The organism is Arcanobacterium wilhelmae, assembly GCF_029632765.1.
Taxonomy (GTDB): domain Bacteria; phylum Actinomycetota; class Actinomycetes; order Actinomycetales; family Actinomycetaceae; genus Arcanobacterium; species Arcanobacterium wilhelmae.
Window position 1 is genome coordinate 631,116 of record NZ_CP121247.1, and the last position, 57,671, is coordinate 688,786.

Annotated in this window: 49 protein-coding genes and 1 pseudogene (1 of these 50 only partly in view); 38 read left to right on the forward strand and 12 right to left on the reverse strand. The window is 61.5% G+C overall.

Annotated features, from left to right (window positions below):
* The 18 genes from P8A24_RS02730 to deoC form a co-directional block, all read left to right on the forward strand.
* A protein-coding gene (locus P8A24_RS02730; protein WP_278059485.1) for an acetyl/propionyl/methylcrotonyl-CoA carboxylase subunit alpha crosses the window boundary here: on the forward strand, positions 1-20 show its final stretch. 1,717 nt of this gene lie to the left of the window's left edge; only the last 20 of its 1,737 coding nucleotides appear in the window; its start codon lies beyond the left edge, outside the window; it ends in the stop codon at positions 18-20.
* 3 nt (positions 21-23) lie between these two features.
* The gene (locus P8A24_RS02735) at positions 24-1,607 is read left to right on the forward strand and encodes an acyl-CoA carboxylase subunit beta (protein WP_278060169.1); all 1,584 of its coding nucleotides are present in this window, start codon (positions 24-26) and stop codon (positions 1,605-1,607) included.
* Positions 1,608-1,618: 11 nt separating this feature from the next.
* A complete protein-coding gene (locus P8A24_RS02740) occupies positions 1,619-10,531 on the forward strand; it encodes a type I polyketide synthase (RefSeq protein WP_278059487.1) in 8,913 nt (2,970 codons plus the stop codon).
* The gene (gene acpS / locus P8A24_RS02745; protein ID WP_307014712.1) at positions 10,524-10,943 is read left to right on the forward strand and encodes a holo-ACP synthase AcpS; all 420 of its coding nucleotides are present in this window, start codon (positions 10,524-10,526) and stop codon (positions 10,941-10,943) included. The genes P8A24_RS02740 and acpS overlap by 8 nt, the downstream gene beginning before the upstream one ends.
* Complete coding sequence (locus P8A24_RS02750) at positions 10,936-11,526, forward strand: TetR/AcrR family transcriptional regulator (RefSeq protein ID WP_278059490.1); 591 nt, start codon at positions 10,936-10,938, stop codon at positions 11,524-11,526. The genes acpS and P8A24_RS02750 overlap by 8 nt, the downstream gene beginning before the upstream one ends.
* A 57-nt stretch (positions 11,527-11,583) precedes the next feature.
* Positions 11,584-12,867 (forward strand): serine hydroxymethyltransferase, encoded by a 1,284-nt coding sequence (gene glyA / locus P8A24_RS02755; protein WP_278059492.1) that lies wholly within the window; start codon positions 11,584-11,586, stop codon positions 12,865-12,867.
* Positions 12,864-13,724: a tetrahydrofolate dehydrogenase/cyclohydrolase catalytic domain-containing protein gene (locus tag P8A24_RS02760; RefSeq protein WP_278059494.1), complete on the forward strand. Its 861-nt coding sequence runs from the start codon at positions 12,864-12,866 to the stop codon at positions 13,722-13,724. Before glyA ends, P8A24_RS02760 begins: the two co-directional genes overlap by 4 nt.
* The gene (locus P8A24_RS02765) at positions 13,721-14,506 is read left to right on the forward strand and encodes an exodeoxyribonuclease III (protein ID WP_278059496.1); all 786 of its coding nucleotides are present in this window, start codon (positions 13,721-13,723) and stop codon (positions 14,504-14,506) included. Before P8A24_RS02760 ends, P8A24_RS02765 begins: the two co-directional genes overlap by 4 nt.
* Positions 14,496-15,734, forward strand: coding sequence for a YihY/virulence factor BrkB family protein (locus P8A24_RS02770; protein WP_278059512.1), 1,239 nt, complete (start codon positions 14,496-14,498; stop codon positions 15,732-15,734). The genes P8A24_RS02765 and P8A24_RS02770 overlap by 11 nt, the downstream gene beginning before the upstream one ends.
* Positions 15,731-16,852: a mannose-1-phosphate guanylyltransferase gene (locus tag P8A24_RS02775; RefSeq protein WP_278059514.1), complete on the forward strand. Its 1,122-nt coding sequence runs from the start codon at positions 15,731-15,733 to the stop codon at positions 16,850-16,852. Before P8A24_RS02770 ends, P8A24_RS02775 begins: the two co-directional genes overlap by 4 nt.
* Positions 16,853-16,996: 144 nt before the next feature.
* Entirely contained in the window at positions 16,997-18,082 is a 1,086-nt protein-coding gene (locus P8A24_RS02780) for a BMP family lipoprotein (protein ID WP_370870598.1), read from the forward strand.
* Positions 18,083-18,168: 86 nt separating this feature from the next.
* Positions 18,169-19,704, forward strand: coding sequence for an ABC transporter ATP-binding protein (locus P8A24_RS02785; RefSeq protein ID WP_278059518.1), 1,536 nt, complete (start codon positions 18,169-18,171; stop codon positions 19,702-19,704).
* The gene (locus P8A24_RS02790; RefSeq protein ID WP_278059521.1) at positions 19,704-21,008 is read left to right on the forward strand and encodes an ABC transporter permease; all 1,305 of its coding nucleotides are present in this window, start codon (positions 19,704-19,706) and stop codon (positions 21,006-21,008) included. Before P8A24_RS02785 ends, P8A24_RS02790 begins: the two co-directional genes overlap by 1 nt.
* On the forward strand, positions 21,005-22,306 hold the full coding sequence (locus tag P8A24_RS02795; protein WP_278059523.1) for an ABC transporter permease: 1,302 nt from the start codon (positions 21,005-21,007) through the stop codon (positions 22,304-22,306). Before P8A24_RS02790 ends, P8A24_RS02795 begins: the two co-directional genes overlap by 4 nt.
* A gap of 57 nt (positions 22,307-22,363) precedes the next feature.
* Positions 22,364-22,777 (forward strand): cytidine deaminase, encoded by a 414-nt coding sequence (locus P8A24_RS02800; protein ID WP_278059525.1) that lies wholly within the window; start codon positions 22,364-22,366, stop codon positions 22,775-22,777.
* 73 nt (positions 22,778-22,850) lie between these two features.
* Positions 22,851-24,143, forward strand: coding sequence for a thymidine phosphorylase (locus P8A24_RS02805; RefSeq protein WP_278059528.1), 1,293 nt, complete (start codon positions 22,851-22,853; stop codon positions 24,141-24,143).
* Between the two features lie 59 nt (positions 24,144-24,202).
* Complete coding sequence (locus P8A24_RS02810; RefSeq protein WP_278059530.1) at positions 24,203-24,871, forward strand: hypothetical protein; 669 nt, start codon at positions 24,203-24,205, stop codon at positions 24,869-24,871.
* A gap of 31 nt (positions 24,872-24,902) precedes the next feature.
* A complete protein-coding gene (gene deoC / locus P8A24_RS02815) occupies positions 24,903-25,556 on the forward strand; it encodes a deoxyribose-phosphate aldolase (RefSeq protein ID WP_278059532.1) in 654 nt (217 codons plus the stop codon).
* A 235-nt stretch (positions 25,557-25,791) separates the two neighbouring features.
* On the opposite strand, the gene P8A24_RS02820 is transcribed toward deoC, so the two are convergent.
* Both P8A24_RS02820 and P8A24_RS02825 read right to left on the reverse strand, forming a co-directional pair.
* Positions 25,792-27,465, reverse strand: a complete 1,674-nt coding sequence (locus P8A24_RS02820) for a phospho-sugar mutase (RefSeq protein WP_278059534.1) — start codon at positions 27,463-27,465, stop codon at positions 25,792-25,794.
* A gap of 6 nt (positions 27,466-27,471) precedes the next feature.
* Complete coding sequence (locus P8A24_RS02825; protein WP_278059536.1) at positions 27,472-28,278, reverse strand: purine-nucleoside phosphorylase; 807 nt, start codon at positions 28,276-28,278, stop codon at positions 27,472-27,474.
* Between the two features lie 146 nt (positions 28,279-28,424).
* Between P8A24_RS02825 and P8A24_RS02830 the strand changes: the two genes are divergently transcribed.
* Positions 28,425-29,183 carry an LOG family protein gene (locus P8A24_RS02830; protein WP_278059538.1) on the forward strand — a complete coding sequence of 253 codons (759 nt, stop codon included), beginning with the start codon at positions 28,425-28,427 and terminating at the stop codon, positions 29,181-29,183.
* A 63-nt stretch (positions 29,184-29,246) separates the two neighbouring features.
* Entirely contained in the window at positions 29,247-29,417 is a 171-nt protein-coding gene (locus P8A24_RS02835) for a DUF3117 domain-containing protein (RefSeq protein ID WP_278059540.1), read from the forward strand.
* Positions 29,418-29,552: 135 nt separating this feature from the next.
* Here the strand turns inward: P8A24_RS02835 and P8A24_RS02840 are convergent, their stop codons facing one another.
* The 5 genes from P8A24_RS02840 to P8A24_RS02860 all read right to left on the reverse strand — a co-directional run bounded on the left by P8A24_RS02840 (position 29,553) and on the right by P8A24_RS02860 (position 34,853).
* Entirely contained in the window at positions 29,553-30,173 is a 621-nt protein-coding gene (locus P8A24_RS02840) for an O-methyltransferase (RefSeq protein ID WP_278059542.1), read from the reverse strand.
* Between the two features lie 93 nt (positions 30,174-30,266).
* On the reverse strand, positions 30,267-31,391 hold the full coding sequence (locus P8A24_RS02845; RefSeq protein WP_278059545.1) for an Mrp/NBP35 family ATP-binding protein: 1,125 nt from the start codon (positions 31,389-31,391) through the stop codon (positions 30,267-30,269).
* 39 nt (positions 31,392-31,430) lie between these two features.
* On the reverse strand, positions 31,431-31,994 hold the full coding sequence (locus P8A24_RS02850) for a DUF1003 domain-containing protein (protein WP_278059547.1): 564 nt from the start codon (positions 31,992-31,994) through the stop codon (positions 31,431-31,433).
* On the reverse strand, positions 31,991-33,289 hold the full coding sequence (locus tag P8A24_RS02855) for a magnesium transporter MgtE N-terminal domain-containing protein (protein ID WP_278059549.1): 1,299 nt from the start codon (positions 33,287-33,289) through the stop codon (positions 31,991-31,993). The genes P8A24_RS02850 and P8A24_RS02855 overlap by 4 nt, the downstream gene beginning before the upstream one ends.
* A gap of 52 nt (positions 33,290-33,341) precedes the next feature.
* Positions 33,342-34,853 carry an aminopeptidase P family protein gene (locus tag P8A24_RS02860; RefSeq protein WP_278059551.1) on the reverse strand — a complete coding sequence of 504 codons (1,512 nt, stop codon included), beginning with the start codon at positions 34,851-34,853 and terminating at the stop codon, positions 33,342-33,344.
* Positions 34,854-34,901: 48 nt separating this feature from the next.
* Here P8A24_RS02860 and P8A24_RS02865 point away from each other — a divergent pair, with 48 nt between their 5' ends.
* The gene (locus P8A24_RS02865; RefSeq protein ID WP_278059553.1) at positions 34,902-35,732 is read left to right on the forward strand and encodes a PHP domain-containing protein; all 831 of its coding nucleotides are present in this window, start codon (positions 34,902-34,904) and stop codon (positions 35,730-35,732) included.
* A gap of 1 nt (position 35,733) precedes the next feature.
* A complete protein-coding gene (locus P8A24_RS02870; RefSeq protein ID WP_278059555.1) occupies positions 35,734-36,357 on the forward strand; it encodes a MarC family protein in 624 nt (207 codons plus the stop codon).
* 97 nt (positions 36,358-36,454) lie between these two features.
* Here P8A24_RS02870 and P8A24_RS02875 read toward each other — a convergent pair whose 3' ends face one another.
* From P8A24_RS02875 to P8A24_RS02885, 3 genes are all read right to left on the reverse strand, one after another.
* Positions 36,455-38,044, reverse strand: a complete 1,590-nt coding sequence (locus P8A24_RS02875; protein WP_278059556.1) for a DEAD/DEAH box helicase — start codon at positions 38,042-38,044, stop codon at positions 36,455-36,457.
* 221 nt (positions 38,045-38,265) lie between these two features.
* Positions 38,266-38,484, reverse strand: coding sequence for a DUF3107 domain-containing protein (locus P8A24_RS02880; protein WP_278059558.1), 219 nt, complete (start codon positions 38,482-38,484; stop codon positions 38,266-38,268).
* A gap of 34 nt (positions 38,485-38,518) precedes the next feature.
* Complete coding sequence (locus P8A24_RS02885) at positions 38,519-39,466, reverse strand: DUF808 domain-containing protein (RefSeq protein ID WP_278059560.1); 948 nt, start codon at positions 39,464-39,466, stop codon at positions 38,519-38,521.
* Between the two features lie 118 nt (positions 39,467-39,584).
* Here P8A24_RS02885 and P8A24_RS08915 point away from each other — a divergent pair.
* The 3 genes and pseudogenes from P8A24_RS08915 to P8A24_RS02895 form a co-directional block, all read left to right on the forward strand.
* Positions 39,585-40,451: pseudogene (locus P8A24_RS08915) on the forward strand (UvrD-helicase domain-containing protein); the annotation flags it as partial.
* 1,269 nt (positions 40,452-41,720) lie between these two features.
* Positions 41,721-42,734 carry a PD-(D/E)XK nuclease family protein gene (locus P8A24_RS08920; RefSeq protein WP_370870617.1) on the forward strand — a complete coding sequence of 338 codons (1,014 nt, stop codon included), beginning with the start codon at positions 41,721-41,723 and terminating at the stop codon, positions 42,732-42,734.
* Positions 42,731-46,207 (forward strand): ATP-dependent helicase, encoded by a 3,477-nt coding sequence (locus P8A24_RS02895; RefSeq protein WP_278059564.1) that lies wholly within the window; start codon positions 42,731-42,733, stop codon positions 46,205-46,207. Before P8A24_RS08920 ends, P8A24_RS02895 begins: the two co-directional genes overlap by 4 nt.
* On the opposite strand, the gene P8A24_RS02900 is transcribed toward P8A24_RS02895, so the two are convergent.
* The gene (locus tag P8A24_RS02900; protein ID WP_278059566.1) at positions 46,164-47,300 is read right to left on the reverse strand and encodes a phosphotransferase; all 1,137 of its coding nucleotides are present in this window, start codon (positions 47,298-47,300) and stop codon (positions 46,164-46,166) included. The two genes, P8A24_RS02895 and P8A24_RS02900, sit on opposite strands and share 44 nt — an antisense overlap.
* 161 nt (positions 47,301-47,461) lie before the next feature.
* Between P8A24_RS02900 and P8A24_RS02905 the strand changes: the two genes are divergently transcribed.
* The 11 genes from P8A24_RS02905 to P8A24_RS02955 all read left to right on the forward strand — a co-directional run bounded on the left by P8A24_RS02905 (position 47,462) and on the right by P8A24_RS02955 (position 56,032).
* On the forward strand, positions 47,462-48,697 hold the full coding sequence (locus P8A24_RS02905) for a TadA family conjugal transfer-associated ATPase (protein ID WP_278059568.1): 1,236 nt from the start codon (positions 47,462-47,464) through the stop codon (positions 48,695-48,697).
* On the forward strand, positions 48,673-49,497 hold the full coding sequence (locus P8A24_RS02910) for a type II secretion system F family protein (protein ID WP_278059570.1): 825 nt from the start codon (positions 48,673-48,675) through the stop codon (positions 49,495-49,497). Before P8A24_RS02905 ends, P8A24_RS02910 begins: the two co-directional genes overlap by 25 nt.
* Before the next feature lie 152 nt (positions 49,498-49,649).
* Entirely contained in the window at positions 49,650-50,369 is a 720-nt protein-coding gene (locus tag P8A24_RS02915; RefSeq protein ID WP_278059572.1) for a type II secretion system F family protein, read from the forward strand.
* Between the two features lie 25 nt (positions 50,370-50,394).
* Positions 50,395-50,586 carry a hypothetical protein gene (locus P8A24_RS02920; protein ID WP_278059574.1) on the forward strand — a complete coding sequence of 64 codons (192 nt, stop codon included), beginning with the start codon at positions 50,395-50,397 and terminating at the stop codon, positions 50,584-50,586.
* 40 nt (positions 50,587-50,626) lie between these two features.
* Positions 50,627-50,938: a hypothetical protein gene (locus P8A24_RS02925; protein ID WP_278059576.1), complete on the forward strand. Its 312-nt coding sequence runs from the start codon at positions 50,627-50,629 to the stop codon at positions 50,936-50,938.
* Entirely contained in the window at positions 50,922-51,347 is a 426-nt protein-coding gene (locus tag P8A24_RS02930; RefSeq protein ID WP_278059578.1) for a hypothetical protein, read from the forward strand. The genes P8A24_RS02925 and P8A24_RS02930 overlap by 17 nt, the downstream gene beginning before the upstream one ends.
* On the forward strand, positions 51,344-51,781 hold the full coding sequence (locus tag P8A24_RS02935) for a hypothetical protein (protein ID WP_278059579.1): 438 nt from the start codon (positions 51,344-51,346) through the stop codon (positions 51,779-51,781). Before P8A24_RS02930 ends, P8A24_RS02935 begins: the two co-directional genes overlap by 4 nt.
* Positions 51,782-51,795: 14 nt before the next feature.
* Positions 51,796-52,926, forward strand: coding sequence for a peptide chain release factor 2 (gene prfB, locus P8A24_RS02940; RefSeq protein ID WP_278059581.1), 1,131 nt, complete (start codon positions 51,796-51,798; stop codon positions 52,924-52,926).
* A gap of 129 nt (positions 52,927-53,055) precedes the next feature.
* Positions 53,056-53,745 carry a cell division ATP-binding protein FtsE gene (gene ftsE / locus P8A24_RS02945; RefSeq protein ID WP_278059583.1) on the forward strand — a complete coding sequence of 230 codons (690 nt, stop codon included), beginning with the start codon at positions 53,056-53,058 and terminating at the stop codon, positions 53,743-53,745.
* Positions 53,745-54,653 (forward strand): permease-like cell division protein FtsX, encoded by a 909-nt coding sequence (gene ftsX, locus P8A24_RS02950; RefSeq protein ID WP_278059585.1) that lies wholly within the window; start codon positions 53,745-53,747, stop codon positions 54,651-54,653. Before ftsE ends, ftsX begins: the two co-directional genes overlap by 1 nt.
* 26 nt (positions 54,654-54,679) lie before the next feature.
* Positions 54,680-56,032, forward strand: coding sequence for a peptidoglycan DD-metalloendopeptidase family protein (locus P8A24_RS02955; protein WP_278059587.1), 1,353 nt, complete (start codon positions 54,680-54,682; stop codon positions 56,030-56,032).
* On the opposite strand, the gene P8A24_RS02960 is transcribed toward P8A24_RS02955, so the two are convergent.
* Positions 56,013-56,228 carry a hypothetical protein gene (locus P8A24_RS02960; protein WP_278059589.1) on the reverse strand — a complete coding sequence of 72 codons (216 nt, stop codon included), beginning with the start codon at positions 56,226-56,228 and terminating at the stop codon, positions 56,013-56,015. The two genes, P8A24_RS02955 and P8A24_RS02960, sit on opposite strands and share 20 nt — an antisense overlap.
* 31 nt (positions 56,229-56,259) lie before the next feature.
* On the opposite strand from P8A24_RS02960, the gene smpB reads away from it, so the two are divergent.
* Both smpB and P8A24_RS02970 read left to right on the forward strand, forming a co-directional pair.
* A complete protein-coding gene (gene smpB / locus P8A24_RS02965) occupies positions 56,260-56,760 on the forward strand; it encodes an SsrA-binding protein SmpB (protein ID WP_278060173.1) in 501 nt (166 codons plus the stop codon).
* A gap of 234 nt (positions 56,761-56,994) precedes the next feature.
* A complete protein-coding gene (locus P8A24_RS02970; RefSeq protein WP_278059591.1) occupies positions 56,995-57,570 on the forward strand; it encodes an NADPH-dependent FMN reductase in 576 nt (191 codons plus the stop codon).
* The last annotated feature ends 101 nt before the right edge of the window (positions 57,571-57,671 follow it).

A 57,671-nucleotide genomic window follows, 5' to 3' on the forward strand; every position in this document is an offset into this window, starting at 1 on the left:
TCCTCGTGAAGATTGGATAAGTGATGAGCAACCAGCCATTTTTGAACGAAAAAATCTCGATCGACACCTCCGATCACGTGGCCGATCGTGCACGGTTCGTCGCCCAGCTCCAGCACCTCGTCAACACTGCCGAAGAGAAGGCCGCCGCCCGCCAGCATCCCAAGGGCAAGGGAACCGCGCGCGAGCGCATTGCTGCTCTCGTCGATTCCGGCTCTTTCGTGGAAACCGGCCAGTTCATGGGCGGAAACGTGGCTGAGGGATTCTCGGGCGCGGCCGTGATCACGGGCCTGGGGCGGATCGACGGCCGCCAGGTGGCCGTGTATGCGCAGGATTTCTCGGTGCGTGGCGGCACTCTGGGAGAGGCCGAGGGCAACAAGATCATTGCGATCATGCAACAGGCCCTGAAGCTGCGCATTCCCGTGATCGGCATGCTTGATTCGGGCGGCGCCCGCATCCAAGACGGCGTGGTAGCGCTCGGCCAGTACGGGCGGATTTTCAAGCTTTCGGTGGAGGCCTCGGGCGTGATCCCGCAGATCTCTCTGATCCTTGGCCCGTGTGCGGGCGGCGCCGTGTATTCGCCAGCGCTCACGGACTTTATCGTGATGACGAAGGCGAACTCCCACATGTTCGTCACCGGCCCCGACGTCGTGCGCGCCACGACCGGCGAGGAGGTGAGTTTCGCCGATCTCGGGGGAGCGGAGGTTCACAACCACCGCTCGGGCGTTGCCCACTACTTGGCCGACGACGAAGCCGACGCGATCGACTTCACTCGCGCCCTCCTGTCCTACCTTCCGTCCAATTCGGCGCAGGCCGCGCCGCACTATGACTATGCCCCCGAAGGGGTGTCTGCGGAGGTCGCGGACCTGGTCCCGGCGTCGTCGAAACAGCCCTACGACATGACCGAAGTGATCGCGCAGATCACCGACTACGGCGAGTTCCTGCAAGTCCACGAGGGATTCGCGCGCTCGATCCTCACTGGCTTCGCAGCGTTCGAAGGCCGCGCCGTGGGAATCGTGGCGAACCAGCCGATGGTCGATGCGGGAACGCTTGATGTGGACGCCTCGGAGAAGGCCGCCCGCTTCGTGCAGTTCTGTGACGCGTTCAATATCCCGGTGGTCACGCTCGTGGACGTGCCGGGCTACCGGCCCGGAACCGAGCAGGAGCAAGCCGGCATCATTCGCCGCGGAGCGAAGTTGATCTGGTCGTACGCCTCGGCCACCGTCCCGCTCGTCACCGTGGTGTTGCGTAAGGCCTACGGCGGCGCGGAGATCGTGATGGGTTCGAAATCCCTCGGAGGCGATATGGTCTACGCCTGGCCGAGCGCCGAAATCGCGGTGCTCGGAGCCGATGGCGCCGTCTCGATCCTGCACCGCCGCGAGCTCGCCGCCGCTCGCGAGGCCGGAAACGAGGCCGAAGTGCGCGGCGCGCTCATGGCCGACTACACGGAAAAGAACGTTAACCCCCTGCTGTCGGTGGCGCGTGGAGAAATCGACGCGATTATCGACCCGGATCAGACGCGTGCCACGATCGTCGCATCGCTGGCCGCACTCGCCACCAAGACCGCAACACCCGCCCATGCGCGCAAGCACGGCAACATGCCGATGTGAGAAGGAGTAACATGGAATCTCTTGCAACTCAGCTGAAGAACACCCCCTACATCGCACTGTTTGGCGGCCAGGCCACGCCGTGGTTCGCAGCCCTGCGCGAGTCAGCATCCCAGCCGGTCACCGCGCACCGCGTGAGCGACCTGATGACCCGCTCGGACACGCTGCTCGCGCCCGTGCTCGGCGAACTGAATCAGATCGCCGGCGGCCCGCTCGATCTGCTCAGCGCCGACACGGCCGAGCCGTTCGCTTCTGTGCCCGGTATCCTGCTCACTCAGATGCTCGCCTTCCACGAGCTAGCCCTGCCCATGCCTGCCGTGGCAATCGGCCACTCGCAGGGGGTGCTCGCCGCCGATTTTGTGCGCGGCGACGACGACACGCAGCTTTTCGCCCTGGCCCGGCTGATCGGCGCTGCAGCAACCTTCATGACTCGCATGGCTGGCGCGACGCCGGTGGGGGAGCGCACGCCGATGGCTTCCGTTCGGGGCATCACCGAAGAGGAGCTCCGCGCCGCGCTCGCCGCTCATCCGGATGTGGATCTTGCGATCCGTAATGGTCACCGTTTCTTCACCGTCTCCGGGCGTCCGGCAGATCTTGCGGCGCTTGAGGCAACGCTTGCTTCGGTGTCGGCGGCCGCAACCGCGCGCCGCGAAAACAAGGAGGTCGGTGGAAACCCGCGCGTCGCCGTCGTCGAGTTCCTGCCTGTTGCCGCTCCGTTCCACTCGCGCCTCCTCGAGGCTGCCGTTGCGCAGGTCGAGGCGTGGGCGCGGGCCGCGGGCCTCACGATCGACGTCGAACGCTTGGCTCGCGCCGTGCTCACCGACCACATCCGCTTCGATGAGGAGATGGCGGCAGCGTGTGACACCGGTGCGCAGTGGATCGTCGATTTCGGCCCCGGCAACGCGCTGAACTCGATCACCCAGGGACTGATCGCCGGCCGCGGGGTCGGCCTGGCGAACGCCGGAACAGCGACGGCACGTGATCGGATCGTCACCCCTGGCTACGAGTGGGAGCGCGGGGCCGATTGGAGCGATTTCGCGCCGCGCGTGGCCAGCGTGGGCGGGAAAACCGTGCTCGATACGCGTTTCTCGCGCCTGACGGGCCGCTCGCCGATCCTCCTTGCGGGCATGACCCCAACCACGGTAGAGCCGGAGATCGTGGCCGCGGCTGCGAACGCCGGCTACTGGGCCGAGCTCGCCGGCGGCGGGCAGGTCACGGAGGCGATCTTCCTCGAGCATGTGCGCCAGTTGGAAGAGCAGCTCGAGCCGGGCCGTGCCGTCCAGTTCAACACCATGTTCATGGACCCGTACCTGTGGGGGTTGCACTTCGGCCGCGAGCGCGTGGTTTCGCGTGAGCGTGCCAACGGCGCACCGTTCGACGGCGTCGTGATTTCGGCCGGTATTCCGCCGCTCGAGGAGGCTGCCGACGTCGTGGTGCAGCTGCGTGCCAGCGGTTTCCCGTATGTGACGTTCAAGCCGGGCACGGTGGCCCAGATCCGCACGGTGCTCGCGATTGCGAAGGAGATTCCGGATACGCCGGTGATTATCCAGGTGGAGGACGGTCGCGCGGGCGGCCACCACAGCTGGGAAGACATGGAGGGCCTGCTCGCTCCCACGTATGGCGATATCCGCGCGCTGCCAAACACGGTGCTCGTGGTGGGCGGCGGCCTGGGTGTGCCCGAGCACGCGGCAACGTTCCTCACCGGTACGTGGGCGGAAAAGTTTGGTGCCCAGCGCATGCCGGTGGACGGCATCCTTGTGGGCACGGCCGCGATGGCCGCAAAGGAGGCGCACACCTCGCCACAGGTCAAGCAACTCCTCGCTGAGCTCCCGGGAGTGGAGGGCAATGACGGCTGGGTGGCCTCGGGCTCGGCCGGCCAGGGGATCACCTCGGGCCTGTCGCACCTGCTGGCAGATATTCACGAGGTCGATAATGCCTCGGCCGCTGCCGGCCGCCTGATCCTGTCGCTTCAGGGCAAGCCCGCCGAGCGCGAGGCTCGCCGCGGCGAGATCATTGAGGCGCTCGCCCGCACTGCGAAGCCGTACTTCGGTGACGTTTCGGAGATGACGTACGAGCAGGTGCTGCGCCGCTACGTGGAGCTCGCGTTCCCGTGGGTGGATATTATCTTTACTCAGCGTTTCCACGACATGCTTCAGCGTTTCGAGGCACGCTTGAACCCGGCCGACCACGGCCGCATCGACACGCTGTTCCCGGATGTGGAGAGCGCCTCCGATCCGCAAGCTGCGCTTGCTCGCCTCCTCGAGGCGTACCCGAACGCGGCCACCACGTACGTGACCGCCTCTGACGCGGCCTGGTTTATTGAGGAGTGCCGCACGTACCCCAAGCCGGTGCCGTTCGTGCCGGCGATTGACGACTCACTGTTGCGCTGGTGGGCGTCGGACAACCTGTGGCAGTCGCACGACGCGCGCTACAGCGCTGATTCGGTGCGGATCATCCCGGGCCCGGTTTCGGTTGCGGGTATCACCTCGGTGGACGAGCCGGTGGCGGACATCTTGGCTCGATTCGAGCGCGTTGCCGTCGACGCCGTTGGGGGAGAAGCAACCGAGCGCTTCACGCGCATGGCGGCCACTCCGGCCGAGCTTCTCGCAACAGTTCCACACATCTTGTGGCACGGGCGCCTGGTGGCAAACCCGGCCACGGTGGTCGATTCCTACGAGCTGGTGGAAACCGAGCGAGGCGCGGATATGATCATCCGTTTCGACGCCCCCGCCGGCGCCTCCCACGTTGCCACCTCGCTCACGGTTCCGCTGATCCTGCCCAACGCCGTCGCCGACGGCGGTGCGGCGGTTGTCGACGACGCCCGCCTGGACGACACGATGCGCGAGCTCCTGGCCCAGATCGCGGGAGTTGGCGCGGCGAACCCGATGGGCGACGTCGTGGGCGAGCTGCCCGCCGTCACCCCGGTGGAGGGCGCGCCGTTCGGCGAGGCCCGCTACTCCTTCACGTACGGAAAGCGCCTGGGCGTGCTTCACGCCGGCGTCACCGCGAACACGCTTCGCGGCGTCGCGCCCGCCCCGGTGGTGCCCTCCGCGCTACTTGGCATGGCCTGGCCCGCGATTTACGCGGCGTTCGGCTCGGCCCGCCACGGCGGCGAACTTGTACTCGAGGGCTTCCTCGGCGTGGTCCACCTCGACCACGCCGAGCGCCTCGACACTCGCCGCCTTCGCGAAGGCTCGCGCATCGACGTCGCCTCCCGCGCCCTCGAAGTTGAAGATTCCGCCTCCGGGCGCGTGGTCACCGTGGTCACCGAGCTTCACGACGCCGGATCCCACCTTGGCACTTTCACGGATCGTTTCGCGATCCGCGGCCGCGCCGAAGGCACAGCTGGCGTGAGCGAGCCGTCGGTTGCTGGCGGCGAGTGGGACGTGATCGAGACGAAGCGTTCGCGCCTGCGAACGCTCACCGCCACGGCGCCGTCGTCAATGTATGCGTTCGCGCAGGTCTCAGGTGATTACAACCCGATCCACACCTCGCACGTTGCCGCGAACCTCGCCGGGCTTGACGCACCGATCGTGCACGGCATGTGGCTGGATGCCGCGGCCCAGCACGCGGTGATGGGCGAGCACGGCCACCAGATCCTGGGCTGGACGTACCGCATGTACGGCATGGTCCAGCTCGGCGACATCGTGGAGATCACGGTCGATCGCGTGGGTCGCATCAACGGTGGTGGCCTCATGCTGGAAGTCACTGCGAAGGTCGATGGCAATGTTGTCTCGGTGGCATCCGCCGCCGTCGCCGGTCCGCGAACCGCCTACGTTTACCCAGGCCAAGGTATCCAGAAGCAGGGGATGACCCTCGATCAGCGTGCCTCGAGCGCCGCGATCAACGCCGTGTGGGAGCGCGCAGACGCTCACACCCGTGCCTCGCTCGGCTTCTCGATCCTCGCCGTCGTGCGCGACAACCCGGCCACGCTGACGGCCAAGGGAGTGACGTACCGCCACCCGAAGGGTGTGCTCAACCTGACCCAGTTCACCCAGGTCGCGCTCGCAACCGTGGCCTTTGCGCAGACCGAGCAGCTACGCACGGCCTGCGCGATCGAGGCGGGCTCGTACTTCGCGGGCCACTCGCTGGGCGAATACAACGCGCTGTGTGCATACGGACAGATCATGGAGCTCGAGACGGTACTCGACATCGTCTTCTACCGCGGCTCCACGATGCATAACCTCGTGCCGCGCAACGCCGACGGCTCCTCGAACTACCGGCTCGGCGCGCTCCGCCCGAACCAGTTTGGCGTTTCCGACGCCGACGTCACGGCTTACGTGGCATCCGTTGCGGCCGCGAGCGGCGAGTTCCTCGAGATCGTGAACTACAACCTCATGGACGAGCAGTACGCCGTGGCCGGCACGGTAGCGGGCCTCGAGGCGCTCGCGGCCGATGCGGCGGCGCGTGCCGAGGCGGCCGGCGGCCGCCGCGCGTTTATGCTCATCCCGGGCATCGACGTGCCATTCCACTCCAGCGCCCTGCGCGATGGTGTGGACGAGTTCCGCACACTCCTCGATTCGCTTCTCCCGCGCCATATTTCGCTGGAGGCGCTGGAGAATAAGTATGTGCCGAATCTCGTGGCGCGCCCGTTTGCGCTCACTCGCGAGTTCCTCGAAGCCGTTGTAGCCGCATCTGATTCGCGTTACGTGGCCGATCTGCTTGCGCGCTGGGAGAGCGTGGACGTGGCGGCCGAGCGTGACGCGCTCACGCGCGGAGTGCTCATCGAGCTACTTGCCTACCAGTTTGCCTCTCCGGTGCGCTGGATCGAAACGCAGGATCTCCTTTTCCGCGAGCGCGGCATCGAGCGCCTGGTTGAGGTTGGGCTCGGCGAGTCGCCAACCTTGGCGAACATGGCAGCGAAGACTCTCAAGAAGCCGGCGTTTGCGGGCTGCGACGTCGAGGTGCTCAACCTCGGCCGCGATACGGCCCGCGTGATGAACGACGACGTTATCGAGCCGCCGTCGCAGGTGGTCGAGGAGCCGGAGCAGGCGAGCGAGCCGACGCCTGTGGTCGAGGCGCCTTCCGCACCGGCCCCCACGGCGCCCGCGCCTGTTGCTCCGACGTCGTCGGGCCCGGTTCCCGACGTACCGCTCACAGCAGCCGACGCCCTGCGCATCCTCCTGGCCTGGGAAAACAAGGTCACGTTGGAGCAGGTCGGTGACGCTGACACGCTCGAGACCCTCACCGGTGGCGTCTCCTCAAAGCGCAACCAGGTGCTCATGGACATGTCTGCCGAGCTACAGCTACCCTCAATCGACGGCGCTGCTGACATGCCGGTGTCTCAGCTTGCCGCGCAGGTGGGCACGCTCGCGCACTCCTACCGACCGTTCGGGCAGGTGCTCTCCGACGCCGTCGCCGACCGCCTGCGCCGACTGTTCGGCGCGGCGGGCGTGAAACCCACGCACGTGGCCGATCGCGTGGCCAGCGCATGGGAGCTCGGCGAGGGTTGGGCCGCATGGGCTAGCGCAGTGCTCCTTCTCGAGACCCGCGAGGGAACCTCGACCCGTGGCGGCGAACTCGCAACGCTCGGAACCGACGCCCCGACGTCGGCGGGCGCGGTCGATGCGCTGATCGACTCCGCGGTGGAGCGCGTTGGCGCGATCCACGCGGTGGCCGTGGCGAAGCCGCAGGCCGGCGGCGCGGCTGGTGGCGTGGTGGATTCCGCCGCGCTCGACGCCTTCTCAGCGAAAATCACCGACGCGCTCGCGGCGAACGCCCGCGATCTGCTCGCGCGCCTGGGCAAACTCGAGCAGCGTGCTCAGACCGTGGCCGAGCCCGATACCCTCATGGAAACTGTTGCAAGCGAGCTCGGCCAGAAGTGGCCCGAGATCGTCGAGCCACACTTCGACACGGCGAAGGCCGTGCGCCTCTCCGATCGCTTCGCGACCGCCCGCGAGGACGTGGCACGCATCGCGAACGGCGAGGACGTGGAGGCGAACTTCCTTGGAACCGGCGAGGCCGTGGCACTCCAGGCCGAGTTTGAGGCGGACCGCGCGGCAAGCGATTCCTTGCGCTCGCGCCTGGAGATGATCGCTCGCGACGCACGCACCACCGAGCCCGGCGAGCTGGCAGGAAAGGTAGCTGTGGTGACGGGCATGACTCCGGCGTCGATCGCCGGAGGCGTGGTTCGCGAGTTGCTCTCGCGCGGTGCCACGGTGATCGCCACCGCCTCGAACATTTCGACGAAGCGTCTGCTCGCTACCCGGCAGATGTACCGCACGTCGGCCCGCGGCGGCGCCGAGCTGTGGCTCGTTCCCGCCAACCTCGCCTCCTACCGCGATATCGACGCGCTCGCGGAGTGGATCGGCGCTGAAGCAACGGAAACCGTGAACGGTAAGGCCCAGCTGATCAAGCCCGCGCTCACGCCGGATCTGTTCTTCCCGTTCGCGGCCCCGCCCGTGTTTGGCACGATGGACGCGGCCGGCCCGGATACCGAGGTTCACGCCCGCATCATGTTGTGGGGTGTGGAGCGCCTGCTCACGCGCCTGGCTGTGATCGGTGCGGATTGGGACACCGAACACCGCATGCACGTGGTGCTGCCAGGCTCACCCAACCGCGGACTGTTCGGCGGTGATGGCGGCTACGGCGAGGTGAAGGCCGCGTTCGACGCGATCCTTAACAAGTGGCGTGTAGAGCCGTGGGGTAAGCGCACCACGATCGCTCGTGCACGCATCGGTTGGGTGCGTGGCACTGGACTGATGGGCGGAAACGATCCGCTCGTGGCTGAGGTCGAACGCCAGGGCGTCACCACGTTCTCCACGGAGGAAATGGCTGCCAAGCTCATGAAACTCGCGAACGGTTCGGCTCGCGCACAGGCGCTGTCCGCTCCGATCGACGCCGATCTCACCGGCGGCCTTGGAGCGATTGACTTCGCCGCGCTGCTCGCCGCGAAGGGCGCACCGGCGTCGTCGGATGTACCTGCGGACGCACCGCAACTTGCGGCCCTGCCGAACGCTGCCGAGGTGGCGTTGCCCGCCTCGCGCGAGGGCGACTGGGCTGGAGTCACGGCTCGGCCGGAGGAGCAGATCGTGATCGTCGGTTACGGCGAGGTTGGCACGTGGGGTAGCTCGCGTACGCGCCTCGCGGCCGAGCTCGGAGTCCAGGCTGACGGCACGTTCGAGCTCACCGCCGCCGGCGTGCTCGAACTCGCTTGGGGGATGGGCCTGCTGACCTGGCACGACACTCCGAAGGCGGGCTGGTACACAACGGACGACGAGTGGGTGGACGAATCGGACATCTACGATCGTTACCTCGACGAGGTGGTGGCCCGCAGCGGTATCCGCACGCTCTCGGACCGCGACACGATCGCGGGCCAAGGCGTGAACGACGCCGCCACCGTGTTCCTTGACCGAGCGGTCACGTTCACTGCGGCAAACGAGGCTGAGGCACAGGCGTATGTGGCGGCGGATCCGCAGTTCACGTCGGCTGCGCTGGTGGATGGCGAATGGCAGGTCACGCGCCTCAAGGGCGCCACCGCGCTGGTGCCGAAGCGCACTGCGATCTCGCGCTACGTGGCGGGCCAGATGCCTGAAGGTTTTGACCCCCAGCGCTGGGGCATCCCGGCCTCCATGCTGGAGAACGCGGATCTGATGGCCGCGTGGAACCTGGTGACGGCGGTGGATGCGTTCCTTTCCTCGGGCTTCACTCCCGCCGAGCTGCTCGCGGCCGTGCACCCCACCCAGGTTGCCTCCACGCAGGGCACGGGCTTTGGCGGTATGGAATCAATCCGCAAGCTGTTCCTCGAGCGTTTCCGCGGCGAGAACATCCCGCAGGACACGCTCCAAGAGACCCTTGCGAACGTGATCGCGGCTCACACGATGCAAGCGTACGTGGGCGGCTACGGTTCGATGATCCAGCCGGTCTCAGCGTGTGCAACGGCAGCCGTCTCGCTCGAGGAAGGCGTGGACAAAATCCGCCTCGGCAAGGCCACGTTTGCAGTGACGGGTGCGATCGACGCGCTCTCGGCCGAATCGCTCGAGGGCTTCGGTCTGATGAACGCCACGGCGTCCAGCGCGGCGATGGACGCCAAGGGCATCAACCACCGCTTCTTCTCGCGCGCAGGCGACCTGCGCCGAGGCGGCTTCGTGGAAGCCGAGGGCGGCGGAACCGTACTGATTGCCCGCGGTGATCTTGCGCTTGAGCTCGGCCTGCCGGTGTACGGCGTGGTTGGCTATGTGCAAAGCTTCGCCGACGGCGCCCATACCTCGATCCCTGCGCCTGGCCTTGGAGCGCTCGGTGCGGGCTTGGGCGGTACAGAATCGGCGCTGGCTCGCCAGTTGCGCGCGCTCGGAGTATCCGCCGAGGACGTCGCCGTCGTCTCCAAGCACGACACGTCCACGAACGCCAACGATCCGAACGAGGCCGAGCTGCATGCCCGGCTCGCGAAGGCGATCGGGCGCAGCGCGGGCAACCCGCTGTACGTGATCTCGCAAAAGACGCTCACGGGCCATGCGAAGGGTGGAGCTGCGCTCTTCCAGATCGCGGGCTTGACCCAGGTGTTCGCCTCCGGTGTGATCCCGGCGAACCGTGCGCTGGACAACCTCGATCCGGTGTTCGAAGAGGACGATTACCTCGTGTGGCTGCGCGATCCGCTCGATCTGGGTAAGCGCCGCACGGTCAAGGCGGCGATGGCATCCTCGCTCGGGTTCGGGCATGTTTCGTCGATCGTGGCGCTCGTCCACCCGGGTGCGTTCGAGGCGTCCGTTGTGAAGGCTCACGGCGAGGAGGCGCTCGCGGCGTGGCGTGAGCGCTCGCTCGCGCGCCGCCGCGCCGGCCACGAGCGTATCGAAGCGGGCATGATGGGGCACGCGCCTCTCTTCGAGGAGATCGAAGGCCGCCATTTCCGTGGCGATGCGCATGCCGCTGAGGTGCGCATGCTCCTTGATCCGGCGGCCCGGCTCGGGAAGAACGGCTACTATGCCTGAAATCACGGGCCTTGGCATCGACCTGGTGTACATCCCGGAATTCATCGCCCAGATGAATGAGCCGGGCACGCAGCTCGCGCGGGCCTTCCACCCGCGCGAGCTGCGGCTCGCCACCGCGCGTGCGGCAGCCACCGGGCGCGAGCCGGCCTACCACCTGGCCGGCCGCTGGGCCGCAAAAGAGGCATTCATCAAAGCCTGGTCGTCGGAGTTTTTCGGCGAGCCGCCACGCCTTGCGGACCCGGTCGACTGGGCGCAGGTGTGGGTGGAATCCGACGCCTGGAACCGGCCGCGACTCGTCCTCGAAGGCGAACTTGCGGCCGGCGTCGGGAACGTCACCACCCACGTCTCGATCAGCCATGACGGAGAGTACGCCACTGCCGTCGTCAGCCTGGAAAGGAAAACTCATGGGTAAGCGCGAAGAACGCAAACGCGACGACCACGCGAAGATCCTTACCGCCGCGCGCGAGCTGATGCAACGCGACGGATTCGACACCGTCACTACCGAGCAGCTCGCCGCCGCGGCGGGAGTCTCCACTGGCACACTGTTTCGCCAGATCGGGTGCAAGGCAGATCTGCTGATCGAGCTGTTCCTCATCAGCTTGAAAGACCGCGAGCTACCCGACGGCGAGATTGCGTCCTTGGACGACGCCGTCGCTCAAGTGATCGCCGTTGTCGATCCGTTCGTCGCGATCTCCACCTCGCGCCCAGATAACGCAATCGCTCTCCAGCGCGAAGTGATCGGCGGCTCCTCCCCGCGAGTACGTGAGTTTATCTCCTATGTGCAGTCGTTCGAGGCGTCGATCGGGGCGGCCCTCACCCGTGCCCGCAAGGCCGGAGTACTCAACATTTCCGACGACGACGTCGTTCCGCTCGCGCACGCGATCTACGGCTCGCTGTACATGGACTTCCTTCAGGTCTCCACCGGCCGTGTCCAGATGGAGGCCCTGAGGGAAACGATGGTGGCGTCCGTGAGGTTCATCCTCGAGCGTCTCTAAGCCGTGGGCCGCCCCAGCCGATGCCGTAGAATAGCGCACGGAAGAAAGGTGGTGGCCATGGACATGATGTCGATGCCGATTGGCCTGCTCGATCCTGAGATCGCGAAGGTCATGGATTTGGAGCTGAATCGTCAGCGTTCGACGCTGGAAATGATCGCGTCGGAGAACTTCGTGCCGCGTGCCGTGCTCGAGGCGCAAGGCTCGGTGCTCACGAACAAGTACGCGGAAGGGTATCCGGGCAAGCGCTACTACGGTGGTTGCGAGTTCGTGGACGTGGCGGAGGAGCTGGCGCGCGAGCGCGCGAAGGCGCTTTTCGGCGCGGCCTATGCGAACGTCCAACCGCATTCGGGGGCGCAGGCGAACGCGGCGATCTACCACGCACTTGCTACACCGGGTGATACCGTGCTCGGCTTAGAGCTGGCGCACGGCGGCCACCTCACGCACGGCATGCGCATCAACTTCTCGGGCAAGTACTTCCATGCGGTGACGTACGGCGTGGATCCGCAAACGTCGCTGGTGGATATGGACCAGGTGCGCTCCCTCGCGCACGAGCACAAGCCGCGCATCATTATCGCCGGCTGGTCCGCATATGTGCGCCATCTGGATTTCGCGGCGTTCCGCGAGATTGCAGACGAAGTGGGCGCGTATTTGTGGGTGGATATGGCGCACTTCGCTGGGCTGGTTGCTGCGGGCCTGCACCCCTCGCCCGTGCCGTACGCCGACGTCGTGACCACCACGATCCACAAGACGATCGGCGGCCCTCGCTCGGGCATGATCCTCTCACGCGATGAATCCCTTGCGAAGAAGCTCAACTCGGCCGTTTTTCCTGGTACGCAGGGCGGCCCGCTGATGCACGTGATCGCTGCGAAGGCGGTGGCGATGAAGATCGCGGCAACGGATGAGTTTAAGGAGCGCCAGCAGCGAACGCTCGAGGGTGCGAAGATTCTTGCTGATCGCTTGATACAACCAGATATGCGTGCCGCCGGCGTGAACGTGCTCACCGGTGGCACGGATGTGCACCTGGTGCTGGTGGACATGCGTGAATCTGCGATGGACGGGCTCACGGCTGAGCACCTGCTCGACGCCGCGCATATCACCGTCAACCGCAATGCCGTGCCGTTCGATCCGCGTCCGCCGGCCATCACGTCCGGCTTGCGTATCGGCACGCCAGCGCTGGCAACGCGCGGTTTCGGCAAGGCTGAGTTCACCGAAGTGGCCGATATTATTGCCACCGTTTTGGCTGGTGGCGAGGGAGCTGTTGCCGACGCCGATGCTCGAGTTGCTGCACTGACTGAGGCTTTTCCGTTGTACCCCGGCCTGGGGAAGTTTGGAGCTGAATGATTGTGATGGATGGGCGGCGAGTTGCCGCCGAACTCAAGGCCGATCTCGCCGCGCGCGTGGAGCGCCTTGGCGGGGTGGGCCTGGGCACGATCCTCGTGGGGTCTGATCCGGCGAGCTCACTGTACGTGAATGGTAAGCATCGCGATTCTGCCCAGGTGGGGATCTCCTCGATCCGTGTGGAGCTTCCAGAAACCGTCACCACCGAGCAGATCATCGCCGAAGTTCGCCGCCTCAATGCGGATACCTCCTGCACAGGTTTCATTGTGCAGCTTCCGCTCCCACAGCATGTGGATACGGAGGCCGTCATCGAGGCGATGGATCCTCGCAAGGATGTGGATGGCCTGCATCCGCTGAACCTCGGCCGGCTCGCAGGTCAGGTTCGCGGAGAACTTGATATTCCGATCCCGTGCACCCCGCGCGGCATTATTGCTTTGGGACGCTACTATGGCCTGGATTGGGACGGAGCAAACGTGTGCGTTGTGGGTCAAGGGGAAACTGCGGGCCGCCCACTCGGCATCGTCGCATCGCGTGAAAGCGTGGGTGCCTCGGTCGATCTGTGCCATCTGAAGACCCGCAACCTGGCAGACCACACACTGGCCGCAGATATCGTCGTCTCCGCAACCGGGGCGGGGCACCTCGTGACGCCCGAGATGATTCGGCCGGGCGCCGCCGTTTTCGACGTCGGAATCAAGCGCGTCACCGATCCCACCACGGGAAAGTCGAAGGTCATGGGGGATGTCGCGCCCGGCGTCGAGGATGTTGCTGGTTGGCTCTCACCCAACCCTGGCGGGGTAGGACCAATGACACGAGCCATGTTGCTTGCTAACGTTGTTGATGCCAAAGAAAGGAACGCATGAAGATCACCACCGTGAACGTGAACGGAATCCGCGCCGCCTACCGCAAAGGGATGGGTCAGTGGCTTGCCGCCACGGCTCCGGACGTGCTCTTGTGCCAAGAAACCCGCGCTCCCGAAGAACTCATCGGCGAGCTTATCGGCGACGAGTACCAGGTGATTGCCCACGAATGCCAGATCAAGGGCCGCGCCGGCGTCGCCGTCGCCGTACGCAACGGCATCGAGGTGGGCGAGGTGCACACCGGCGTCGGCGAGGAAGAACCGCCCGTCGATACCGGGCGCTGGCTGGAAGTCGAACTCCCGGGCGAGGGGGTTACCGTCGTCTCGGCATACTTGCACTCAGGGAAAGCCGACGACGAGGCGAAAATGGCCGCCAAGTATGCCCACCTGGAGAAGGTGAGCGAGCGTCTGGCGAAGATGAGCGGCGAATTCGTGGTGTGTGGAGATTTCAACATTGTGCACACCGCGGCGGACATTACGAACTGGAAATCCAACCACAACAAAACCTCAGGCGTGCTCGATCCCGAGATCGCGTACCTGGACCGCTGGTTCACAGCCGGGCTCGTGGACGTTCAGCGCTTCCTCGATCCCGAATCCCAAGGCCCCTACACATGGTGGTCGCAGCGCGGCAAGGCGTTCGATAACAACGTCGGCTGGCGCATTGACTACCACATGGCCTCACCCGCGCTCGCGAAGCGCGCATCCTCGTATTCCATCGACCGCGCGGCGAGCTACGATGCGCGCTGGTCCGACCATGCAGCATTGACGGTGAACTATGAAAACTGACGAAACGAACGAGGCTACTCCCCGGGCGTCGGCAAGCAAGCCAGGCGCCATGGATAAGCTCTGGGCCGTGATCGATTGGGTGATGAACCTGCGCGCCGTGCGCGCGAACACACGCTACGGATACCAGCGCGGATGGTTGCTCTCTGGCGGAATCGCCTACTCGGCTCTGTTCGCCCTCGGTGGCGCGCTGACCATCGGCCTGACGGTGTTCTCTTATACGTTGGGGCAGAATCCGGAGCTGATGGGCCGGATGGAGAAGGGCATTAATTCTGCTCTTCCGGGGATTTTGAAAACTGAGGCAAACCCGAACGGTCTGGTTGCCGCCAAGGATCTCGTGGTGGAGAATCCATTCAACCTGGTCACGCTGGTGGCTCTGTTGGTGATGTTGTGGTCTACTCTCTCGCTGATGGGTTCGCTGCGCACCTCGATCCAGGCGATGTTCGGGTTGTCTGCCCTGCCCCGTACTTTCGTCGTGACCAAGGCGATCGATCTTGCGGGTATTGTGATGCTCGCATTCGGCCTGGTTGCAGGTATCCTTCTGGTTTCTGGTGCTACCCAGTTCTCGCAGGTTATTTTCGAGGCACTGGGTATCTCTGGGCCGTTCGCTCAGTTCATGCTGCAGGCCGGTTCGTTCGTGCTGGCTGCCGCTGTGGATATGGCTGTGTTCGCGTTCCTCATCCGCGTGGTCGCGGGTGCACGCGTGCCGGGCAAGGATCTGGCGATTGGCACGCTTGTGGGGGCGATCGCTTCGTCTCTGATTCGAGTGCTCGGCACCACCGCCGTCGGCTCCGTGGCGAACAATCCGATTCTTGCCCCGTTCGCAGCATTGGCCACGATCATGCTCTGGGTCAACCTCGTGGCACGTATTACATTGCTCGCGGCCGCGGTATGTGCGAACCCGCCCAAGCCTGCGGATATCACGGAAGAGAACTACGCGCATCTGGCCGATACGCCGAACTATGTCACCCTCTCCGCCCCGCAAACGCTCGATTGGAAGCACGATTCCGTCACCGGCGTCGTGATGCCGCTCAAGGAAACGAAAGGCGAGAAGGTGCCAGAGTGGATGGGCTGGCGAGCTGAGCGCAAGCGCAAAGCAATGCTGGCCGCGAAGGAAAAGCTCGCCGAGGCGAACTACGCCTACGAAAGTGCGAAGAAGGAATACGAGAAGGGCGCTCGCACAGAGTATGCGAAGCACACGCACTATTCCACCAAGGGAGCAGCGTCGTGAGCTTTCACGCGATTATTCCAGCTGGGGGAGCGGGCACTCGGCTGTGGCCGCTCTCTCGCGCTTCGTACCCCAAGTTCCTTGTTGATCTGACTGGTAGCGGGCACTCGATGCTTCAAGATACGGTGCTGCGCCTCGCGCCGCTCGCCGCGTCGACGACGGTGGTCACCGGAGCCGCGCACGAAGGCGCGGTTCGCGCGCAACTGGCGGAACTTGCGGGGGAAGCCGGCGGCACACAAAGCGCGGTTTCGGGGGAACGGGAAGCCGACGTCGGCGAGCTGGACGTGATCGCCGAACCAACCCCGCGCAACTCGATGCCCGCGATCGCGCTTGCTGCCGCTGTAATCGCGCGCCGCGATCCGGAAGCGGTGGTGGGTTCCTTTGCCGCCGATCACGTGATCGAGGACGAAGCGGCTTTTCACGGCGCCGTGCGTGCTGCGATCGGCGCCGCCGAACGTGGGTACGTGGCCACGATCGGCATCACGCCGGATTCGCCGGCCACTGGTTTTGGGTACATCCACGAGGGCGAAGAGATTGTTCCTGGCGTGCGAGCTGTGCGGGCTTTTGTTGAGAAGCCGGATGCGCCGACGGCGGAGCGTTACGTTGCCAGCGGAGAGTACCGGTGGAATGCCGGGATGTTCGTGGCGAAGGTGTCGGTGCTTTTAGGGGTGCTCGCAAAGTATCACCCTGCACTTGCCGCGGGGGTTCAGGCGATTGCTGATTCGTGGGGCGATCATGAGGTATTTCTGCGTGAGTGGGCTAGGTTAGAGAAGATCGCGATCGACCATGCGATCGCTGAGCCGCTTGCCGATGAGGGCGGGGTGGCGGTTGTTCCTGCGGCGATGGGGTGGTCGGATGTGGGCGATTACTCATCTCTTTACGCTATGGTAGACGGCCATGTTGGGGTCTCTGCGGGGGGTGTGCCACAAGATGTAGTGGCAATAGATTCGCCAGGAAGTCTGGTTTTTACACATTCAAAACCAGTAGTTGTTGCCGGGGTGAAACGTGCTATCATCATAGAGACGCAGGACACGATCTTCGTGACTTGCCGTGAGTACGCACAGAGTGTGAAGGATGTGCCGGATGCGCTCGAGAGGGCGGGTCGGAACGATCTTCGCTAGCGCTGTGGGTGCTCCAGGAATTCAAAGGCGAATGAGCTTTCTATAGTTCAATCCTGAATCAGCAATTTTGCGTGACGCGGGATACTATGGAAACAACCGAATTTGCCCCGGGCAATGCGGGGCACGGATCATAGGGAGACCCACGTGAAATCAAAGTTGACTTCTCTTTTTGCGGTTGCCGCATCGGCAACCCTCCTCCTCGGCGCTTGTGGTGGCGCTTCCACTGACAGCAAGGGCGGCAACACTGCTGGAGCCGGCTTTAAGGCTTGCCTTGTTTCCGATGCCGGTGGTTGGGATGATCACTCATTCAACGAGTCCGCATTCGTGGGCCTGAAGCAGGCCGAGAAGGATCTCGGCGTGAAGATCAACACCGCTGAGTCCAAGCAGTCCACCGATTACCAGCCGAACGTCGAGGCAATGGTGTCCGACGGTTGCAACATGGTGATTGGCGTTGGCTTCAACCTCAATGACGCAATTTTGAAGGTTGCGCAGACCAACAAGGATCTCGAGTTCGGCCTGATCGATTCCGTGTTTACCGAGGGTGGTAAGCCGGTTGAGGTTGAGAACGGCCGCCCGCTCCTGTTCAACACGCACGAGGCTGCTTACCTGGCGGGTTACGTGTCGGCTGGCATGTCGAAGACGGGCAAGGTTGCGACCTTCGGCGGTATCCAGATCCCGTCGGTGACGATCTTCATGGATGGCTTTGCTGACGGTGTGAAGAAGTACAACGAGGATTCCGGCAAGAAGGTTGAACTCCTTGGTTGGGATAAGGATGCTCAGAAGGGCGCCTTCACCAATTCGTTCGACGATCAGAACAAGGGCAAGCAGCAGACCCAGCAGTTCCTCGATCAGGGCGCGGATGTCGTGATGCCAGTGGCTGGCCCGGTGGGCCTGGGTGCTGCAGCGGCTGTGAAGGCTAAGGCTGGCGCAATGTTCGTGGGCGTCGATTCGGATTGGTTCGAGGCTGTTCCGGATTACAAGGACATCACCCTCACCTCCGTGAAGAAGGAGATTGCGGCATCGGTTGTCGATACCGTCAAGCAGGGCGTCGATAAGAAGTTCTCGAAGGATCCGTACGTTGGCGATCTGAAGAACGGTGGCGTTTCGCTCGCTCCGTTCCACGATTTCGATTCGAAGGTTCCGGAAGAGCTCAAGGCGAAGGTCAAGGAGCTCGAGGAGAAGATTAAGTCGGGCGAGCTGAAGGTTGAATCGCCTGCGGCGAACAAGTAATCAATCCCTGAAGTATCAGGAATCAATGTTGGGGCCCAGCCAGTGGCTGGGCCCCAACGGGTGAAAAGACGTGAAGGCGGAGAGCAATGAAGCTTGAATTGAGAGGAATCACGAAGCGATTCGGTTCCCTCGTCGCCAATGACTCGATCGATTTGGAGATCGGGGAGGGGCGTATCCACGCCCTGCTTGGTGAGAACGGTGCGGGTAAATCTACCCTGATGAACGTGCTGTACGGCTTGTACGAGCCGGATGGCGGAGAAATCCTGATCGATGGTCAGCCGGTCACGTTCAACGGGCCTGGCGATGCGGTTGCCGCTGGCATTGGCATGGTGCACCAGCACTTCATGCTCGTTCCGGTGTTCACCGTTGCTGAGTCGATCGCGCTTGGCTACGAGCCAACGAAGCGTGCGGGAATTATCGATCGCAAGGCTGCGGCACAGAAGGTAAAGGATGTCTCGGCGCGTTTCGGATTCAACTTGAATCCGGATTCGATGATCGAGGATCTCCCGGTGGGTGCCCAGCAGCGCGTGGAAATCGTCAAGGCACTCTCGCGCGATGCGAAGGTTCTCATTCTCGACGAACCAACCGCTGTGCTGACTCCTCAAGAGACCGACGAACTCATGGCGATCATGCGCCAGCTCGCGGATGCGGGCACATCAATCGTGTTCATCACCCACAAGCTTCGTGAGGTTCGTGCAGTTGCGGACGATATTACGGTGATCCGCCGCGGAAAGGTGGTCGGCAAGGCCGATCCGAAGTCATCTGAAGCAGATCTCGCCACCATGATGGTGGGCCGTCCGGTGATGATGAAGGTCGAAAAGGAGCCGGCGAAGCCTGGCCCAGAGGCCCTCAAGTTCGAGGATGTGACCTACATCGATTCGGTTGGAACTCACGTGCTCGATCACGTCTCCTTCGATCTGCATCGCGGCGAGGTTCTCGCTATTGCGGGCGTGCAAGGCAACGGTCAAACGGAGCTTGCTGAAGCTATTTTGGGTCTGGTGAATCCAGACGCTGGAAAGATCACGCTGGAGGGGAAAGAACTTCAAGGCCGTCACCCGAAGGAAATCTTGGAAGCCGGCGTCGGGTTCGTTCCCGAAGATCGTATGAAGGATGGCATGATTGTCTCCTTCTCGATCGCCGAGAATCTCGTTCTCGATCAGTACCGCGATGCGCCATTCGGCTCCGGTTTGTCGATTAAGCCGAACGTGATTTTGAAGAACGCTGAAGAAAAGCGCGACGAATACGATATTCGCCTCACCTCGATCACCGATCCTATTTCAACACTTTCCGGTGGAAACCAGCAGAAGGTTGTTGTGGCGCGCGAGATGTCACGCGATCTCGATCTGCTCGTCGTCAACCAGCCAACGCGTGGTGTGGATGTCGGCTCGATTGAGTTCATCCATCAGCGTGTGGTTCAGGTCCGTGATTCCGGGGTTCCGGTCCTCCTTATTTCGTCCGAGTTGGACGAGATCGAGGCACTCGCAGATCGCATCGCAGTGATGTACCGCGGCAAGATCATCGGTATCGTGCCGGCAGGAACTTCGCGTGATGCACTCGGTCTAATGATGGCCGGCGTGCCGCAGGAAGAAGCGCTCGCGCAGGTCAAGGGAGGAAATATCTGATGGCACGCAAAGAAATTCAGCCCGCGAAGCCGGGCCTGGGCGTATGGTTCAAGGCATTTGTGCACGCAGTTCCGCGTTCGGGGCTCCTTGTCGGTCTGCTCGCAGTGGTGATCGCGTTCGTGATCGGCGCCCTGCTCATCCTGATCTCAGGTGAGAGCCCGCTTGCCGCGTATGACGCCATGTTCCGCGGCGCAATCTTCAACTACAACGCCGCAAATATCGAGCGTGCACTGTTCCGCCCGATCGGCGATACGCTCATGTATGCCACCCCGCTGATCCTCGCTGGCCTCGGCCTCGGTGTCGGTTTCCGTGCGGGCCTGTTTAACATTGGCGGTACTGGTCAGCTGGTTTTTGGTTCGCTCGCCGCAATCTGGGTGGCGTTCAACTACCCGCTCCCGCCGGTGTTGCACACCGTCGTCGCGCTTCTCGCTGCTGCGATCGCCGGTGGCATCTACGCTGGTATTGCCGGTGTTTTGAAGGCAAAGACGGGTGCGAACGAAGTGATCGTGACGATCATGTTGAATTCGATCTCCGGTCTCGCGCTTTCGTACATCCTGCTTCAGAAGGCGTGGCAGCGCCCGGGCACGGGCGAGCCGCGTACACCGGTCGCGATGGATTCGGCGTCGTTCGATACGTTTATCCCGGGATCGAAGCTCCACACAGGTATCATCGTGGCACTGCTCGCAGTGCTCTTCTACTGGTGGTTGCTCAACCGCTCGAAGGTCGGTTTCGAGATCCGTGCCGTTGGCGCAAATCCGAACGCCGCACGGACCGCCGGAATGTCCACCGGCCGCACCATCATCATCACGATGGTTGTCTCTGGTATGTTCGTCGGCCTTGCTGGCGCGAACGAGGCGCTCGGTACCCTCGGTTACGTCGATCAGAACATCGCAGGAACCGTTGGTTTCGACGCAATTACAGTGGCGTTGCTCGGCCAGTCCTCGCCGATCGGAATTCTCCTCTCGGGCATCCTGTTCGGAGCGTTCAAGGCTGGTGGCTACACGATGCAGTCCTCGGCTCACGTGCCGATCGATATGATCCTCATCCTCCAGTCCACGATCGTGTTGCTGATTGCGGCTCCGGCGCTCGTGCGCTTCCTGTTCCGTCTGCCTAAGCCAGACAAGATGAGCATGCGCGAGTACGTGCGCATCGCCACCTCCGGTGGCAGTGTTGCCCACGTGGATGAGACCGGAAAGGTTGAGGTTGTCGCGAACGCGGAAGAACCCGGTGAAGTTGCCGATGCCGTCGGAGGTTCAACCGAAATCGATGAGGCAACCAACGATTCGAAGGAGGACGCACGATGAGCGCGGTTACTGCACATACTCCTGAAACTGGCGAGGTTTTGAAGAAGGCTTCGTGGAAGTTGCCAATTACCTTCGGCTTGGCCACGCTGTTGCTGCTGGTCATGGCGCTGAAAGCGGAAGGCGATGCCCGCATCCGCCTGAACTCGGGTGCCCAGGCGTACCGCCTGCCGGATTGGACTGTGAACGCCCCGGTATACCTGTGGGTCTTCCTGGTGCTTGCACTGGCGGCCACAGCGTACTCCGTGTATGCCAATATTCAGCACAACAAGACCGGCCTCGAGCTTTCAGGCCGAACCACGGCGTTGCTGTCGCTCGTCGTCGGGCTTGCCACAGTGTTTGGCTTCCTGCTCTTTGCTGGAGCCGGCTCGAGCGGCGCGATTACGCTCACGGCTGCGCTCGGTTCCACGGTCGCGATCTCGACCCCGCTGATCTTCGGTTCGCTTTCAGGCGTCATGTCCGAGCATGCTGGCGTTGTCAACATCGCGATTGAAGGCGATCTCTTGGTGGGCGCGTTCGCGGGTATTCTCGTGGCCTCGTACTTCCACAGTGCGTGGCTCGGCCTCCTCGCCGCGCCGTTCGCAGGTGCGTTCCTTGGTTGCCTGCTCGCGTTGATTTCCGTCAAGTACGGTGTGGACCAGATCATTACCGGCGTAGTGCTCAATGTGCTGGCTCTCGGCCTCACATCGTTCTTCTCCGGTTCTTTGATGACGGGCGAAGGTCAGGCAGTGTTCAACACGAACAAGTACACGTTGCATCCGATTAAGATCCCGGGGCTCGCTGAGATCCCGGTGATCGGCCCGGCGCTGTTCAACCAGACCATCATCGTTTACGTCATGTACGTGGTCGTGGTGGTACTGACCATCATGCTCTACCGTTCCCGCTGGGGCCTGCGCATGCGCGCCGTCGGCGAGCACCCGAAGGCTGCGGATACCGTTGGTATCAAGGTGAACCGCACCCGTGCTCGCAACGCCATCCTTGCATCGGCGATCGCTGGCTTCGGTGGAGCGTTCTTCACGCTCGGTTCTGGCCTCGCTTTCACCGAGAACATCTCGGCAGGTAACGGATACATCGCCCTCGCGGCAATGATCCTCGGTAAGTGGCACCCGCTCGGCGCTCTTGCGGCCTCGCTGATGTTCGGTTTCGCAACCTCGGTTGCTCAAATGATGCCGAATCTTAACGGCGCGATCCCGTCGAGCCTGCTGAACATGATCCCGTACGTGATCACGATCATCGCGGTGGCTGGTTTCGTGGGCAAGTCCCGCCCGCCGGCAGCGGAGAACATTCCGTACGTGAAGTGAGACAGGTGTGTGGGTGGGTGAAAACCCACCCACACACCTTTTCAGAAAGGGAGATCGATGGAGATCGACTGGACAAAATTGCGCGAACTCGCAGTGAGTGCGTCGAAGCGCGCATATGCTCCCTACTCGGGATACCCGGTTGGGGTTGCAGGTGTAACCACTGACGGCCGGTACTACACCGGTTGTAACGTGGAGAACGCCTCCACTGGTCTTGGGCTGTGTGCCGAGTGTGGCATGGTGTCCGCGATGACGATGGATGGTGGAGGCAAGCTTGCCGCTGTGCTGTGCGTGAACGGCAATGAGGACGTGATCGGCCCGTGTGGCAGGTGCCGCCAGCTCATCCGTGAGCATGGCGTAGACGGCTGCCAGGTCGAGATGGGCGAAGGCCCCGTCACGATCGAAGAGCTTTTGCCCTACAGCTTTGGCCCGAAAGACCTGGCCGAAGTTCCGGGTGCTGTCAATATTTTGTAAATCAGCCACACAACGTGGCATCTCGGAGACTCGCCTGCGGGCTCGAGCCGAGCAGAGATAAGAAGGAGAAGGAATGGCTGAAAAGTTCGATATGGTGGATGTGATTCGCGCAAAGCGCGAGCACAAGAAGCTCACCAAAGAAGAGATCGATTGGACGATCGACGCCTACACCCGCGGGGTTGTGGGTGATGAGCAGATGGCCGCGATGGCGATGGCGATCTTCCTCAATGGCATGGATCGTGAAGAGATCACGCAGTGGACTGCTGCGATGATCGCTTCGGGTGAGCGGATGGACTTCTCGGGCCTTGGCCGCGTGACCGCAGACAAGCATTCGACGGGCGGCGTCGGTGATAAGATCACGCTTCCGCTGGCTCCGCTTGTTGCCTCGTTCGGTGTGGCGGTTCCACAACTTTCGGGTCGCGGCCTCGGCCACACGGGTGGCACGCTCGACAAGCTCGAGGCAATCCCGGGTTGGCGCGCGGCGTTGTCCAACGATGAGATCATGCATATCCTCGGCCTCGAAGGGCCGGGTGCCGTGATCTGTGCGGCTGGTACGGGCCTTGCGCCGGCAGACAAGAAGCTTTACGCACTGCGCGATATTACGGCAACCGTCGATTGCATCCCGCTGATCGCATCGTCGATCATGTCCAAGAAGATCGCGGAAGGCACGCACTCGCTTGTTCTGGACGTTAAGGTCGGTTCTGGTGCGTTCATGAAGGATCTGGACAAAGCTCGCGAGCTTGCCCGCACGATGGTTGATCTCGGCACCGACGCCGGTGTGGAAACCGTGGCTCTGCTCACTGACATGTCCACCCCTCTCGGCCTGAAGATTGGTAACTCGCTTGAGGTAGAGGAATCGGTTGAGGTTCTCGCTGGCGGTGGCCCGGCCGATGTTCGTGAGCTCACGCTCGCCCTTGCTCGCGAGATGCTCACCGCTGCCGGCAAGCCGGATGCAGATATCGAGGCAGCTCTCGACGACGGTCGCGCAATGGACGTGTGGCGCAAGATGATCGAGGCGCAGGGCGGCGATCCCGATGGTGCGATGCCGGTGGCGAAGGAATCGATGGACATTTTCGCGCAGGAAGACGGCGTGCTGGAGACCCTCGATGCGCTCTCCGTCGGCGTCGCTTCCTGGCGTCTCGGTGCAGGCCGTGCGTTCGCGGGCGAGAAGGTTCAGCTCGCTGCCGGCGTCGAGCTGTTCGCTAAGCCGGGCGATACCGTGAAGAAGGGTGACAAGCTGATGACGCTCTACACGGATGAGGCGGACCGCTTCGAGCGTGCGCTTGAATCGCTTGAAGGCGCGGTGGAGATCGGTACGACGGCTCCGGATCACTCGGTGGTCCTCGATCGAATCGCGGCGAAGTGATCACTTTAGGTTCACTGGTTTCCGCATTGTCGCGTCCGGTCTCGACGGCAATCAGTTTCATGAAGCCGTACGAGATCAGCGCGCCAGTGTGGGAGTCGATGGAGACGTATGCGGCTCACGGCGAGCCTCTCGAGGCCGGCGGGCATACGTTGCGGCAGTCGACTCCGACGACGTGCGGGGCGATGGCGCTCCTGGTGGCGCGTGCCTACCTTCGCGACGATCTGCGTGAACAGCTTGAGGAGCATCCGGGCTTCGCTTCGGAGATCGAAGCTGAGCTGTACGGGGCGCTTCGGCGTGGGGCAGTCGCTGGGAAGTTTGCGTGGCCTGCGAAGTACGGCACTCCGCCGTGGACGTTGGCACGAGAACTGAATCGGTTGCGTCAGGCCCGTTACTTCTCGACGGCGGTGGATGATGCGTCCGAGCGTGGCTGGACGATTATGCAGTGGGTTGCCCACGCGACGTCGGCTGGTGTGCCCGTCCCGTTATACACGGGTGGCGACAGCGGTGGTGGAGTTGGTGCGATGGTTCCGCGGCACGTGGTGCTGGCGATTCCGGGCAACCCGCTCACGCCGGATGGGCAGCCGCAGTTGTCGATCTACGATCCGTCGTCGGGCTTGGTGCACGAGGTGCCGTTGCTCCTCCTAGTGAACCGCAAAGAACCTGCTCCATATTTGGGGAACTGGTCTCACGTGGTGTGGGCGGTTCTTCCGGATGTGCTGAGCGATTAAACTAGTAAACAAACCTATTCAAAGGAGAAACATGGAACGCAGCGAACTTGCAAAGTACGTTGACCACACGATTCTGACGCCGGAGGCGACCACTTCGGATGTCCTGAAGCTGATCGAGGACGCGAAGGCTCTGGGCACCTATTCGGTGTGTATTTCGCCGTCGATGCTTCCGCTTCCGGAGGAGGCAGATCTGGGCGATGTGAAGCTGTGCGTGGTTGTTGGCTTCCCGTCGGGTGCTGTTGCCTCGGAGATCAAGGCGATGGAGGCGGCTCGCGCGGTTGCCGCTGGTGCTGACGAGGTCGACATGGTCGTCAACCTTGGCAACGTCAAGGAAGGCGATTGGGACGCCGTGGAGTACGATATCGCGGTTGTGCGCGATGCGATTCCGTACGCGGTGCTCAAGGTCATCATCGAGTCGGCGGCTCTGACCGACGAGGAGATCGTGAATGTGTGCGAGGCGGCGAAGGCTGTTGGCGCAGACTTCGTCAAGACCTCCACAGGCTTCCACAAGGCTGGCGGCGCTTCGGTGCACGCAGTTGAACTGATGAAGAAGACCGTCGGTGATGAGCTCGAGGTCAAGGCGTCGGGCGGTATCCACGATGGCAAGTTCGCTCTCGAACTGATCGAGGCCGGTGCAACGCGTCTCGGCCTGTCGGGCACCCAGAAGGTTCTTGACACCCTCTGATCGTGTGCTGCGCGCACGAGTCGCGTAGTAGTGAGCGAGGAAGGGCACCCCGCCGGGGGTGCCCTTCCTCGTTTTGCCATTGGGCGTGAGTCCTTTGATGGCGTGAAGCTATGCGAGGCATGTGATTCAATAGACGGCTACACTGCGCATTGCGTGAATATCGGACAACGTCCCGGAGAGATAAAAGTGGCGAGTTTTCATCAAGAAAACTCGCCACTTTTATCTCTCACTAGGGTCAGTCGAGCTTCGTCATCGCTTCAACGTCGGCCTTGAACGCATCCATGCGCTCGGCGGCAGTGGCGCGTGCGGCGGCGAGATCGCCCTCAACTGGCACCACGACCTCCAGGTAGCACTTGAGCTTCGGCTCGGTACCCGACGGGCGCACCATCACACGCGAGTTGTTCTCGGTGAAAATACGCAGAGCGTCGGTACCCGGGAGCTCCTCGGTGCCCTTGGATAGATCCTCGATCGAGCGAACCGGCGAGCCACCAAGCTCCGTCGGCGGCTCCTTACGGAGCTTCGCCATCGTTGCCGGGATGATCGACAGATCCGAGACGCGGATCGTCACCGGAGTAGTGAGGTACACGCCGTAACGGGTGTGGATGCGATCGAGCTCGTCAGCGAGTTCCTTGCCCTCGGCCTTCAGGGAGGCGGCAAGGTGAGCGAGCGTGACGCCGGCGGAGAGGCCGTCCTTGTCGCGAACATGGTTCGGATCCACGCAGAATCCGATGGCTTCCTCGTAGCCGAACGTGATCTTGTGGGTGCGCGCAATCCACTTGAAGCCGGTCAGTGTGGCGTGGTACTTCAGGCCGTGACCCTCGGCGATCTTACCCAGCAGTTGGGAGGACACGATCGACGATGCGAGTGCAACATCCTTCCCCTCATCTCGGGTTGCCACGTACTCACCGAGAAGCGAGCCGATCTCGTCGCCCGAGAGCTGACGCCATTCGCCATTCACCTTCGTGGCGAGCGAGGCGCGATCCGCGTCCGGATCGGATGCGATCACGAGGTCAGCATCATTCTTCTTCGCCAGCGTGATCGCGAGATCCAGTGCGCCCTTCTCTTCAGGGTTCGGGAACGACACGGTGGGGAAGTCCGGATCCGGCTGGGCCTGCTCCGGAACCATTTCGTAATCAGTGAAGCCAGCGCCGTCGAGCACGCGCTTCATGATCTCGCCGCCCACGCCATGCATCGGCGTATAAACGATGCGAAGATCGCGCGGACCGTCGGCCGGAACCACCGAAATGGCCTGCTCAACGTAAGCATCGATCACGTCCTCCGAGATGGTCTCCCAGCCGCCCTCGGCCAACTCGATTTCGTCAGCGAGCGGAGCAGCCGCGATCTCGGCCGCGATACCGGCGTCGATCGGCGGAACGATCTGAACACCACGTCCATCTTCCTCAACGGCGCGTGCGCCGACGTACACCTTGTAGCCGTTGTCCTGAGCCGGGTTATGCGAAGCGGTAACCATCACACCGGCGTCGGCGCCCAAGTGCCGCACAGCGAAAGCTAGGAGCGGGGTAGGCAGGTGCCGCGGCATGATCATCGCGCGCGAACCCATCGCGGTAACAATTGCGGCCGTATCAGCAGCGAATTCGTTCGAGTGGTAGCGGGCGTCGAAGCCGATCACCACGAGCGCATCCTTGCCTACAGTTTTCTGGAGCCATGACGTGAGGCCGTAAGCGGCGCGGCGCACAACCGCACGGTTCATGCGGTTCGGGCCTGCGGCCATCGCACCACGCAGGCCGGCGGTGCCGAACTGGAGCGAGCCTGTAAACCGATCGGTCAGCTCGGCCTTGGCGGCCTCGTCGCCGCCCTCGGCCTTCGCGAGCAGCTCGGTGAGCTCGGCCTTCGTTTCCTCAGACGGATCGTGAGTGATCCAATCCTGAACAGTTTCCACGTTGTACATGTTTTCCTACTTTCCCTCGATTGCATCGATGATGTCCGCCAGGAGGCGGGAGATGCGGGGCCCAGCGTTTCGCCCAGCCTCGAGAACTTCTTCATGGTTGAGATTACCGGGCGCGAAGCCAGCGGCATGGTTAGTGACGAGCGATATGCCGAGGATTTCCATCCCAGCTTCGCGGGCGGCGATCGCTTCAAGAGCGGTGGACATACCCACCAGATCGCCGCCGAGAACGCGCGCCATCTTCACTTCGGCTGGGGTCTCGTAATGGGGGCCCGGGAACTGCGTGTACACGCCTTCTGGAAGGTGTGAATCGATCGTGTGTGCCACATTGCGAAGGCGCAGCGAGTACAGGTCTGTGAGATCGACGAAGTGTGCACCTTCGATCGGGGAAGTAGCCGTGAGATTCAGATGATCCTTGATCAGTACGGCGGTGCCTGGGCCCCACTCGGGAACCGTGGAGCCACAGCCATTCGTGAGAATACATACTGTCGCTCCAGCTGCTGCCGCGGTGCGAACACCGTGCGCAACGGCTGCAACTCCCTTGCCTTCGTAGTAATGGGTGCGGGCGCCGAGGACAAGCGCGTGGCGCCCATCCTTCAAACGGATCGAGGTAATCTTTCCGCCGTGCCCCACAACGGACGGAGCGGAGAATCCCGGAATTTCTTGAGCATCAATTTCTGCGACAACCTCACCGATGAGTGCCGCTGCGCCTCCCCAGCCCGAACCGAGGGTCAGCGCGATATCGTGCTTGGCCACTCCGGTTCGCTCTGCGATGACGCCTGCGGCCTGTGCCGCGAGTTCCAAAGCGTTAACCATACACATAATATTAACGCGGATACCGCATAAAAGCACGGTTTTGAGGGATTTTTATAGCGCAAAAATGGGTGTATCATTTGCGGCTTGCGTGGGTGGATGTGCATCACGTTTACCCCATGTTCCCCGATGGCCGCTACGGTAGAGCCATGAAAAAAGACAATTATCATCGTGGGCCGGTGATGCTGAGGGGAGAGATGATCCCCGATACCACAGCCGATGCACGCCTCTTGGCGAACAATTCTGACGCGGCTTTCATCCATTCTGACGCGTGGCGTGTGCTTCGCATCCAGTCTGAGTTCGTTGAAGGATTTGGTGCGTTGGCTGAGCTAGGGCCAGCGGTTTCTGTGTTTGGTTCTGCCAGGACGAAGCCGGAGAGCAAGTATTATGCGATTGCCCAGGAGGTTGGTCGCAAGCTCGCCGAGGAGGGCTTTGCGGTGATCACAGGTGGCGGTCCAGGTGCGATGGAGGCCGCGAATCACGGCGCGAAGGAGGCCGACGGCGTTTCCGTTGGCCTGGGAATCGAGTTGCCGTTCGAGCAGGGCTTAAACGAGTACGTGGATCTAGGTGTAAATTTCCGTTATTTCTTCGTGCGCAAAATGATGTTCGTCAAGTACTCCCTGGGGTTTGTTGTGTGCCCCGGCGGGTTTGGCACAATGGATGAGCTGTTCGAGGCACTCACCTTGGTACAAACACGCAAGGCGACTGAGTTCCCGATCGTCTTGGTTGGGCGTGAGTATTGGAGCGGCTTATTCGAATGGGTTCGTGAGCAGATGCTCGCCGAGGGAAATATCAACCCGCAGGATCTGGAACGCGTGGTGATCGTAGATACCGCCCAAGACGCCGTGATGGCGATCAAGCGTGGGGTACATACGCTGGCTGAGGAAGCTCGCCGCGCTTCCTCATGAGCGTAAAACGGCCCGCGCTGAGATTATCGCGACTAAAATAGTGTGGTAACGGAAGGAGATCGCATGGCAGCAATGAAGCCGCGTACCGGCGATGGCCCGCTCGAAGTCGAAAAGAGCCCGCATGGTTACACACTTCGTCTCCCGCTCGAGGGCGGGGGTCGCATGGTTCTTCAGATGAGTGAAGAGGAGCTGGCTCAGCTTCGGGGCGTCGTTTCTGAAGCGCTTGGAGAGTGAGAGAAGCGGGGGCTTTTCGCCCCCGCTTCTCTGTGCTCTGTTGCCTTTGCGCTAGTTTGTTTGCCGACGTCGGGGCGCGGTTTGGTGTGCCGACTCCGGTGGGCGCCGACGTCGAAGCGCGGGATTGTGTGTGTCCTAGTTTTTTACTGCGATGATGAGGCCATCGCCGATGGGAACAATTGAGGCGGTGACCTCTTCGGATTCGAGGAGTGTGATTCCGAGGTTGCGCAGCGCAACGGTGCGTTCGTCGCGGCGGGCTGGGTCTGCAACGCGATCGGCGTAGAGTGCGCGGGCAAGCGCGAGGATTCCGCCAGGGCGAAGCATACGGATCGCCTCCGCCACATCGCCTTCGGCCTCGAGTGGATCGCCATCAACGAACACGAGATCGTAGGTGTTGCCGGCGAGGCGGGGAAGGAGATCTGCGGAGCGCCCGTTGATGACACGGTAGCGTGAGGACGCGAGATTTGCGGCGGCGAAGAATTCGCGTGCATGAGACTGCGCCTCGGTGTCGGTATCGATGCTGGTGAGTTTGGAGTTCGTTCCAGCTTCCAGGAGGAAGAGTCCAGAAACACCCGCGCCTGTGCCGATTTCAGCAATTGTCTTGGCGCTGGCGGCGAGTGTACGCAGCAGTGCGCCGGTTGCGACCGAGACAGGCTCGAGCCCGAGCTCTTCAGAAATCTCGCGCGCGTGGAGCGCTACCTCGCTCTGGCGAGAATTTTCCTCGGCGTATGCCCATGACGCAGTCTTATTCGACATTGATCCTCCCGTATAGATAACACCATGCTACCTGGCATGGGGCGCGGTTGCTGATTCCAGCAACCGCGCCCCACACGTAGCGGTCAGAATCTTTTATAGCGGAGAGACTCCAAGCGGCATACCGGCAAGGCCGCGCCCGCGCTTGGCGAGGGAATCGGCGGCTGCACGAAGCTGGCTCTGCGCTGTGGTTGCCCCTTCGGTGGCCACGAACGGTGTGCCAGCATCGCCGCCTTCGCGCACTGCCTGCTCGAGCGGCACTTGTGCGAGGACCGGCACTTCGTAGCCGAGTACATTCTTGAGGCGATCGGCCACAGCCTGACCGCCGCCGGATCCGAAGATTTCCATACGCTCGCCATTGACTTCGAGGTAGGACATGTTCTCGATCACGCCGACCACGTGCTGCTTCGTTTGAGCCGCCATCATGCCGGAGCGCTCGGCGACGTCGGCCGCAGCAACCTGAGGTGTGGTCACCAGAACGATCTCTGCCTTCGGGATCAGTTGTGCGAGCGAGAGGGCGATATCGCCGGTGCCGGGTGGAAGATCGATCAGCAGGACGTCCAGATCGCCCCAGTACACATCGGCGAGGAACTGCTCGAGCGCACGGTGAAGCATTGGGCCGCGCCAGACGATCGGCTGGTTCTCCTGAATGAACATGCCGATTGAGATCACCTTGATGTCGCCAGAGTGTGGCGGGATGATCATCTTGTTCACCATCGTGGGCTGGCCCTCAACGCCGAGCATCTGCGGAATAGAGAAGCCGTAAATATCGGCGTCCATCACGCCGACCTTCAGGCCCTTGGATGCCAGCGCCGATGCGAGGTTCACTGTGACGGTCGACTTGCCGACCCCGCCTTTGCCTGAGGTGATCGCATAGACGCGAGTGAGGTTGCCGGGTTCGGAGAATGGGATGCGAGGAGCGGGATTTCCGCCGCGAAGCTGCGTTTTGAGAGCTTCGCGCTCTTCGTCGGTCATCACGCCCATCATCACCTTGACGTTGGTGACGCCTTCGAGCGCCCCGACTTCCTTCTGGATGTCCTCGGTGAGAGTGTCGCGAAGTGGGCAACCTGCGACCGTCAGCTTGATGCCGACAGTGACGGAGCCGGATTCCTCCACCTCGACGCTCGCCACCATGTTCAATTCGGTGATTGGACGGCGAATCTCAGGATCGTTCACACGCCCAAGTGCCTCGGTTACTTTCTCGACGCTGGGAATACTCATGGCTCACATTCTACTAACGTTGTGTAAAAATTCGATAGCTCATTCGCCGAGCTTGGCTCGCAGCATTGCGATCTCGCGGTCCTTCGCCTCGATCTGGGCGCGCAACTCCTCGCGGTCGTCGCGAACTGGGTCGATCATCTCCATCGTTTCCTCGAGCTGATCGCGGATCTCGCTTCGCACAAAATCACGCGTGGCAAGTTCGTTAATCGCTAGGCGCAGCGAGGCGATCTCGCGGGTGAGGAACTCGGTATCTTGCAGATTCCGCTCGGCCGTCTGCCGATCGTTCTCTGCAACCACGCGGTCGCGGTCGTCCTGGCGGTTCTGCGCAAGAAGGATCAGCGGAGCGGCGTAGGAGGCCTGCAGTGAGAGCATCAGTGTCAGTGCAGTAAAGCCCAGCGATGCCGAATCGAACTGCACGGATTCTGGCGCATACGTGTTCCACGCGATCCACAGCACAACGAAAACGGTGAGGTAGATGAGGAACTTCGGGGTGCCCGAAAAACGCGCGATTCGCTCAGCCCACTCGCCGGCAAAATCCGGATCCGGACGGAACAAAGCAAAACGCCGTGGCCGCTTCTCCATAGGTTCGTCAAAGCGCTTCATTCATTCACCTCCGAGTGATCCGAATCGTAATTATGTTGCTCGTCAACCGCGGCGTCGAGCACCTCCTCGTCTTCCTCACGCCAATCGTCTGGCAGGAGGTGGTCGAGAACGTCGTCAACAGAAACCGCGCCCAGTAGCGAATCGTTATCCACCACAGGCAGCGCAGTGAGATTGTAAGTTGCCAGCAGACGAGTGACAGTTCCGATACCGTCTTCCGGTGCCACCGATTCGATATCCGAATCGATGATCGTGCCGATCATCTGGCTGGGGCGTTCGCGCAAGGCGCGCTGCAGGTGCACAACTCCGATGAACCGCCCCGTTGGTGTTTCCGACGGCGGACGGCACACGAAAATCGTGGTGGACAGCGCCGGCGGAATATCCGGACGCCGTGCTTGCGCCAGAGCCATCGCCACCGGTGCATCTGGCGTCAAGATGATCGGATCGGTCGTCATCAGACCGCCGGCTGTGCGCTCGCCGTAGGAGAGGAGACGGCGCACGTCCGCGGCGTCGTCGGGCTCCATGCGCTCCAAGAGCACTTCTGCCTGGGCGTCGGGCAACTCAGCCACAAGATCGGCCGCGTCGTCGGGCTGCATGATTTCCAGGACGTCAGCCGCACGATCCACTTCCAGGCCCGAAACGATCGACACGCGATCGTCGTCGCCAAGCTCCTCGAGAACATCAGCTAGGCGCTCGTCGGACAGCTCGTTCGCCACCGCAAGCACACGATCCGATGGCAGATCGCGAAGCACGTCCGCGACGTCCGGTGGCTTGAGCTCGTCGATCTGTGCAAGAATCTGGCTCGCGCCCTGATTGGCAACCTTCGAGGCCAAACCTGAGATCTCGCGCACCGACACCGTCAGCGACGAGCCGGCATCCTTCGACGTGCGATCGCGCTTGACGTACAGCTGAGAAACCTGCCACTCCCGCGTGCGGGTCTGCTCGATCGCGACGTCGACGACGGTGGCTCCGCCCGAGCCGTCGCGGAACGTTACCGGGCGGTCAAACAGCTCGCCGAGCACCATCGTCTCTGTGGGACGCTGGGTAAACCGGCGGATGTTCACCAGGCCGGTGGTGATCACCTGGCCGTCGCGGATCGAGGTGACTCGCGTGAGCGGCAAGAATACTCGCCGCTTGCCAGCCACATCCACCACCAGCCCGATCGCCAACGGAGCGCCACGCAATCGGAAAACCACCACCACGTCGGCCACGCGGCCAACACGATCCCCGATGGGATCGAAGACGTCGGTACCGGCAAGCCGGCCGACGAAGACGCGGCGGGATTCGCGATCATTCATAGAAAAACTCCTTGTGGGTAGCGGGGGAGAGATGAGTAGTAGCAGGAGCTGATCAGCCTTGGACGTGCTTCATCCAGGCTTCGATATCGGCAACGGTGCGCGGAATGTTCTCCGAGATGCGCACGCCGCCCTCGTCGGTCATCAGTACATCGTCCTCAATGCGCACGCCGATGCCTCGGAATCGCTCCGGTACCAGAAGATCATCCTCGTGGAAGTACAGGCCAGGCTCGATCGTGAAGATCATGCCGGGCTCGAGCAGGGAATCCGTGTAGAGTTCGCGCTTGGCCTGCGCACAATCGTGAACGTCCAGGCCCAGGTGGTGCGAGGTGCCGTGAGGCATCCAGCGGCGGTGGTACTGCCCCTCTGGAGCCAGCGATTCCTCGGCTGTGCCCGGGAGCATGCCCCATGCCTCGAGGTGTCGGGCGATCACGGCCATCGCCGCGGTGTGGATGTCCTTGAAGCGCACGCCCGGCTTCTTCGTTTCCTCCAGCGCGGCCTCGCACGCCTCGAGCACTGCCTCGTACACTTCACGCTGCGCGTCCGAGAACTTGCCGTTCACCGGCAGAGTTCGGGTGATGTCCGCCGTGTAGAGCGAATCGAGCTCTGCACCGGCGTCGACCAAAATCAGATCGCCGTCGCGAACAGGGCCGTCGTTGTCGATCCAGTGCAGCGTGTTCGCGTGGTTGCCGGAACCGACGATGGTGTCGTATCCCAGGCCGTTGCCCTCGGCGCGTGCACGCGCAAAGAACGCGCCCTCGATAATGCGCTCGCCGCGCCAGTGATCGCGGGCGCGTGGGAAGGAACGCAGGATATCCTCGAAGCCGGAGAACGTGACATCGACGGCCTTCTCCATCTCCTGGATCTCCCACGCGTCCTTAATGAAACGCAACGTGGAGGCTGCCTCAGCGAGTCCAAGATCCTCCTCAACGCCGGAGGGAAGCGAGTTCTGCTCGCGAAGCTCGGCCACCATCTGTTCAATCGCCGGATCGGATTGGGGCATCACGCGAATCTGGACTGCTCCAAGATCCTTTGCGAGAGCGTCGCGCAGGTTATCTGAATGATCCACAGCCAAGCCGGTCAGGTTTGCCATCTCATCTGCGGAAAGCCGCGGGCCCACCCAGAACTCGCCGTGGCGTGAGTCGGCGTAAAACTCCTCCGAGGAACGCGGCGCACGGAAGTGGAAGAACAAGGTGGCTGTGTGCGTTTCGGCGTCGCCTTCCTTCGCGCCCGGGATCGGGTTGAGAACCAGCACGGCTCCCGGCTCTTCTTCGCCGCCGAGGCCGGTGAGGTGAGAGAACGCGGAGTGTGCGCGGAAACGGTAATCGCAATCGTTATTGCGGACCTTGTAATCGCCAGCGGGGATCACGAGGCGCTCGCCGATGAACTGGGCGCCGAGGGCGGCGCGGCGTGCCGGCGTGTAGTCGGCAACGTCCATGCGATCCGGGCCCTCAGGGCGCGGCCCCCAGTTCTCTCCGATGAACTCACGGAATGCCGAGGAGTTCGGACGCTGTGTGCGCGAGTGAGCGCGCTTTTCCATCTCGCTTTGAAGCTTGTCATCAGTCATACCTTCTATTATTCCACCAATATCGCCACCGCGGGTTACCCTGTGATTATGATCGACCTTCACACGCACTCCACTTGCTCCGACGGCACGCTTTCCCCGGCAGTGCTTGCAGGGCAAGCGGCACGGGCCGGCCTTACCGCGTGGGGCATCACCGACCACGACACTGCCGCCGGCTGGGATGAGGCCCGCGCTGCGGCGTCGGCGGAGGGGATCGCCTGCGTTCGCGGCACTGAGTTCACTACGCGTCACGCCGGCGTCATCGTCCACCTCCTCGGGTATCTCTTTAACCCGCAGTCCGCACCGATCGCCGGCCATTTCTCGGCGCAGCTGACCGCCCGCGAGGACCGTGCGAGGGAAATCACGGCGCGGCTTTCAACCGATTTCCCTATCACGTGGGCCGACGTCGAAGCGCAACTTGCGCCCGGTGCTCCTGTTGGCCGTCCGCATATTGCCGACGCCCTCGTCGCCGCCGGCGTCGTTGCGAGCCGTTCGGACGCATTCGCCGATCTCCTGTCCACAAAATCCCCGTATTACGTGCCCCAACACGCTCCAACAACCACCGACGTCGTCGCCTGGATCAACGACGCCGGGGGCAAGGCGGTGCTTGCACACCCGCTCGCAACCCAGCGCGGGAAACGTCTGGGGTGGGAAGCAATCGAAGAGATCCTCGTCTGCGGAGCGTTCGGAGTTGAGGTATGGCATCGCGAAAATCCACCTGCAGAACGTGGCGAGTTAGAGGCGCTAGCGGGTAGGCTGGGCAAGGCGTGTTTTGGTTCGTCCGATTATCACGGAAGTGGTAAACCGAACCAGCTTGGGGAGTTCACTACCTCTCCAGTCGTACTGCAGGCCCTTGCCGAGGGAACATATTTGGAGGTTTGAGTTGCTCGATACAACGGTTTTCTTTTCCGCATTCGCCACGATGTTGGTGATTACGGATCCGATGGGCAACCTTCCAATTTTTATGTCGCTCACCTCGCGCATGAGTGAAAAAGACCGCCGTAAAACAGCGATCACCTCGAATGCCATCGCCGCCGTCATCTTGCTTCTGTTCGGCTACTTCGGAGTGAACCTGTTCGCCTGGATGCATATTTCCACCGAGGCGTTGCAGATCTCGGGTGGCCTGCTGTTGCTGATTGTGGCTTTGCAGCTTCTCACTGGTAAAGAGGACGATCCGGGCAAGGAAGGCGGTTCCCTTTCGGTGGCGGCGGTGCCTCTCGGTACGCCTCTGTTGGCAGGTCCGGGTGGAATCGTGGCATTCATGATTCTCGTGCGCGACCAGCAGGGAAGCGTCGGCGGTCAGATCACCGCAACGCTCGGCCTGCTCGCCGTGCTCTTCATCTCGTTCCTGACGATGTTCTTTGCCACGCCGATCATGCGTGTGCTTGGCAATGCAGGTATCGCGTTGCTCACGAAGCTTTCGGGAATGCTGCTGGCTGCGATCGCGATGCAGCTGATTATCGCCGGCACCACCGAAGTCTTCAAGGGAATTTTGGTTGCAGCATAGGAGCGTTGGCTCCTTGTCTCGTGCTGAGGATAACGGTTGGGCCCCAGGATATTCCTGGGGCCCAACCGTTTGATCAGTGCTTGCGCGGTGCGTGTTCTCACTGAGCGGTGTTCACGCGGCGCCGACGACGGCGACGCTTCGGTTTGTCGCTTCCTTCAGCTGTCGAATCGGTGCGCTTTGCGGAATCCTTGCGCTCGGCGTGCTTCTCGCGTCCCTCGCCAGAACGCTTCTCGTCGCCAGGACGCTTACCGTTGCCTGAACGCTTACTGCCGCCCCGACGTCGGGAACGGCCCCCTCGGCCGCCCTTTGCACCCGTCTCGCCCAGATCCTCGATCTCCTCGGCATCCAAGCCTGCGCGGGTGCGCTTCGCCTTCGGCAGGCGGCCCGTGACCTCGGTGGGAATATCGAGATCTGTGTAGAGGTGCTCTGACGTATGGTAGGTCTCCACCGGCTCAGGGAAACCGAGGCCGAGCTGGTTGTTGATGACGGCCCAACGCGGCACATCGTCCCAATCGACGAATGTGACGGCGGTGCCCGAATGGCCTGCGCGGCCCGTTCGACCGATTCGGTGCAGGTAAGTCTTTTCGTCCTCCGGGCACTGGTAGTTGATCACGTGGGTCACGTTGTCGACGTCGATTCCGCGGGCGGCGACGTCGGTGGCCACCAGCACGTCGATCTTTCCGTTGCGGAAGGCGCGCAAGGCCTGCTCGCGGGCGCCCTGGCCCAGATCGCCGTGCAGTGCGCCCGCTGCGAAGCCGCGCTCGGTCAGCTCATCGGCAACGCGGGCCGCAGTTCGCTTCGTGCGCGTAAAGATGATCGCCAGCTCACGGCCACGTGCCTGGAGAATACGCGCCACAACCTCGATCTTGTTCAGTGCGTGGGCACGGTAGATCACCTGCTTCACGGACTGCACAGTGGTGGTCTCGTCGTGGGGGTCTTGCGCTCGGATATGGGTGGGGTGGCTCATGTATCGACGCGCCATGTGCACAACCGCGCCCGGCATCGTGGCGGAGAAGAGCATGGTGTGTCGGTTTGCCGGCGTTGCTGCGAGGATTGTTTCCACATCTTCCAAGAAGCCCAGATCAAGCATTTCGTCTGCCTCATCCAGAACGACCGTGTTCACGGCGTCGAGGCGAAGCGACTTGTGCTTCATCAGGTCGATCAGGCGGCCAGGGGTGCCCACTACGATTTCGGTGCCGCGCGTGAGATCCTCAACCTGAGGTTCGTATGCGCGCCCGCCATACACCTCAACCACGCGCAGCGAACGGTACTTGGCGGCGTCGCGAAGATCGCCAGCCACCTGCTTCGCCAGCTCGCGGGTGGGGAGCACAACCAGCCCCTGTGGCAGGCCCTGATGGGGGAGGGAATCCCATCCCTCTTCACCCGGGCCGATCGCGTTCATCAGCATCGGCAGGCCAAAGCCGAGGGTTTTACCTGTGCCGGTTTTCGCCTGGCCGATGATATCGCGGCGGCCGAGGGCAACCGGAAGAGTGAGCGCCTGAATAGGGAACGGATGGGTAATGCCCTTCTCAGAAAGGGCACGGGCGATCGGCTCAGCGACGCCGAAATCCGCGAAGGTCTTTGCCTCGAGGTTCAGTTCTTCAGCGCCGCCTGTAATATCTGCGGCGGGCTCATTGTGCTGGGGCACTTGGGCGTTGGAAGTATCAACAATTCCAGATTCGGTCATGATGTCCTTTTCGTCATGCGGCTTCGCCGCGTGAAATGCGCGCTGCCACGAGGGCGCTGCGCAGGCAGCCGATCGCACACGAAAAATAGGAATCACTCAAACGACCGGTCAACCGGGTACCCGTCCATCTTACGCGAAAAAGGCACCCCACGATGTGAGGTGCCTTTCTTCAGGGCGTGTGGCAGCGGACAATGCGAGCCGCGCACCGGCGTCGGGGAAAATCAGAACCCGAAGCCCACTTTGCGCTCGGGAACATCTTTGATCTGTACGTATCCGATCGATGCGGACGGCACGAGTACGCGGGTGCCATCAGAATCCGTCAGGTCCAGAGTATCGCCACCGAACGCAGTTTTGACTGCGCCGGCGATCTCGTCTGCCGACTTCTCGACGTCCAACGTGATCTCGCCGGGTACTTCTTTAACGCCAATCGAAACTTTCATGATTCTCCTTTGTTCGCCGCTATTGTAGCGGCCGTCAGTGCTCTAACGTATGGGGGCTGGTGTTCTTTCCACTGCCAGCGAATCGATGCACCAGCGCGACGACGCCGGTGATGAGCGAGCCGACGACGAAGCCGGCTACCGCCGATAGTGCGGTATCAATGAGCCAGGCAACGAACGCGACCGAATGTGCGACGTCGGAAGCGGAGTGAACGACGTCGGCGGGCCACGAGAAACCGAGGTGAGCGAGCTCTTGGACGATGAGGTGGCCTCCCACCCACAGCATCGCGATCGTCCCGACAACAGTGAGGAACGTCATGACCTTGGGCATCGCAGTTAAGATGAGGCGCCCGGTGCGCTTCGCCGGCGCCGACGATCGGGCCGAAAGTGCCAGTCCGACGTCGTCGGCCTTGACGATTAGCGCAACCACGCCGTAGACGAGAGCCGTGATCAAAAGGGCGACGAATGTGAGCGTGATCGCGCGCATCCACACGGGTTCCTCGGTTACCTCAGCCAAGGCGATCACCATGATTTCGGCCGAGAGGATGAAATCGGTGCGCACGGCGTTAGAAACGATCTGGGCTTCGGCGTCGGCGCCCTTGTTGAACGCGGGACTTGTTTCGTGGTGACCCGCAAAATATTCGATGATCTTTTCTGCGCCTTCGAATGCGAGGTAGGAACCACCCACAATCAGCAGTATCGGCAGGACTTGCGGGAGGAATGCCGACAGGATAAGTGCCCCGGGCAAAATAAACACGATCTTGTTACGCAGGGAACCAACCGCGATCTTCTTAATAATGGGCAGTTCACGTTTGGGGCTGATGCCAGAAACGTATTGGGGTGTCACGGCCGCATCGTCAACGATCACTCCAAGAGTTTTCGTGGACGCTTTGGCGGCGCCTGCCGCAATATCATCGACGCTTGCGGCTGCTGCTTTAGCGAGAGCCGCGATATCGTCCAACAGGGCTGCGAGTCCGAGTGCCATTGTTCCTCCTTATTTCTTCGTAAGTGTGCCACAATCAGGCGGTTTTTCGCGGCTTTGGAAAAGTGATCTCCATTTTCTGTCATACCCCCAAGATAGAGTTGGAGGCATGGACAACGAGATGGAATTCGATGGAACGCAATGCGCGGCGCTCGAGGCGATGGTTCCCCATGCAGCCGTCAGTGTGGTCGGCATGTCGGGGAGCGGGAAAACCAGCCTCCTGATCGAGAAGGTGGCGCGCATTCTGGAAGCAGATACCAGCACACGCGTTGCCGTGCTCTCGCCTGATCGGCGCGCTGCCACGGAGCTACGCAACGCGATCACCTCGCGCGTGGGCGTGGCAGGGGAAAACCTCGTGGTGAAATCGGTCTCTGCGTTCGCTTTCGATATCGTGTCCACATTCGCCCAGGCCGTGGGGCGGCGTGAACCTCAGCTCATTTCAGGGCCGGATCAGGATGTGTACCTGAAGGCGATCTTTGATTCTGCAGATCCGCGCGTGGGAAACCTCCTGACGACAGCTGGGATCGATACCTCGATCGGCATGGCACAGCTACCGGCCTTCCGTGCGGAATTTCGTGATCTGATCACGCGTACGAGCGAGCTGGGCCTCGGGAGTGAGGAGCTTGCTGCGCTTGGCCTCACCTATGGTGAGCCAATTTGGGTGGCTGGCGCCGAAGTCATGAAGCTGTATGAGGAGACCCTCGCTTTGGAGGCATCTGCAGTCGAAGGTGCACCCGATCGCGCAGATCACGCGAGAATTGTTGCGCAAGCAGCTGCTCATCTTTCACATTGGGAACGCCAGGTAGCGTCGGGTGGTGCCAGTGGCGCCGTCGGAATTGCCAAACCGCGATGGGAATGGGTATTTGTCGACGATCTTTCTGATGCCACGTTGAGTTTGCTTGGGTTGCTCCGCCAGCTCCAGAACGATGGGGCGGCTCTCGTCACTTTCTCAAATCCCGACGACGGTGTGCAAGGATACCGTGGAGGCGTGGCTCATTTTGCTGCTTTGGTGGAACGGTCACAGCGCGAAGGAGGGTGCGGGGCACGCCGAGTTGAGCTGGGCGTTGGTTACAGGTGTGCGGGGCCTGTGGGGGCGGCGATGAGCCGAATCGCTCAGGCGATTCACGTGGGGAGCACTGCGCGGCAGCGCAAAGCCGAACTCGTGGGTAATTCAGCTGATCTTGTCTCAGAGTTTTTTGCGAACCCGGATGAGGAAATCCGCCACATTGGAGCGTGGCTGCGTAGGGCGCATATCAAAGATGGCGTGAGCTATAGCGACATGGCTGTGATTACGCGTTCGCGTTCCCTCCACGCATCATGGCGAAGTGCCCTTGTACGCATGGGGATCCCTGTTGCACCGCTTGTGTCTGGAACTGCGCTGCGAGGCCAACGAGCCGTCGCCGCATTACTTGAGTTCATTCGCATCGCGATCGCCGACCCAGTCAACGTAGATACGCGGCAAGTCATTTCGCTCCTTGGAGGCAAACTTGTTGGCATTGATCCCTTACGGCTCATGGTGCTCCAGGAGCAACTTCACGGGTGGGAGATCAGTGAAAGTGAAAACGCTCAACGCGCAGGTGCAGAACAGGATATTCGATCGAACGACGTCCTCATTCATTCGATTCTGAGCGATCTTGATGGGGACCCGGTTTCTCACGTGGCCGAGTTCGCGAAGGTCCGCGCCATGATCATAAAGGTGCGGCGCGCATATCGCCGAGGCGCGAACGCAGAAGAAGTGCTCTGGGAGGCGTGGGAGGCGGCCGGAGTCGCCGAAAACTGGCAGGAGCTCGCCATCAGTGATGACCCTCGGGCTGCCACTGCGAATGAAGATCTGGACGCTGTGATGCAGGTGTTTCGTGTTGCCCAGCGTCTGGCAGATCGAAATCCTCTGGCCGCCACGGTCCACGCGCTACTGGACGTACTGGAGAATCAGGATCTTCCCGAAGATTCGATCGCTCGCGCCGCAAACGGCACCGGCGAAGTGACGATCGCTACTCCGTCGTCCCTGATCGGGCGCTCCTTCTCACATGTTGCGATTGGTCAGCTTCAAGATTCGGTGTGGCCGAATATGCGGGTGCGTCATCCTCTCACGAAGGTCGAGGATCTCGTTTCCGTCGTCGTGTCGGGGATGCTCGGCAGCGAGCCGATGAAGCAAACGATCGCCGACGTTTTCGACGACGAATACCGTCTTTTCCATTTCTCTCTCGGTCGTGCCAAAAAGAGAGTTCTTCTGACGGCGCTCGCCTCGGAAGAGAGTATGCCATCGAGAATATTCGACATCCTCGGTGTATCCACGCCTGAGGAGAATGCGCCAACGGCTACGACCGGTATTCATCCGCACTCATCGGACGCCTTTGTGGGCTACCTGCGTCGGGCGCTTGATTTCCCAGACGAGGGCCTTTCCCAGGCCGCGCGCAATGCACTTGCTCAACTTGCCCATTCCGGCGTCGGGAGCGCCGATCCGCAATCCTGGGTGGATCAGTATAAGTACTCTGGGGGCTCGCACCCCTCACAAGTGACTGTGTCGCCCTCGCGCGTGGAAGGAGCGCTCGAGTGCCCGCTGAAAGAATTCCTGAACTCCGCTGGTGCCCGCGATCAGCAAGACACCATAAAAGCCGAAATCGGAACACTGATCCATTCGATCGCTGAAGCATTCCCCGACGGCGGGGCCGAACAGATCCGAGCGGAGTTCGAACGCCGATGGGGAGAACTATCGGTGCGAGAGGACGTGGCAGGCCGTCGTTTGAAAGCGTCAGCCCGGAAAAAACTCGAGATGCTCATCGATTACTTAAACTCGGCGCGCGAACGGCTGGAGGGGCGAGAAGTCAAAACTGAAGCTTCGGCTTTTGGGGAGCTGGAGGGGATCCGCGTCTCTGCCCAGATTGATCGTTTGGAAAGTGAAGGTGGTGGCAATTGGCGTGTCGTGGATTTCAAGACCGGCGATTATCTCCCTGCTGTCAGCTCGGCGGAATCGAATCCGCAGATGCTGATCTATCAGTGGCTGGTCAACAGCGGTGCGGTGAAAGGTGAAAAGCGTGCTCATTCGATTGGCGCCCACCTCATCCGCATGTCTCGAAACGTTAGTCGATACCGCGACGACACTCAAAGAGAAGTTGGTGCGAGCGGGATGAAACTCGCCGAGGAGATGATCCGTACTTCGGCGGCCTTGCTGGCTGGGCCCCACCTCGAAGCACGCGTTTCCGATGCGTGCCACACTTGCCGATACTTCTTCGTGTGCCCTGCACAGGGCGGAAAGCGAGTCTTTGAATGAAACTGACCTATGAAGCATTCGCCCAGATCCTGGAAAATCACCCCACAGAAGAACAAGAAAAAGTGATTCGAAGCGAGGAGCCGTCGATCCTCGTCGTTGCGGGAGCAGGGAGCGGGAAAACGGCGACAATGTCGCAACGGATCGCATGGCACGTTGCGCGTGGGCATGTTCGGCCAGATGAAGTGCTTGGCTTGACCTTCACGCGCAAAGCCGCAGGCGAGCTTGCGACTCGCGTGATGGGGCAGCTCGCAGCCGTGAAGGCCCGTTTTGGGGTGGGGAAAGATAGCGAAGAAACAAGCGAGAATGATAATAAGGTGGCCGACGCTATCCATGCTTCCACCGCTCGGCCCACGATCCTCACGTACAACTCGTTTGCCTCTCAACTGGCATCATCGTATGCGATGCTCATCGGCGAGGATCCACGTTCACGCCTGATTCAGGAAGCTGAACGATGGCAGATTATGGAAAAAATCGTGTCCGATTCGATGGACGACGTCCTCCTTCACGCCGGCTACGATCCCGCATCCGATGAGTCCCCGCTGGCAGATCGTTCACTGTCGAGCATTATTTCGGATTCGCTCGCGCTGTCGTCCTCCATGATTGACAACGGTGTATCCACACGTGAGCTGATCAAGCAGCTCGAAGAAGAGAATGCGTTCGCGTCGGAGCTGGCAGCTGTGAAGTTTCGCGTTCCACCGAACACTTTCGCCGAGGCGGAAGAAAACACTGGGTTGCCAGCGAAGAAAGCGTGGGATCAGCTCAAAAAGATTGGGCGAACATTCGCATACCGATCCCTCATAGTGGAATTTGTTGAACGGTATTTTAGCTATAAGAAGGCCAATTCACTTGCAGAATTTGCTGATCAGGTGGCGTGGGCGAGCCGGATTCTTGAATCCCACGAGCGTGTCCGAGAAGAAATCGCGGGCAGGTACAGGCTCGTTATTCTCGATGAATACCAAGACACTTCCGTCAACCAGGCGCGATTCCTTCACCTCGTTTTTGGCGGACATGCCGAAGGATGGCGCTCAATCTGCGCGGTTGGAGATCCGAATCAGGCGATCTACTCGTGGCGGGGTGCATCTGCGAACGCGCTGTCCGATTTCACCCGTGATTTTGCTGTGGCTCCTCACGCCAGGCTGACGCTGTCGGTTGCTTTCAGAAACGGCAAGAATATTCTCGATGCGGCGAATCTCCTCACCCATGGTCAACGCGGGAAGCTTGAATATGGCGAGCGGCTCACAGTGAAAGAACTCGTTGCCGGGCCAGTTTCGCGGTCGAGCTCCGTTGACTGGGTTCATGCGCCGCTTCGCGGCGAATCTGCCACAGCACTGGTGAAGGCGGTTCACGCCGCAATGGGGAAAATCGATCGTGAGCAGGCAACGAAAGGCGGAAAACCGGCGTCGGCGGCAATCTTGTGTCGCAAACGTAAATACGTGCCCTCGATCATTGCCGCCCTCGAAGCAGAAGGCGTGCCCTACGAAGCAGTCGGCGGGCAATCGTTGATGGAGCGCAAAGAGGTAAGGCTCGTTCGCGCCCTTCTCACCTTGACCGTCAGCCCTGCACGTAACTCTGCGCTCGTTCCGCTCCTGAACTTCTTTGCCATTGGCACATCTGATCTGCGCGAACTCGGCAAGGTGACGCGCGAACGCAAGGACCAGTCGCTACTCGCATCGTTGGAATGGATCCTGCACAATCCCGCCGATGTCCGCATCAGTGAGGAAGGCATGAGTCGTCTCGCTCGGCTTGGCACCGTGCTCGAGCAGATGCGCCTCCGGCGCCTCGAATCAGTGCCGCAGGCTGTCCAGAGCGCGATCGACCTGCTCGATCTTGAGATGTACGCTGCAGCGATGCGTCGAGGAAACCGGATGATGAGCGCGCTCGGGTCCTTCGCCTCAATGGCGCATCAGTATGCGGCAACCGCCGATTCGCCATCGCTCGAAGGATTCGTTGCTTGGATTGACCTCGTCGAAGAGAAAGAAAATCAAGGAGAAGAGAGCACCTCGGCCGAAGCCCCGATGATTGATGAAGAGATCGTCCCCGAGGGTGGTGTGGTCCAGGTACTCACCGTGCACGCTGCGAAAGGGCTCGAGTGGGATGTCGTTGGCGTTCCGGAAATGAATTTTCACGAATTCGACACCGAAAAGCACGCTTACGATGTCTGGCAAACGACCAGCTCGATGCTTCCATACCCGCTTCGGCAGGATCGTGAGTATCTACCGTCTTTCGAAGTGGCCGGTCACTTCCGGCCGGGGGAGTTCGAGCGCGTGGCTCGTGGATATTCGGTCGACAAGGACGCGGATGCGCGAGAGACGCTCAAAGCGATGCTGGTGGATCTTGGAAGCGACTATGCGAGTTACCGGTATGGAGAAATCCCCGAGCATGCTGCCGCTGAGGAGCGTCGCCTCGCATACGTAGCGTTCACCCGCCCGAAGCGTGTCCTGATCCTCGCTAGCTACGATTTCACCGATCTTGCGAGCGCGAAGAAGTTTGCGGACGCCTGGGAGAAAAAGGGCGAATTCGCACCTCCCGAGCGTGGGCAGTTCCTTACCGACGTCATGGAATTGTTACCGCAGAGCGCATCAGGCAACATCGTCGCCCAAGACGAATCTGCATTCCGCGCGTGGGCTCACGAGGTGAATCTGGCATCTGTCAGAGTCGGACAACCGGTGCTCGCGGCATCTGAAGAGTTTCCCACATGGCCTGCTGACGTGGATCGTTCCCTGGACAGAGTGCAGGTGAAGCAACGCGAAACGCTTGGTCTTTCCGACGAGGAACGCTCCGCGCTCATTTCACAGTGGAATGCGATCGTCGAGGGGTTTCTCCCTGAACAACATCAGCGCGCCCAGGTTGAGAAGCCTCACTACACTGCGTCCGACGTAGTGGCCGTAGCGAGCGATTCGTCCGCGTTCTGGAGGAATCTTGTTCGCCCGATTCCGATGAAGCCCTCGCCCGCAGGGCGCCTAGGTACTGAAGTACATGCGGCAATCGCCAATTTTTACGATGCGCCGGCCACACTCGATCTCGATTCTGTGTGGGAATTCGAGCAGGAAGAGACTCCTGCTCAGAAGAATGAGATTCTGCTCGATCGTTTCCGTAGCTCGCCATATGCGAAGCTCCAGCCGCTGGCGATCGAGCGCGCACTCGAAATCCGTATCGGTGGAACCACTGTCAGGTGCGTGATCGACGCTGTCCTTGACACGTCGCATCTCGTCGATCGTGCCCCGGTGACGATCGTGGATTGGAAGACGGGGCACAGACCAAGCGATGCCCTCCTTGAGGCGCGAGTGCTTCAGCTCCAGCTGTACCGGCTCGTATGGTCCAGAGTGCATGGCGTTGCACTGAGCTCAATCGATGCTGCGTTCTACTATCTCGGCGAGGAGAACGAAGAAAATCGCGAGTTTCATCCGAGGCTGTGGAGCGAGAATGAAATTATCGAGCAGGTTGCTCATCTTCTTCATCAAGATTCGCAGTAGGAAGGTGCGGTGAATCGCTCGTCTCCACCACGCTCAGCGAAGGAGCGGAAGAATCTCCCGTTGGCAACTCAACGAGTTCACCTTCATCTTCCGCGTTGTGGGTAACAGATGTGAAGCTGGCCTCGTCCGCAGCTGCAAACTCGTCGCTTTCCACGGGTTCGGATTCCCAGGTTGGGCCGGTCGCAAGTAGCGGATCTCCTGCAACCTCGCCAGCGAGATCGTCGAGCATGGATGTGGCGTCCTCGATCACGTCGGGATCCTGTGTGCGTACGCCAAAGCCGAGCCAGCGCGCCAAGGCAATCTCAGACAGGAGGATAGTTCGGGTCATGAACGAGGAATCCGATTCGAGGCCATGCCCATAGGATTCGATGACTGCCGCGAACTCGTCGTCATTGAGGATCGTGATGAGACCTGCGAAATCCTCCGCTGGGTCTCCCACGTGGGCATCACCGAATCCCATAACGGTTGTCACCTGGCCGCCGCCCCAGAAGAAGTTTTCCTCAGCAACGTCTCCGTGGACGAAGACAGTGTGAAAGTTCCACAGTGAATCATTGGCGATCGCAGCTTCCCAACGGCGCATCAATGCGGGCGGGAGAGGGGAACTTTCGTTGATGTCGGCGAGTTCGGCGCGTAGCCGTGTTCGCAGTAGAAGTGAATCATAAACGGGCAGGCCGGAGCGGGTGGCGACGTCGATGGGAAGGGAATGGATTGCGCTCAGCGTGCGGCCAAGCTCGTGGCTTGCTACCTCGCCGAGTCGGTCGAAGCGGCGAGGTTTACCCAAAGGCGCAGGGAAAACTAAGGCGCGCCCGGTTGGCACGGCGGCGAATCCCGCGGGGCGCAGAATATCAAAGGGAAGGTTGCCGTCAGCGACTTCTTCAGCAAGGGCTTTTGCTACGGAAACTTCAGCTTCGAGGGTGGTTGCGGCATGAGTGTGGAGCGGTACTTTGACTACCCAGTTGCGGCCTCGCGCATCGACGACGCCCCCGAACTGGAAATCAGGAGTTTTGCGGTAGGGCGCGCGGGTTCCGACGGCTTCGAGGCCGTCGATAGCGGCGACAGCGAGTGCGGCAAGATGCAGGGGAGTAGTCTTCACGTCTTTCAAACTATCCGGTTCGGCGATTTTTCGCTGGGGTGACACGCGGTGGCGCGGGTCTATACCACGGATGGGTCAACAGGCCGGGGAGTTTTCCACAGCGGTGGAAAACTCCCCGGCCGTTTTTGCGTCGTCGCCTAGATTGGAAGTGGAGGTGAACGATGGGTGCGATTCAGTGGCTCGATCGGCGTGTGCGTGAAATGGTCCGCGAGCAACGCGTGGATCCGATGCGCCGGCCAGAACAGCTGGAAGAACTGATCGAAAGTGCGGTCGCAGAGTACGAAGGCTTGACGATTGCAGGTGCAGTGGAACCGATTGGCGACGACGCCGGTGTGCGGCGCGTGTTGCGGGATGAGATTGGCGGTTTTGGCCAGATTCAGCCGTTGATTGACGATCCGGAGATCGAAGAAATCTGGCTGAATTCACCGGGGAAAGTCTTCTATTCGAAAGGCGGATCCACAACTCTGTCGTCGATCGTGTTGCGCTCCGATCAAGTGCGTCAGCTCGTGGAACGCATGTTGCTCGCATCCGGGCGTCGTCTGGACCTGTCTTCGCCGTTTGTTGATGCAGCGCTTCATTCAGGCGAGCGCCTGCACGTGGTGATTCCGGATATTACGCGAGAGCACTGGAGCGTGAATATTCGAAAGTACGTGGTCCAGGCGCGCAGTCTCGAAATGCTTGTTGAGCGCGGGATGCTCACGGGTGAGGCGGCCAGATTCCTTGCGCTCGCGATGGATTCAGGCCTGAATGTGGTGGTTTCTGGGGCGACCCAAGCGGGTAAAACTACGATGTTGCGTGCTCTTCTCGGTGAGGTCCGCGCTGATGAGCGCATTGTCAGTGCGGAGGAAGTGTTCGAGCTCAACCTTGACCACCGAGATGTTGTTGCTATGCAGACGCGTCCGGCAAATATCGAGGGCCGTGGCGAAGTGACGTTGCGCCGGCTCGTGAAGGAAGCACTGCGTATGCGCCCGGAGCGGATCGTGATTGGCGAGGTACGGCAAGCCGAAGCGTTCGACATGTTGATCGCTTTGAACTCGGGGATTCCGGGCGCGTGCACGGTCCACGCGAATTCAGCACGTGAGGCGGTGAATAAGTTGTGTGTGTTGCCGTTGCTCGCGGGCGAGAACGTCAGCACAGATTTCGTGGTGCCCACCGTGGCGTCGAGCATCGACGTTGTGGTGCACGTTCGACGTGATCGCTCTGGGAACCGGCAGGTTACTGAAATCGTTGGTCTCACTGGCCGTGTTGAAGGATCCACAGTCGAAATTTCTGAACTCTTTGTTGATCGAGGCGGCGGGCTCGTACGTGGGCTCGGTGAGATCCCGAAGCCGGAGTTGTTCGAACGAGCCGGTCACGACATGGGAGGTGTGCGATGGGGTTCGCCGTTGGGAGTCTGATCGGGCTGGGTTTGTTCATCGCAGGGCTCGCAATCATCTCTCCGCGGCCAGCGGTGGCCTTAGGGAAAGTACAGGCGGTTGCACGCCGTGAGGCGACGGGTTTTGCCTCAGCATTGGGGGCGTTCCTTGTGTCGTTCCTGATCGTGGGGTCTGCTGTGTTCTCAATTGTTGTTGCCGTTGCAGGTGGTTTCGTCCCACGGGTATTACGCGAGCGTTCGCGCCGGCGGCGGGTGGAGGCGATGCGTGCGGCATGGCCGGAGGCCTTGGACGAGGTGGTGTCCGCGGTCCGTTCTGGTTTATCCGTCGGGGAGGCCTTGGGCGGGCTTGGCACGCGAGGGCCCGACATTTTGAAGGAGCCCTTTGCCCATTTTGCCTACGCGGTGCGAGCGAGCGGCCGGTTGGATCTGTGTTTGGATGACGTCAAGGCGAAGCTTGCTGATCCTCTCGCGGATCGCGTGATCGAGGCGATGCGCATTGCGGCCATGTTGGGTGGGGCGGATCTTGGCAAGTCCCTGTCGACGTTGGCTGCGCTGGTTCGGGAAGAAAATCGCGCTCGCGGTGAGCTCCTTGCCCGCCAATCGTGGACGACGAACGGCGCGCGGCTTGCCGCATGCGCCCCGTGGATTCTCTTGGCACTTCTCGCAACGCGCGAGGGCACCCTCGAGGCGTACTCGACTCCCACTGGTGTCGCAGTGTTGGTCGGCGGTTTTATTGTCACTGTTGGCGCCTATCTGTTGATGGTCCGTCTTGGAAGATTGCCTGCGGAGGAGCGGATATTGACGCGCGAGGTAGTGGCATGATCACGGGGGCCGTTGCAGGGGCAATAGTTGGGTTGGGCGTTGCGTTTGTCGTGATTAGTCTCGTGTTCCGGCCGTCGCTTTTTGTCTCAAGGGTTGCGCCGCACGTTGCGACGCGTTCGCGGGTATTGCATCGCCGACGTCGGGGCGCGAGTGTGCGCCGTGCTTTGTGGTACGTGGTCGAACGGCTGGGGTCGACGCGTTCGTCGGTGGAGCGCCGGTTGCGCACGCTTGGTCATCAGACGGTTTCGGATTTTCGTGTGAAACAGCTTCAGTGGGCGGGCATCGGCGTAGTTGGTGGTGTTGTTCTCGCGTTTTCCTTGGTGGTCCGGGGCGTCCCTGTGGCAGTGTGCCTGCTCGTGGTGGCAGGAAGCGCTGTTGGAGGAATGCTGGCCGCGGATTCTCGGCTCACCACTCAGGTCCGAAAACGGAGCGAGGCATACACGCGCGAGTTGCCGGACGCTGTCGAATTGATGGCGCTCGCAGTTGGTTCGGGGGAGTCGATCCGTGGTGCAGTGGAGCGTGTGGCGCGGATCCACAATGGGGTATTTGGGGATGAGCTCTTGCGCATGCTCGACGACGTTCACGCCGGTAAGCCTCTGGCTGCAGCTTTGGATGAGATGGGCAAGCGTTCGACGAACGCGAATGTTGCACGATTTGTTGATGCGACCGTTGGTGCGATCGAGCAGGGCAGTGGCCTTGCGGGGGCTCTCAATGCTCAGGCGAGGGATTCCCGGGATGCGGCCCGCCGTGCGCTCCTTGAAAAGGGTGGCCGGGCGGAGATCGCAATGATGATCCCGGTGGTGTTTTTCATTTTGCCGATCACCGTGCTGTTCACGATTTTTCCGGCGCTCGGTGCGCTGAGCTTGATGTAAGGAAACAAAGAATGAAAGGAAAGTCATGAGGCGGATGCTGAACAGGTTCACTGCATTGGTCAGGATCGAGGAGAGGAAGGTCGAGCGCGGAGACGTGCCGGGGTGGGTGATGATCACGTTAATGACCGCCGCGCTGGTTGTTCTCATTTGGTCGGTGGCTGGGCCAGCTCTGACCTCGTTGTTCGAGAACGCGATCCAGCGTGTCACCCAAATGTGAAAGTGTGCGCGTCGAAAGGGGGAACGCCACAGTGGGATTCGTGGCCACAGTATCGATGATGCTCGGGGTCACTTATCTCCTTCTTTCGACCGTCCTCGCATGGTACGTACACGGGGTTGCCCGCGATTGTGCGGCAGAAGGTGCCCGCGTCGCGGCGCTCGATGGCAGTGATCTTTCGCTGGGGGAGCAGCGTGCGAGGGAGCTTGTGGCTACGTCGCTTGGTTCGATTTCGGCTGTCGTGCATGGGGAGGAAAGCGCCGGTGTTGTCACCGTGAGCATCGATGTTGAATATCCATTGCCGTCGGTTGTGGGAATGCATGCGGAGGTGAGTGCGAGTGCGAACCGCGAGTAGGGAACGTGGCCAACCAACGGAACCGGGCAACGCCGTCGTCGAATTCATCGGTGTGCTTGCGGCGATTGTGCTGCCAAGCCTGATCTTCATCGTGGGTGCGGCAACGATCGCCACTCATCAATTCGCTATCGTGGCGGGGGCTCGCGAGGCGGCGCGCGCCTTCGTGCGCGCGCCGGATTCGAATCAGGCATTCTCGGTTGGCGCGAGGGCGGGGAATCATGCCCTTGCGGAACGAGGGATCTCGGATGGGGTCATCACCTTTACGTGCACCCAGACGCCGTGTCTCACACCCGGAGCATCAGTGACCGCGCATGTGAAAACCCAAATCGAACTCCCTGTGATTGGTGCGACGATCCCTTTAGAAGCTACCGTGTCGATGAACGTCGATCCGCTGAGGAGTGTGCGATGAAGGGGCGCGAAGAAGGGAACATGATCGTGCTCGGAATCGGCGTGTGGATCGTTGCTCTTTCGTTGGTCTTTATCGTGGTGAGCGCACTGTCGCTTCACCAGGAGCGGCGCGAACTCTACGCTGTTGCAGACGAGGTCTCACTCTCGCTCGCAGCATCCGTTTCTGATGCTGCGTACTACAGTGGGAATGTTGCCGGTGCTGTTACCTCGCCGTCGTACAACGTCGCTGAGTTGTCTACTCACGCGCAGAGGAAACTCGCTGAGCATGGGCAGGAGATCCAGCTTTTGTCCGTGAAGACACACGCAGACAAACTCGGGGTAGAAGTGGAGAAAGTGGTGCGCATTCCACTTGTTCCTGCCTTTCTCGGGGCAATCGACGAAGTCCGGCTCACTGTGATCTCGTGGGCCCGACTCCGCACGATCCCTGCGTCGTAGCGTAGGATGAGCCCGTGGCCACAGATTTTCAAACAGAAATTGCATCCCTTCGCCGCGTTCTCGATCAGATCGAAGCGGTGACGAACATCCCTGTCCTCAAAGAGCAGATCGCGAGCCTCACTGAGGAATCCGCAAAGCCAGATTTGTGGGACGATCCGGACAAGGCGCAGGACGTCACGTCGCGCCTGTCGCACGCCCAGTCGGAGCTTGAGCGCATCAGGAAGATGGAAGGTCGTATCGACGATCTGGCAACTCTTGTCGAGATGGCGCAGGAAGAGAGCGCAACGGATCCTGAGATGGGTGCCGAACTGATCGCAGAAGCCGAGGGCGAGTTGACCAAGCTTTCTGAGGATTTATCCGCGATGGAAGTGAAAACACTTCTGTCGGGCGAGTACGACGAGCGTAACGCCGTCGTGACGATCCGCTCGGGCGCGGGCGGCGTGGATGCTGCAGACTTCGCGCAGATGCTCCAGCGCATGTACCTGCGCTGGGCAGAGCGTCACGGATACAAAACCAAGGTGATGGACACCTCCTACGCTGAGGAAGCAGGAATCAAATCCACCACCTTCGAGGTGCAGGCTCCATACGCGTATGGCACGCTCTCGGTCGAGGCGGGCACTCACCGCCTCGTCCGTATCTCGCCGTTCGACAACCAGGGCCGGCGCCAGACTTCATTCGCTGCCGTCGAGGTAATCCCGCTGATTGAAACCACCGATCATATCGAGATCCCAGAAACCGACCTCAAGATCGATGTTTTCCGTTCCTCTGGTCCGGGTGGGCAGTCGGTGAACACCACTGATTCGGCTGTGCGAATGACCCACATCCCCACTGGCATCGTGGTGTCGATGCAGGATGAGAAGTCGCAGATCCAAAACCGTGCCTCGGCTCTTCGAGTGCTCCAGTCGAAGCTCCTCCAGCTCCGCCACGAGGAAGAGCAGGCGAAGAAGAAAGAGCTCGCTGGCGATGTGAAGGCCTCGTGGGGCGATCAGATGCGCTCCTACGTTCTCCACCCGTACCAGATGGTGAAGGATTTGCGCACCAACTACGAAGTGGGTAACACCGACTCGGTGTTCGACGGCGATATTGATGGATTCATCGACGCCGGTATTCGCTGGCGGCAATCACATAAGGATTCGGACGAATAGTCTGCTCCACCCAGGGTTCATTGTGCGCGCCGAACCTCACTAACTGTGAGGTTCGGCGCGTCTTCTCGCATTGGTGCGCCCGCGCTCATAAGGTGGAACGGTTAGCAAACTGAAGTATTGGCACGGTTTATGATCACTTTTGAAAATGTCACGAAGGTGTACCAGAAGGGCGCGGCGCCCGCGCTCAATCAGGTGAGCCTGAATATTGATCGCGGAGATTTTGTGTTCCTTGTGGGCGCATCCGGTTCCGGGAAGTCCACGATGCTGTCGCTGATCGTGGCTGAGGAGCGCGCGACGTCGGGGAAGGTTCACGTGCTGGGGAAGGACCTTGCGGGCGTGTCCGCTCGGAAGGTGCCGCACCTGCGTCGTCAGATCGGTACCGTGTTCCAGGATTTCCGTCTGCTTCCGGATATGAACGTTTTTGACAACGTGGCCCTCGCGATGAAGGTGACGGGCAAGCCGCGCCACGCGATCGCGAAGCAGGTTCCGCAGGTTCTTGAACTGGTGGGCTTGGACGGCAAGGAGAAGCGTCGCATGTACGAGCTCTCGGGCGGCGAACGCCAGCGTGTGGCGATTGCGCGCGCGATGGTGAACCGTCCAGACCTCCTCCTCGCCGACGAACCTACGGGAAACCTTGATCGCAATACGTCGCTGGGAATCATGCGCCTCCTGGATCGAATCAACCGCCAGGGCACCACGGTTGTGATGGCGACCCACGATCAGGAGATCGTGAACCAGATGCGCAAGCGCGTGATCGAGCTGGTTGATGGCAAGGTTGTGCGTGACCAGGAGCGCGGCGTGTACGGAGGTACCCTCTGATGGCTATTCGTTTTTTGCTTTCCCAGGCGTTCAAGGGGCTGCGCCGCAACGCCTCGATGGCGGCGTCGGTTGCGCTCGTCACGTTCGTGTCGCTTCTCTTCCTTGGCTCGGCGGTTCTGCTCCAGGGCCAGATTTCGAATATGAAGAACGACTGGTACGACAAGGTGGAGGTTTCTGCCTTCATGTGTCCGACGAAGTCGACGTCGGCGCAGTGCGCTGGTGGTGAGGCGACGGCGGAGCAGATCGATTCAATTGGGAACCTGCTCAAGTCCACAGAACTGAAGCCATACGTGGAGAAGGTCTACTTTGAAACGAAGGAAGACGCTCTGAAGTCGTTCCAGAAGCAGATGGCGGGCACGAACTGGGTCCAGTCCCTCACTGCGGACGAGATGCAGGCGTCCTACCGTGTAAAGCTGGTCAACCCGGAGCAGTACAAGATCGTTGCGGAGGCGCTGAGCGGTCAGCCCGGCGTCGAATCAGTGGTTGACCAGCGCGAGCAGCTCGAGCCATTGTTTAACATGCTCAACCGCCTCACGTACGTTGCGGGTATCCTTGCGGGCGTCATGATCGTGACCGGCCTGCTCCTGATCCCATCAACGATTCGCCTCTCGGCAATGTTCCGCCGCAACGAAACACAGATTATGCGTTTCGTGGGTGCGTCAAACATGTTCATTCAGGCGCCGTTCATCCTTGAAAGCGCGATCGCTGCACTGTTTGGTTCACTGCTGGCAGTGGGTGCACTGTACGTGGCCGTTGAGGTATTTATTTCGCGCTGGTTCTCCTCACAACTGATCGACGTCGTCTCCGGAGGCGATGTGCTGGTGATGGCTCCGTTCTTGATTATTGGCGCAGTAGTGGTATCGGTCTTGGCCTCGTTCGTCGCGCTTCGTCGATACACTCGAGTGTGAGTGACGGGGAGTGAGGGGGAGTAAAATTGCGTAAGACTTCTGCATGTTTGTCGGCGTTGGCGCTCACTGTGGCGGCAGTGTGGGCGCTACCTGCGTACGCTGACGAGCGCTCCGATCTGGTCGAAAAGCAGAAGGAGCAGACTCAGAAGATTGAGAACCTGTCGTCCTCTCTCGAGGGAGTGGATGTGTCGCTCCAGAAGGCGTATTTGCAACTCCAACAGACGCAAGGGAAGATCCCGGCAGCCCAGGACGCGCTTGCCAAGGCTGAGGATGCGCTGTCTGCGGCGAACCGTGAGGCGGAGGCGAACGCCGCGTTGCTTGCCGCTGCGCGCGGCGAACTTGCCCAGATCGGCGAAGCGATCACTGATGCTCAGGCGAAGGCTGCCGCTTCCCGCGATAACCTTGGCGAGCTTGCTCGCGCCACCTACCGTGGCGAGCTCCAGCCGAACGCGCTGTCATTGATCGTTGGCGCGACGTCGTCGAAAGACTTCCTCGATGCCTACCTGGTCTCGAGTGCGATTTCGCGTACGCAATCGTCGTCACTGACGCAGTTCCAGCAGGCGGCTGCGCAGAGCGAGAACCAGAAAGCTCGCCAGAATGCGGTGGAAGCCCAGGTGACCGATCTCAAAGCGAAGGCCGATGCCATTGTCGTCAAGCGCGAGGAGTCACGGGCAGCAGCGCAAGCGAAGCAGGATGAGCTCACCAAGCTTGAGGACGATCTGAAGAGCCAAACCGCAGCGCTTGAAGACCGCAAGTCCGAGTTTAAGAAGTCTATCCAAACGGTCACGGTTGCTCGCGACGAAACGTCGGCCGAGATCGCCAAGATTGATGCTGAGAACCGGCGCAAGGCCGCCGAAGCTGCGCGCAGGGCGGCTGCTGCGAAGCGTTCGCAAGCGGCGGGTTCGGCGTCGGGCGGTGGCTCTACCGAGTCGAAGAACACCGGCTCCGGCTACTGGCTCCACCCACCGGTTCCAGCGCCCGTGTACGTGACGAGCCCGTGGGGCATGCGTATCTATCCGTTCGACGGTAGCCGTTGGATGCACAACGGCGTCGACTTGCGTAGCTCGTGTGGCGAGCCGCAGCGCGCGCCTGCGGACGGCACGGTGGCACGCACGGTTCCTGCGCCCGGAAACTCGACGCACGGCAACCAGATTTTCATCAACCACGGCATTGTGAATGGCTCGTCGTGGGTGACAGTCACGAACCACTTGTCGGGGTTCAACGTGCGCCCGGGTCAGAGCGTGAAGCAGGGCGAAGTGATCGGCTGGACTGGCCAGACCGGCATGGTGACCGGCTGCCACGTCCACTTCGAGATTTGGAAGGACGGCCGGGTGATCAACCCGATGAGCCTTCCGTCGTTCACGCAGCGCTTCGGGTGAGTTCCGCGAAAGCCGCGCCTGCGATCGAGGCGAGGTCTCCGGCGTCGGTGGGTTGCCCATCGGCGCCGGTTTCGTTTCGCTCGGGAAGGTTCCCGACGTCGGTGTGCGGGTTGCGCACTTGCGCAACGTTGCGTTTCGGCGCGAGGTGCGCTCCGGCCTCGGCGGCGGCTAGACTGGACTTTCTGGAATGTTCCACGGAAAGAAGGTCAATTGTGGCGAAGGCGAAGATGACGCAGGCACAGAAGGCGAAGGCCGCCTCGGATGCGAAGGCGATGATCGCGCGCAACAAGAAGGCACTTCACGATTACTTTATCGATGATCGTTTTGAGGCGGGCCTGGTGCTCTCGGGCACGGAGGTCAAGGCGCTGCGCATGGGGCGTGCGTCGCTTACCGAGGCGTGGATCGAGGTGGATCGGCGCGGCGAGGCGTGGATCATTGGCATGAATATTCCGGTGTACGCGATGGGTTCGTGGACCAACCACCGGCCAACAGCCAAGCGCAAGCTCCTGCTCCACAAGGACGAGCTTGACGAGCTCGCGGTACGTAGCCGCGAAAAGGGCTACACGATCGTGCCGCTCGAACTGTACTTCCTGCGCGGGCGCGCGAAGGTGGAGATCGGGATTGCGCGCGGCAAGCAGGAGTGGGACAAGCGCGAAACCTTGAAGCGCAAGCAAGACAAGCGCGAGACGGATCGCGCACTGGCCGAAGTGCGCCGCCGCCAGCGGTAGGGGAGCGGGCCGCCGTCGGGATCTGAGGCAGGCCGAGTACCGGCGTCGGGTAAGCCAGCCGCGTCGGGTAAGCCAGCCGTATCGGGGCGTGGCGTGCGCGCCTCGCACCTGCGTTGCACAACTCACTCCCGGCGTCGTGTCGCTACGGGCGAAATGGGAATAGGACTCACGGCCCGCGGGTTAGACTTGTTGTGAAGCGCCCACCAGGGCGCACGGCAAACCAAGGAGTTTTTGATGACTTACAAGATTACTGTGCTCGTGGGCTCGCTGCGCACGGGTTCGTACGCTCGCAAGATCGCAACCGAGGCGCTGGGCATGTTCCCGGAGGGCTTCGAAGCTGAGATCGTGGAGATCGGCGATCTGCCGCTGTACAACTTCGATTACGATAACCCGGAGCAGACCGACGCTCCGACCCCGGAGAACTACACGGCGTTCCGTGAGACGGTGAAGGCCTCGGACGGCATCCTGTTCGTGACCTCGGAGAACAACCGCACCATCCCGGCCGTCCTGAAGAACGCGGTGGACATCGGCTCGAAGCCGAACTCGGACGTGGCGTGGAAGAACCGTCCGGCCGGCATTATTTCGCACTCGGTTGGTGCGATGGGCGGCTACTCGGCTCAGAAGAACCTGCGTCTGGCGCTGTCGTACTTCGACATGCCGATGCCGGGCCAGCCTGAGGTGTTCCTCGGCAAGTCGCCGGAGCTCTTCGGCGAGGACGGCACACTCGTGGAGCGCACTGAGAAGTTCGTGCGCGATTACGTGGAGCGTTTTGCGGCTCTCGTTGAGAAGACCAACGTGAACGGCAAGTGATTTTTCGCCTGCGCAAGTAGGTGAGTAGGTGAGGGGCTGCGAGGGCAGCCCCTCACTGCCTTTCCGTAGTCGTGGGCTCGCGGCGCCCGCCGACGCCGGTG

Excerpts from the sequence above, each read along its gene's own strand:
- P8A24_RS02735 (WP_278060169.1), top strand. The coding sequence starts at position 24 with ATGAGCAACCAGCCATTTTTGAACGAAAAAATCTCGATCGACACCTCC.
- P8A24_RS02740 (WP_278059487.1), top strand. The coding sequence starts at position 1,619 with ATGGAATCTCTTGCAACTCAGCTGAAGAACACCCCCTACATCGCACTG.
- acpS (WP_307014712.1), top strand. The coding sequence starts at position 10,524 with ATGCCTGAAATCACGGGCCTTGGCATCGACCTGGTGTACATCCCGGAA.
- P8A24_RS02750 (WP_278059490.1), top strand. The coding sequence starts at position 10,936 with ATGGGTAAGCGCGAAGAACGCAAACGCGACGACCACGCGAAGATCCTT.
- glyA (WP_278059492.1), top strand. The coding sequence starts at position 11,584 with ATGGACATGATGTCGATGCCGATTGGCCTGCTCGATCCTGAGATCGCG.
- P8A24_RS02760 (WP_278059494.1), top strand. The coding sequence starts at position 12,864 with ATGATTGTGATGGATGGGCGGCGAGTTGCCGCCGAACTCAAGGCCGAT.
- P8A24_RS02765 (WP_278059496.1), top strand. The coding sequence starts at position 13,721 with ATGAAGATCACCACCGTGAACGTGAACGGAATCCGCGCCGCCTACCGC.
- P8A24_RS02770 (WP_278059512.1), top strand. The coding sequence starts at position 14,496 with ATGAAAACTGACGAAACGAACGAGGCTACTCCCCGGGCGTCGGCAAGC.
- P8A24_RS02785 (WP_278059518.1), top strand. The coding sequence starts at position 18,169 with ATGAAGCTTGAATTGAGAGGAATCACGAAGCGATTCGGTTCCCTCGTC.
- P8A24_RS02790 (WP_278059521.1), top strand. The coding sequence starts at position 19,704 with ATGGCACGCAAAGAAATTCAGCCCGCGAAGCCGGGCCTGGGCGTATGG.
- P8A24_RS02795 (WP_278059523.1), top strand. The coding sequence starts at position 21,005 with ATGAGCGCGGTTACTGCACATACTCCTGAAACTGGCGAGGTTTTGAAG.
- P8A24_RS02800 (WP_278059525.1), top strand. The coding sequence starts at position 22,364 with ATGGAGATCGACTGGACAAAATTGCGCGAACTCGCAGTGAGTGCGTCG.
- P8A24_RS02805 (WP_278059528.1), top strand. The coding sequence starts at position 22,851 with ATGGCTGAAAAGTTCGATATGGTGGATGTGATTCGCGCAAAGCGCGAG.
- P8A24_RS02810 (WP_278059530.1), top strand. The coding sequence starts at position 24,203 with ATGAAGCCGTACGAGATCAGCGCGCCAGTGTGGGAGTCGATGGAGACG.
- deoC (WP_278059532.1), top strand. The coding sequence starts at position 24,903 with ATGGAACGCAGCGAACTTGCAAAGTACGTTGACCACACGATTCTGACG.
- P8A24_RS02820 (WP_278059534.1), bottom strand. The coding sequence starts at position 27,465 with ATGTACAACGTGGAAACTGTTCAGGATTGGATCACTCACGATCCGTCT.
- P8A24_RS02825 (WP_278059536.1), bottom strand. The coding sequence starts at position 28,278 with ATGGTTAACGCTTTGGAACTCGCGGCACAGGCCGCAGGCGTCATCGCA.
- P8A24_RS02830 (WP_278059538.1), top strand. The coding sequence starts at position 28,425 with ATGAAAAAAGACAATTATCATCGTGGGCCGGTGATGCTGAGGGGAGAG.
- P8A24_RS02835 (WP_278059540.1), top strand. The coding sequence starts at position 29,247 with ATGGCAGCAATGAAGCCGCGTACCGGCGATGGCCCGCTCGAAGTCGAA.
- P8A24_RS02840 (WP_278059542.1), bottom strand. The coding sequence starts at position 30,173 with ATGTCGAATAAGACTGCGTCATGGGCATACGCCGAGGAAAATTCTCGC.
- P8A24_RS02845 (WP_278059545.1), bottom strand. The coding sequence starts at position 31,391 with ATGAGTATTCCCAGCGTCGAGAAAGTAACCGAGGCACTTGGGCGTGTG.
- P8A24_RS02850 (WP_278059547.1), bottom strand. The coding sequence starts at position 31,994 with ATGAAGCGCTTTGACGAACCTATGGAGAAGCGGCCACGGCGTTTTGCT.
- P8A24_RS02855 (WP_278059549.1), bottom strand. The coding sequence starts at position 33,289 with ATGAATGATCGCGAATCCCGCCGCGTCTTCGTCGGCCGGCTTGCCGGT.
- P8A24_RS02860 (WP_278059551.1), bottom strand. The coding sequence starts at position 34,853 with ATGACTGATGACAAGCTTCAAAGCGAGATGGAAAAGCGCGCTCACTCG.
- P8A24_RS02865 (WP_278059553.1), top strand. The coding sequence starts at position 34,902 with ATGATCGACCTTCACACGCACTCCACTTGCTCCGACGGCACGCTTTCC.
- P8A24_RS02875 (WP_278059556.1), bottom strand. The coding sequence starts at position 38,044 with ATGACCGAATCTGGAATTGTTGATACTTCCAACGCCCAAGTGCCCCAG.
- P8A24_RS02880 (WP_278059558.1), bottom strand. The coding sequence starts at position 38,484 with ATGAAAGTTTCGATTGGCGTTAAAGAAGTACCCGGCGAGATCACGTTG.
- P8A24_RS02885 (WP_278059560.1), bottom strand. The coding sequence starts at position 39,466 with ATGGCACTCGGACTCGCAGCCCTGTTGGACGATATCGCGGCTCTCGCT.
- P8A24_RS08920 (WP_370870617.1), top strand. The coding sequence starts at position 41,721 with ATGCCATCGAGAATATTCGACATCCTCGGTGTATCCACGCCTGAGGAG.
- P8A24_RS02895 (WP_278059564.1), top strand. The coding sequence starts at position 42,731 with ATGAAACTGACCTATGAAGCATTCGCCCAGATCCTGGAAAATCACCCC.
- P8A24_RS02905 (WP_278059568.1), top strand. The coding sequence starts at position 47,462 with ATGGGTGCGATTCAGTGGCTCGATCGGCGTGTGCGTGAAATGGTCCGC.
- P8A24_RS02910 (WP_278059570.1), top strand. The coding sequence starts at position 48,673 with ATGGGGTTCGCCGTTGGGAGTCTGATCGGGCTGGGTTTGTTCATCGCA.
- P8A24_RS02920 (WP_278059574.1), top strand. The coding sequence starts at position 50,395 with ATGAGGCGGATGCTGAACAGGTTCACTGCATTGGTCAGGATCGAGGAG.
- P8A24_RS02935 (WP_278059579.1), top strand. The coding sequence starts at position 51,344 with ATGAAGGGGCGCGAAGAAGGGAACATGATCGTGCTCGGAATCGGCGTG.
- ftsE (WP_278059583.1), top strand. The coding sequence starts at position 53,056 with ATGATCACTTTTGAAAATGTCACGAAGGTGTACCAGAAGGGCGCGGCG.
- ftsX (WP_278059585.1), top strand. The coding sequence starts at position 53,745 with ATGGCTATTCGTTTTTTGCTTTCCCAGGCGTTCAAGGGGCTGCGCCGC.
- smpB (WP_278060173.1), top strand. The coding sequence starts at position 56,260 with ATGACGCAGGCACAGAAGGCGAAGGCCGCCTCGGATGCGAAGGCGATG.
- P8A24_RS02970 (WP_278059591.1), top strand. The coding sequence starts at position 56,995 with ATGACTTACAAGATTACTGTGCTCGTGGGCTCGCTGCGCACGGGTTCG.